Origin of the sequence: Streptomyces sp. LUP30, from assembly GCF_001746365.1 — a bacterium.
In the GTDB taxonomy this organism is placed as follows: Bacteria; Actinomycetota; Actinomycetes; order Streptomycetales; family Streptomycetaceae; genus Streptomyces.
This window is the reverse complement of the sequence record NZ_MJAJ01000012.1, coordinates 113,579-158,154: the sequence shown is the minus strand read 5'-3', so window position 1 is coordinate 158,154 and position 44,576 is coordinate 113,579. Positions and strand designations below refer to the sequence as shown.

Below are 44,576 nucleotides of genomic sequence, written 5' to 3'. Positions count from 1 at the left end.
AAGCCCGTCGTCGCGGCCGCGAACATCGCCGCGTTCAGGGCCGGGTGGAACTTCGGCGAGACGACCGAGGACTTCGCCGTCAGCTACGAGGTGGCCCCGGCGTCGAAGGCGTTCCCGGTGGGCACCTACCGCAACATCTCCGGGAACCTCGCGCTGTCGTACGGGCTGGTCGCCGCCTCCCGCCAGGCCGATCTGCCGCTGTTCCTGGGCTCGTACCCGATCACCCCGGCCTCGGACATCCTGCACGAGCTCAGCCGGCACAAGAACTTCGGCGTGCGCACCTTCCAGGCGGAGGACGAGATCGCCGGCATCGGTGCGGCACTGGGRGCCGCGTTCGGCGGTTCGCTGGCCGTGACGACCACGTCCGGCCCGGGCGTGGCGCTGAAGTCGGAGACGATCGGGCTCGCGGTCTCCCTCGAACTGCCGCTGCTGGTGATCGACATCCAGCGCGGCGGCCCGTCCACGGGACTGCCCACCAAGACCGAGCAGGCGGATCTGCTGCAGGCSATGTACGGCCGCAACGGGGAGGCCCCGGTGCCCGTCGTCGCGCCGTGCACGCCGGCGGACTGTTTCGACGCGGCGCTGGAAGCGGCCCGGATCGCGCTGACCTACCGCACGCCGGTGATGCTGCTCTCCGACGGCTACCTGGCCAACGGCTCCGAACCCTGGCGGATCCCGGAACCGGAGGAACTGCCGGACCTGCGCGTGCAGTTCGCACAGGGACCCAACCACACGCTGGACGACGGCAGCGAGGTGTTCTGGCCGTACAAACGCGACCCGCAGACCCTGGCACGGCCGTGGGCGCTCCCGGGCACGCCCGGTCTGGAGCACCGCATCGGCGGGATCGAGAAGGAGGACGGCACGGGGAACATCTCGTACTCSCCCGCCAACCACGACTTCATGGTCCGCACCCGGCAGGCCAAGATCGACGGCATCGACGTCGCCGACCTCGAGGTGGACGATCCGCACGCAGCGAGCACYCTGGTACTGGGCTGGGGCTCCACCTACGGCCCGATCACCGCGGCGGTGCGGCGGCTGCGGACCGCCGGCGAGGCGATCGCACAGGCCCACCTGCGGCAYCTGAACCCCTTCCCGCACAACCTCGGCACGGTCCTCGAGCGGTACGACAAAGTCGTCGTGCCCGAGATGAACCTCGGCCAGCTCGCGATGCTGCTGCGTGCGARGTACCTGGTCGACGCGCACTCCTACAACCAGGTCAACGGCATGCCGTTCAAGGCGGAACAGCTCGCCACGGCGCTCAAGGAGGCCATCGATGGCTGAGACCTCAGCGGACGGCACGGGCACGATCGAGGCGCTCTCGCTCGTCCCCAAGGCCGAGGCCAGGCAGTCCATGAAGGACTTCAAGTCCGATCAGGAAGTGCGCTGGTGCCCCGGCTGCGGCGACTACGCGATCCTGGCGGCCGTCCAGGGCTTCATGCCGGAACTCGGGCTGGCCAAGGAGAACATCGTCTTCGTCTCCGGCATCGGCTGCTCCTCACGCTTCCCCTACTACATGAACACCTACGGGATGCACTCCATCCACGGACGCGCCCCGGCCATCGCGACCGGACTGGCCGCCTCCCGCCGCGACCTGAGCGTGTGGGTGGTCACCGGAGACGGCGACGCCCTGTCCATCGGCGGCAACCACCTCATCCACGCCCTGCGCCGCAACGTCAACCTCAAGATCCTGCTGTTCAACAACCGCATCTACGGCCTCACCAAAGGCCAGTACTCCCCCACCTCCGAAGTCGGCAAGATCACCAAATCCACGCCGATGGGNGCCGGAACTCGGGCTGGCCAAGGAGAACATCGTCTTCGTCTCCGGCATCGGCTGCTCCTCACGCTTCCCCTACTACATGAACCCCTACGGGATGCACTCCATCCACGGACGCGCCCCGGCCATCGCGACCGGACTGGCCGCCTCCCGCCGCGACCTGAGCGTGTGGGTGGTCACCGGAGACGGCGACGCCCTGTCCATCGGCGGCAACCACCTCATCCACGCCCTGCGCCGCAACGTCAACCTCAAGATCCTGCTGTTCAACAACCGCATCTACGGCCTCACCAAAGGCCAGTACTCCCCCACCTCCGAAGTCGGCAAGATCACCAAATCCACGCCGATGGGCTCCCTGGACGCCCCCTTCAACCCGGTGTCGCTGGCCCTGGGCGCCGAGGCGTCGTTCGTGGCCCGCACCGTGGACTCGGACCGCAAGCACCTCACCGACGTCCTGCGCCAGGCCGCCGCCCATCCGGGCACCGCACTGGTGGAGATCTACCAGAACTGCAACATCTTCAACGACGGCGCGTTCGAGGCGCTCAAGGACCGGCAGTCGGCCCAGGACGCCGTGATCCGCCTGGAACACGGACAGCCCATCCGATTCGGCACGGACGGGGCGCGGGGGGTCGTGCGCGACCGGCAGACCGGCGATCTGCGGGTCGTCACGGTGACCCCGCAGAACGAGACGGACGTCCTGGTGCACGACGCGCACGCCGCGTCGCCCACCACCGCGTTCGCCCTGTCCCGCCTCGCCGACCCCGACACCCTGCACCACACCCCGATCGGCGTCCTGCGCTCCGTCGAACGACCCGTCTACGACACCCTGATGGCCGACCAGCTCGACACCGCCGTCGAACAGCACGGCAAAGGCGACCTGGCCGCACTGCTGGCGGGCGGGGACACCTGGACCGTCGTCGGCTGAGGGGCGCAGCGGTTCACGAGGCCCGGGAGCGCAGTTCCCGGGCCTCGTCGTAGGCCTGACGGGCCTTCTCGACGTCCGGCATCCGGGCGTGCGTCCACCCGGCCAGCGCGCGTACCTGCTCGGCGGCCTCGCGGCCCAGCTCGGTGAGGGAGTAGTCGACGCGGGGCGGGATGACGGGCTTGGCGTCCCGGTTCACCAGTCCGTCGCGTTCGAGGTTCTGGAGGGTCTGCGTGAGCATCTTCTCGCTGACGGGCCGGCCCACCTGGCCGACCGCCCGGCGCAGTTCGCTGAACCGGTGCGAGCGGTCGAGCAGCTCGATCAGCACCAGGACGCCCCAGCGGCTGGTGAGGTGTTCGAGGACGAGCCGGTAGGGGCACATGCCCTCGGCCTCGACGGGACCCACCTTGCTGACCTGCTTGCTTACCGTCATGCCAGTACCTTACTTCAAAGTGGGTACTTTCGCTTAGTTAGTGCACCTCCTAAGGTCGGTGACAGACCCGCCGACCCCCACTAGGAGTTCCTGAGCCATGAGCATCGTCGTCACCGGAGCCACCGGACACCTCGGCCGCCACGTCGTCGAGCAGCTGCTGGACAAGGTCCCCGCGGACCGGATCACGGCCGTCGTACGGGACGAGGCCAAGGCCGCCGACCTCGCCGCGCGCGGCGTGAAGCTCGCCGTCGCCGACTACAACGCCCCCGAGACCTTCGACAGCGTCTTCGCCGCCGGCGACAAGGTGCTGCTGATCTCGGGCAACGAGTTCGACAAGGGCCGCCCCGCCCAGCACCAGGTCGTGATCGACGCCGCGAAGGCGGCCGGGGTCGCGCTTCTGGCCTACACGAGCGCACCGGGCGCGCTGAGCGCGGCTCTCGCCGACGACCACCGCACCACCGAGCAGGCCCTGCTCGCCTCCGGCCTGCCGTACACGCTGCTGCGCAACGGCTGGTACCACGAGAACTACACCGAGAACCTCGCCCCGGTGCTGGAGCACGACGCCGTCGTCGCGGCCGCCGGGGAGGGCCGCGTCTCCTCCGCCTCCCGCGCCGACTACGCGGCCGCGGCGGTCGCCGTGCTGACCGGCGAGGGCCACGAGAACAAGACGTACGAGCTGGGCGGCGACGAGGCGTGGAGCTTCGCCGAGTACGCCGCGGAACTGAGCCGGCAGACCGGCAGGGAGATCGTCTACAACGCCGTGTCCACCGAGGTGCTCACCGGCATCCTGGCCGGCGCCGGGCTGCCCGGACCGCTCGCCGCGATCCTGGCCGGCGTGGACGCGTCCATCGAGAAGGGCGAGCTGGTCGTCACCGGCGGCGACCTCTCCCGGCTGGCCGGCCGGCCCACCACCCCGCTGGCGGAGGCGATCACGGCCGCGCTCAAGGCCTGACACTCCCCCGCTCGGCAGCGCGCCCATCGGACGCCCCCGCTGTCATGACCGTATGGCGATACGGGCATGACAGACGGGGGCGCCCGGCGTTACCTTCGTCCTCGCATGCATGACGTGAGAAGGAGGTGCCCGTGGCCGGGACGTCGAGGAGTGAGGGCCGTACAGGCCTGCTGAACGGCTTCGCGGCATACGGGATGTGGGGACTGGTGCCCCTCTTCTGGCCGCTGCTCAAGCCGGCCGGGGCGACGGAGATCCTCGCCCACCGCATGGTCTGGTCCCTCGCCTTCGTCGCGGCCGCGCTGTTGTTCGTACGGCGCTGGGCGTGGGCCGGCGAGCTGCTGCGCCAGCCGCGCCGACTGGCGCTCGTGGTGGTCGCCGCGGCCGTCATCACCGTGAACTGGGGCGTCTACATCTGGGCCGTGAACAGCGGACACGTGGTCGAGGCCTCGCTCGGGTACTTCATCAATCCGCTGGTCACGATAGCCATGGGGGTACTGCTCCTGAAGGAGCGGCTGCGGCCCGTGCAGTGGACGGCGGTCGGCGTCGGCCTGGCGGCGGTGCTGGTCCTGACCGTCGGCTTCGGCCGGCCTCCGTGGATCTCCCTCTGTCTGGCGTTCTCCTTCGCCACCTACGGGCTGGTGAAGAAGAAGGTCAACCTCGGCGGGGTCGAGTCGCTGGCCGCCGAGACCGCTGTCCAGTTCCTGCCCGCCCTCGGCTATCTGCTGTGGCTGTCCGCCCACGGCGACGCCACCTTCACGACCGAGGGTCCCGGACACGCGGCCCTGCTCGCCTCGACGGGCATCGTCACCGCACTCCCCCTCGTCTGCTTCGGCGCGGCGGCGATCCGCGTGCCGCTGTCCACGCTGGGCCTGCTGCAGTACCTGGCACCGGTCTTCCAGTTCCTGCTCGGCGTCCTGTACTTCGGCGAGGCCATGCCGCCCGAGCGGTGGGCCGGGTTCGCCCTGGTGTGGCTGGCGCTGGCGCTGCTCACCGGTGACGCACTGCGCACCTCGCGCCGGACGTCCCGGACCCTGGCCGCCGAGCTGGCCCGGATCCGCGCCGAAGAGGTGGCCTCCGCCGCGTCCGGCGCGCCCCGAATTCCGGCGCCCGAGGCCTCCGCTCCGACGGTATCCGCTCCGGCGGCTCCCACTCCGGAGGCGACGGCCCCTCCCCTGCCCAAGCCCTGACCGGCGGTTCTACCGATCACGTCAACCACCCGGATGACGTCGTGGCGGCCCGGGTGGTTGACGTGACGGCGGCCCGGTCGGATGACGGCATACCGGAGGCAGCGGCGGCACAGGGCTGCTACTAGTGGCTGCATGACCGACTCAACCTCAGGATCCGGGGCCGCGCCCGCGCCCGTGCACTGGAAGCTCGTCGTCGATGCCGCCGACCCGCACGCACAAGCCGATTTCTGGGCGTCCGCGCTGCACTACGAGACCGAGGACAACAGCGCGCTGATCGAGCGGCTGCTGGAGCTGGGCGCGCTGCCCGGCGCGGCGACGCTGGAGTTCCACGGCCGTCCCGCCTTCCGGGACCTGATCGCCGTACGCCACCCCGACGACCCCTACGACCCCGACAGCGGGACCGGTCAGGGACGGCGGCTGCTATTCCAGCGGGTGCCGGAGGCCAAGACGGTGAAGAACCGGCTGCACATCGATCTGCATCCCGGCGCGGAACGGCGGGCCGACGAGGTCGAGCGGTTGCGGGGGCTGGGCGCGAGCGTGCTGCAGGAGGTGAAGGAGCCGTCCGGAGCGTGGACGGTGATGGCGGACCCGGAGGGGAACGAGTTCTGCGTGCACTAGACGGGGGCTTCACCCTGTCCGGTGGGTGCGTCCGGTGGGTGCGTCCGGTGGGTGCACCCTGTGGGTGGATCCCTTGGGTGAACGCCGTGGGGTGAACCCCGTCGGCAGATCCCGTGAGTGAAGCCCGTGAGTGAAGCCCGTGGACGGATCCCGTGTCCGGTTGCCGCTCTTGACGTGAAGTCAGTGGCGAGTTCACCATCCTGGAACCCCACTCACTGTGGAATCACTGTGACCCGGTGATTCCCGAGGAATCCGGAGCCCCCCACATGAAGCTCCCCTTTTCGCGGCGCACGGCGCTCGTCGGCAGCATTTCGCTTGTCATGCTCCTGACTGGTGGATCCATAGCGGGGGCGGCCCCCGCGCCCGAGTCCGCCGCGCTCGCCGCCGCTCCCGACATCCCCCTGGCCAACGTCAAGGCGCATCTTGCCCAGTTGCAGTCCATCGCCACCGCCAACGGCGGCAACCGCGCTCACGGCCGCACCGGTTACAAGGCCTCGCTCGACTACGTGAAGGCCAAGCTGGACGCCGCCGGCTTCACCACCGCCGTCCAGCAGTTCACATCGTCCGGCCGCACCGGCTACAACCTGGTCGCCGACTGGCCCGGCGGCGACGCCGACCACGTCGTCATGGCCGGCTCCCACCTCGACAGCGTCACGGCCGGGGCGGGCATCAACGACAACGGCTCCGGTTCGGCGGCCGTGCTGGAGACGGCTCTCGCCGTGTCCCGGGCCGGCTACCACCCGGCCAAGCACCTGCGGTTCGCCTGGTGGGGAGCGGAGGAGCTGGGCATGGTCGGATCGCGCTACTACGTCAACAACCTCTCCTCCGCGAACCGCGCCCGCATCGGCGGCTACCTCAACTTCGACATGATCGGCTCGCCGAACCCCGGCTACTTCGTCTACGACGACGACCCGACGATCGAGAAGACCTTCAAGGACTACTTCACCGGCCTCGGCGTGTCGACGGAGATAGAGACCGAGGGCGACGGCCGTTCCGACCACGCCCCCTTCAAGAACGCGGGCATCCCTGTCGGCGGCCTGTTCAGCGGCGCCGACTACGTCAAGACGGCGGCGCAGGCGGCCAAGTGGGGCGGCACGGCCGGTCAGGCCTTCGACCGCTGCTACCACTCCTCCTGCGACACCTCCGCCAACATCAACGACACCGCCCTGAACCGCAACGCGGACGCCGTCGCCTACGCGCTCTGGGCGCTGTCCTCCTGACCCCTGCGCAGGCCGGCCGCTACGCGCCCGCTTTGCGGGCGCGTTCGGCCAGCCGGAGCATGCGCGCGCGGGCCGACTCCAGTTCCTCGACGTCGTCGGCCGCGGGACCCTCCTCGGCGACGAGCTCCGTCCACAGGCCGAGGAGTTCGGTCCCCAGGTTCAGCCCCTGCATGGGGTCGCGCACGGCACGCCAGGCCGTCGCCGCGCTCTGGACGTTGCCGTACGCGGCCTCCGCGTCCCCGGCCCGGCGGCCGATGCGCGCCAGGTCGAGGGAGACGTGGAAGGCCCGCAGCGGGTCGCCTCCCAGATAGGCGATGTACGCCATGAGTTCGCGCAGCCGGAGCACTTCGGGGTGTTCCGGCCCCAGCGTCCCGGACGCCTCCACGACGGTGCGCTCCGCGAGCCCGGCCGCGACGTCCGTCCGGCCTGCCCGGACAGCCTCGTTGATCTGCGCCATCGGCTCCCCGAAGAGGGCGGGGACGGCGCCGACGCCGTGCAGGGTACGGGGATCGTCCCCCAGCACCGCCTCGGCGACGGCGTCGAAGCCGCGGGCGGGCGTGGGCTTGAAGTCCGGGTCGGGCTCGGCGACGAGCCCGTCGGGGAGAAACGGCGTGGAAGCGGGCCGGGGAGCGGCCGCGAGGGTGGCGGCCGAGGTGGAGAGGGAGGCGGAGGCGGAGGCCGAGACGGGTGCGGCGCCGGGCACGGGCAGCGGGAGCGGGGTCGGGGCGGAGACGGGCGGCGGGAGAGGGGTCGGAGTCGGGGTGGCGCCGGGGGCCGTGTCGGGACGGGGCTGGTCGTCCATCGCCGGAGGCGGACCGAACACGCCGGTCGGGGCGGTGACCGTGCCGAGCGACGGGACGTCGTCCTGGACGTTCGGTTCCGGCTGCGGCTCGGGCGCCGGTTCCGGCTCGGGCACCGCGCGCAGCGCGAAGGTCGGGGCCGCGTCCCGCACCGGCTCGGACACCTGGCGCAGGGAGTGCGTGGGCCTGTCGTCACGCGGCTGAGAGGACAATGAAGACGATGCCGAAAGGGACGGCTGCTGCTGCTCGTCGGAGACCGCGGCGGCCGAGTGGACGCTCGACCGGTCCGAGGCCGACTCCCCCACAGCCGGGGCGGGAGGCGCGGTCGGGGCGGGGGCCGGAGGCGCCATCGGGGCGGGCGCCGGGGGCGCGGTCGGCGTTCGCAGGGGTTCCGCGGTGAAATGGCTGGAGCCGTCGGGTTCCACGCGCAGGGGGACGACGTAACCGATGCGTTCGTCGCGGACCGCGGCGAGGACCGGGTGTCCGGTGGCGAGGGCGATGCGGTGGAGATGGCCCAGAACGGCGCGCTGGATCTCCTCGCCCTCGGCCGCGACGACGGGTACACCGCCTATGGTCGCCGTCCCACCCCCGCGGACATGGACGTCGAGCGTCGCCACCACGGCGGCCGTACCGCCGGCGGGCTGCTGGTCCCGCTTCTTCTCACGGCTGAGTCGAGACATCGGTTCCTCACTCGGATGCGTCGTCACGATCCGGTCGTCCAGTTTCGTGTACGTGTACACGTACTGTTGAGTCTCTCCGAGCCCTCCCGGTCCTCACGTCACCGCGACGTCACAGCCTCGTTCCAGGAACCCACGTCCCTCTGCCGGGGACCTTCCGGGGACCGCCAGGATCAGGGGCTTCCCGGAGGGACGACGACGACTGGGAGGGACACCGGGATGGGGACGACGGACGGGCTGCGCGGGCCGGAGATCTGGATCCGCGGACCGGTCACCGTACCGGATCCAGGCCCGGGTCCGGGTACGAGTCCGGGTCCGGCGTCGACACCGTACGCCTCCGTCGCGACGCCCCGGCGCTTCTCGTGGGTGGCCACGCACGGCGGAGCCGGCAGTTCCACGCTCGCGGCGGTCTACGGCGGCCACGACAGCGGCCGCGAGTGGCCCGGCGCCGGTGATCCGCCGTCCGTGCTGCTGGTCGCCCGCACCCATGCGGCCGGGCTGGAGTCCGTCCTGCGGACCCTGGAGGTCTTCCGGCGCGGCGCGGCCCCGGCGGGGCTCGACCTGGACTCGGTCGTGCTCGTGGCGGACGCACCCGGCCGGCTGCCCAGGCCGCTCGCGCAGCGGGTGCGGGCGATCGAGTCCGTCATCGACGTGTACCGGGTCCCGTGGGTGACCGACTGGCGTCTCGGCGACCTGAGCGGAAGCCTGCCGCGGGAGACGGCCCCGCTGGCCCGGCTCACCGGAGCGGCAGACGCGAGGCCGCGCTGACGGCCGGGAGCACGGGCCGGGCCGGAGGCAGGAGCGAAGGCGGGGCCTGGGGCCCGGGCCGGAGCGGGGTGGAAATCGCCGCGAACGTGCGTGCCGGCCGGCTGCGGGCCGTGGACGTCGTCGATGAGACGGTCGCGCGGATCGCCCGGGTCGACCCCTTTCTGTGCGCCTTCACCGAGGTGTGGGAGGAGCGCGCGCGGAGGTGGGCGCGTGAGGTCGACCTGCGGGTCGCCGCGGGCGTTCGGCTGCCGCTGGCCGGAGTGCCGATCGGCGTGAAAGGGCGTCACGGGCTGCGTGCGGCGGAGCCGTTGACCGCCGCCGGATGCGTACCCGTAGGGGCGACCTCGGTACCCGGACCAGGCACTCCCTGGCAGACCTGGGGCCTCGGCGCCCACGGCCGTACCATCAACCCCTGGCGCGCCGACCGCACACCGGGCGGCTCCTCGGCCGGCTCGGCGGCAGCGGTGGCCGCCGGTCTCGTCCCCATGGCGACCGGCAGCGACGGCGCGGGGTCGGTGCGCATCCCGGCTGCCTGGTGCGGTGTACTCGGCCTGAAGGTCACGAACGCACGGCGGCCGACGCCTCCGAGCCCGCCGGGGCAGCCGGGGCAGCCCACGACTTCCGACCGTGGAGGGCTGGCCGCGCCCGGAGTGCTGGTACGGCACGCGGTGGACGCCGAAGCGTACTGGCAGGCCATGGCCCCTGCGGGCGAGCGCCCGGAGGGGAATCCCCCGGGGCCGCCGACCGCCGTCTTCTCCCCCGATCTCGGTTTCGCCGACCCCGATCCCGAGCCGCTCGCCCTCGCCCGTGCGGCCGCCCGGCGCCTCGCCGACGCCGGGGCCGTCAGGCTGCTGCCGCCGTCCTCCGCGCCCCTGCGGCTGGAGGATCCGGCCCGGGCCTGGTCGGCACTGCGCACTCCGGGTGCGGACCTCCGTGAGGCGGAGCGGGTCCGGGAGGTGAACGACCGTCTGCTGGCCGGGTTCTTCGCCCGCGCCGATCTGCTGCTGACGCCCACGACCCCGAACGCGGCGCACGGCCACCAGGGTCCGGGCGATCGCTTCTCGACGGCGCTCACCTGGGCGTTCAACCTGAGCGGGCACCCGGCGATCAGTGTCCCGGCAGGGCTCGGCGCGGACGGCTGTCCGGTGGGGCTGCAGATCGTCGCGCCGCGGGACGGGGAGATGACGCTGCTGACGACCGCCCGAGCCGCCGGGACGAGCTGATCCGGGCCACCGGGACGAGCTGACCCGGGCCACCGGTGACCGAAGCCCCGGGCCCGGGCGCGCCCACCCTCAGACACAAGTACTTGCGCACACATATAATGCAGAGGCAGACTACCTTCGCACGCTCACTACTTGGGGGATCGCATCATGACGCACCGCAGTTTCCTGTTCGTCCTGGGCAGCAGCCGTTCGGGCGGCAACACCGAGACACTGGCCCGCGAGGCCGCCGAGCAGCTGCCCCCCGGCGTCGAGCAACGGTGGATCAGCCTGGCCGAGCACCCGCTGCCCGAATTCGTGGACCTGCGGCACGACAGCGACCGTGTCCGCCCCACGGAGGGCAACGCGGCGCTCCTGCTCGACTCCACCCTCGCCGCGACCGACATCGTGATCGCGTCCCCGTTGTACTGGTACTCGGTGTCCACCCAGACCAAGCGCTACATGGACCACTGGGCGGGCTGGCTGCGCACCCCCGGCCTCGACTTCAAGGCGAGCATGGCCGGGCGCACCCTCTGGGGCGTCACCGTGCTCGCGGACGACCGGCCCCAGGTCGCCGACCCGCTCGTCGGCACGCTCCGCAACTCCGCGGCCTACCTGGGGATGCGCTTCGGCGGAGTGCTCCTCGGCAACGGCAGCAAGCCCGGAGACGTCCTGTCGGACACGGAGGCCCTGACGAACGCGAAGACCTTCTTCGCCCGAGAGGCACTGCCTGCCCGTTTTCCGCACGAATCAGCCTGACCGACGAAGCCGCATGACGACGGATCAGCCTGCCGCCGGATCAGCCTGCCGACGGGTCGGCGTGACCGGCGGATCCGCCCGTACAGGCTCCGACGGCCCACAGGCCGCTACGCCGTGACGTCCTTCGTCGTGAAGCGCGCCCAGGCCGCCGAGCCGAAGACGGCCGCGTAGAGGGCCTGCAGGCCGAGGTTCTTCTGCAGGTCGTCCCAGTAGACCGGCTCGCGCATGAGGTCGGCGAAGGACAGCCAGTAGTGCGAGAAGAAGTACGGCTGCACGGCGTGGAGCTGGGGGATCTGGTCGAGGATCTGGACCGTGATCAGCAGGCCGACGGTCGTCGCCATCGCCGCGATACCACTGCTCGTGAGCGTGGAGACGAACAGTCCGAGAGCGGCGACGCCGGTCAGCGACACGGCTACGACCAGGGCGATCAGCAGTGCCCGGAGCAGTCCGTCCGCGAAGTCGATCCGGGTGCCGGAGATCGTCGTCAGGTCGCCCAGCGGGAAGAGCAACGCCCCCACCGTGAGCGCCGAGAGCGCGACCACGAGCGTGGCCGCCAGGCAGAAGGTCATGACCGTCGCGAACTTGGCCAGCAGCAGGCGGGTGCGGCCGGCCGGGGCGACCAGGAGGTAGCGCAGGGTGCCGGCGTTCGCCTCACCGGCGATCGCGTCGCCCGCGATGACGCCGATGGCCATCGGCAGGAAGAACGGCAGGGTCACGGCCAACGCGGTGAAGACCAGGAAGAGGCCGTTGTTGGTGACCTGGGAGATGAACGCGGGCCCCGCGCCGCCGCCTCCGCCACGCCCCGCGGACGAGTCGTCGCTCGTCTCGATCTTCACGGCGATCCCGACCAGGATCGGCACGGCCGCCAGCACACCCAGCAGAGCGAGAGTGCGCCAGCGGCGGAACGTGATCAGCAGTTCGCTGCGCAGGATCCCGAAGGTCCGGGCCCAGACCCAAGGGGGCCTGGAGCGCTGGGAGGACCGAGAGCGCCCGGAAGGATCGGAAGGCCCGGAGGACTCGGAGAACTCGGAGGGCTCGGAGGGGTGGAGTGACTCGCCGACCCGGGCCGCCCCGCCGGGGACAGCGGCCCCTGCGGCCCCTGCGGTCCCGGTCGACGCCGAGGCCGGGTTCCGGTCGTCCGCCGTCCCGGCTTCAGCCCGCGACATCGAACCCCTCCCCCGTGAGAGCCACGAACGCATCCTCCAGGGAGGCGCGTTCGACGATGAAGCCGCGCACGCGCACGCCCGCCGCCACCAACGCGCTGTTCACGTCGGCGAGATCGCGGTCCGCGGGCGGCGCCTCCGCACTGGCCCGGTCCTCCGCCAGGACGACATCGACCAGTCCCTGTTCCTTCAGCACCCGGGCCGCCTCGACGGGATCCGGGGTCGTCACGACGAGCCGCCCTCGGGCGCCCGCCGCGAGGTCCGCCACCGGGCCCTGGACGATCAGCCTGCCCTGTGCCATCACGGCCGCGTGCGTGCACACCTGCTCGATCTCGTCGAGCAGATGCGAGGAGAGGAAGACGGTCGTGCCCTCCGCGGCCAGCTCCCGGACCAGCGAGCGGATCTCCCGCATGCCCTGCGGGTCCAGTCCGTTGGTCGGCTCGTCGAGGACGAGCAGGCGGCGGGGCTGGAGCAGGGCGGCGGCGAGGCCCAGCCGCTGCTTCATCCCGAGCGAGTACGCCTTCGCTTTCTTGCCGGCGGCGGCCGTCAGCCCCACCCGTCCGAGCGCGGCCGTGACCCTCGCCCGCCGGGTGCGCGGGTCGGCGGTCGGGTCGGCGGCGTCGTAGCGGAGCAGGTTGTCGCGGCCGGAGAGGAAGCCGTACAGGGCGGGGCCCTCGATGAGCGCCCCGACGTGCGGCAGCACGGCGCGCGCGGCCCGCGGCATGGGGTGTCCCAGGACGCGGGCCGAGCCTGCCGTGGGCTCGATGAGCCCCATCAGCATGCGGATGGTGGTGGTCTTGCCGGAGCCGTTGGGACCGAGGAAGCCGAAGACGCTGCCCGCCGGGACGGTCAGGTCGAGGCCGTCGACGGCGAGCTGGCCGCCGCGGTAGCGCTTGGTGAGGGCGCGGGTGCGGATGACGGCGCCGTCGTCCGCGGACTGCACCGCGGACTCCCCCGCCGACTCCCCCGACTCCGTCACCCTCGGCCTCCCTCACCGACTTCGTCCTGTTCGGCCGGCCTCGGCATCCCGGGCCTGCTCTCGGCCACTCCCGGATGCCGGATCCCCGGCCCGGTCGTCACTTCCCGGTGTTCGCCGCCTTCACCAGCGCGTCCTTGGTGACCGCGCCGGCGTAGACCTTGCCGTCGTCCGTGATCAGCGCGTTGACCAGGCGGGTGGAGAAGACGGTTCCGGAACCGAAGTCGCCGCTCACCTTGTCGCCGAGGGAGCCCAGGAAGCCGCCGAGGTCGCCGCCGGCTCCGGAGCCCGAGGGCACGCCCTTGCCGCCGGTGTCGAACGTGGCGACGGACGTCCAGCCCTCGCCGAGGACCTTCAGGCCCTCGGGACCGGCCGCGCCGCCGATGCCCCCGCCGAAACCGTCGAAGCCATCGTGCCCGGGAGCCGGCTCGGCCCCCCTGTCGCCCTTGGCACCCTTGTCGCCGTGGTCGCCCTTGTCGGCCGCGTCGCCCTCGGTGACCTTCGCGCCCTTGGGGGCGGTGAAGTCGAACGTGGACGCGGCGGGCCGAGCGAAGCTGATCTTGGTGAAGCCGGCGTCGACGACGGCGGAGCCGCCGCTCGCCGGGGTCAGCGTGAACTTCAGCGGCAGGCCCGTCTCGGCGTCCACGGCCACGCTGATCGCACCGACCGTGGAACCGGACTGCTTCGGCTTGACGAGCAGCTTGTAGGCGTCACGGCCCGCGACCTGAACGGTGCCGTCGACGGTCACGGAGGTCGTGTCGTCGACCGCCTTGAGGGCGTCCTCGGTGAGGTCCTTGGGCGTGGCCGGGACCGGCGTCTCGGCCTTGCCGGCGCTCTCGTCGACGGTGGAGTGGTAGACCTCGTCGGACGCGCTGTCGTACCCCCACACGTTCTTGCCGTTGTGGATGACGCTGTACTCGGCGGCGTGCTCCAGCAGCGAGACCTTCTGCCGGTCCGGGCCGTCGGCGGCGACGCGCAGGGTGTGCGTGCCGGAGGCGAGCTCGGTGAGCTTGGCCGAGGGATCGGCGGACGAACCGTCATCGCCCTTTGCGGCGCCCGAGAGGAGCCCGCTCTCCAGCCCGCCGAGGTCGGGCAGCCCGAGGTCGGTGGTGATCTTCACCGTTCCGGACAGCTGCTCGACGTCCGAGGCGGCGATCTTGTCGAGGAGCTGCTGCGCAGTGATCTTCGGCAGGTCGGGGTCGCCGGAGTCGGCGAGTGCCGGGACGAGCCCGATCGTCGCCGCCGCGACACCGATCACGGTGACCGGAACGACGTACCGTGCGGCCTTGCGGCGTCGGAGGCGCAGGTCGTCGGCCTCCCCGCCGGTCGCCTCCCCGCCGGTCATGGTGTCGTCGGATTCCTTCGGTGCCATGTGTGCCTTACCTCCGTCGTCGGCGGCGGCTGGTCATCTCGCGCTGCGTTCCCCGCCCCAAGCCGCCATTCTCACCCGAATCGGTGAGGAGTGGTGTTTTTCCGTAGTCCCCATCTGACCAAATCAGCCGGCCGTAAGCGTCAACCCGAGGGCTCAACTCCACATACGCCTGCGGTATGACACGACCCCGACGCGACAGGGCCTACCCGTAGGGGTAGGGAGGGAGACGACGCCTCCGAGGCCCAGGGGGACACGGAGTTGGGAGATGGGGGAACACGAACGGGGGACGCGGCGGGGCCCCGGAAGGCAGGTCGGGCGGCCACCGGGCCGGGCAGGCCACAGGGCCGGGCGGGCCACAGGGCCGGGCGGGCCGGCGCCCGGGTTCGCACGGTGAGGTCGACCAGTGTGGGACCGCCCGGACGGGCGACCGGTGGGGCCGCCCGGACGGGCGACCGGTGGGGCCGACCGGACGGACGACCGGTGGGGCCGCCCGGTGGGGCCGACCCGGGCGGGGTCAGCCCGCCCGGTGGACCACCGCGTCGCAGAGCTCCATCAGGGCGGCCTTCGCGTCGCACTCCCGCAACGGCGCGAGCGCGGCGCGCGCGTCCTTGGCGTACCGCACGGTGTCCCGGCGGGCCTGCTCCAGCGCCGGATGGGCCCGGAGCGCCTTCAGGGCCTCGTCGAGCCGGGCGTCGTCGCTCAGGTCGGAGTCCAGCAGCTCGCACAGGGCGACGTCCTCGGGGAGCGCCAGCCGCGCCGCCCGCTCCCGCAGCCGCAGCACCGGCAGCGTGGGAACGCCCTCGCGCAGATCCGTGCCGGGCGTCTTGCCCGACTCGCGCGAGTCGGACGCGATGTCCAGGACGTCGTCCGCCAGCTGGAACGCGACGCCCAGCCGCTCGCCGTACTGGGTCAGGACGTCGACCACCGTCTCGTCCGCGCCCGACATCATCGCCCCGAACCGGCAGGCCACGGCCACCAGCGAGCCCGTCTTGCCGCCGAGCACGTCGAGGTAGTGCTCGACCGGATCCCGCCCGTCCGTCGGACCGGCGGTCTCCAGGATCTGGCCGGTGACCAGCCGCTCGAACGCCTCCGCCTGCACCCGCACCGCCTCCGGACCGAGGTCGGCCAGGATGTGGGAGGCGCGGGCGAAGAGGAAGTCACCCGTGAGGACGGCGACGGAGTTCCCCCAGCGGGCGTTCGCGCTGGGCACCCCGCGCCGCACGGCGGCCTCGTCCATCACGTCGTCGTGGTACAGGGTGGCCAGGTGGGTCAGCTCCACCACCACGGCCGACGGCACGACGCCCGGCGCGTACTTGTCCCCGAACTGCGACGCGAGCACCACGAGCAGCGGCCGGAACCGCTTCCCGCCCGCCCGCACGAGGTGCTGGGCGGCCTCCGTGATGAAGGGGACCTCGCTCTTGGTGGCCTCGAGCAACCCTTCCTCGACAGCCGCCAATCCGGCCTGGACATCGGCTTCCAGAGCCTGGTCCCGCACGCTCAGCCCGAACGGCCCGACGACGGTCACGAGGGGTCTCCTGTCTGCTGGTGTCTACTGGCGATTACGCGGTTTGTCGATAGGTCGCTGCCTTCACTCAAGTCAGCGTATCCGGTCACGTTTCGATCACCGATAGCCCCCACGTCCCCGGGCTCGAATGGACTCGCCCGGGAGGCGTGTCCGTCAGGTCGGGCGGCAGCGGATTCCACCCGCCAAGTTCCTGATCAGCTCATATGGTCGGACATCCTTCGGTTTACCCGGGGGTAGCGTTTCATGCTCCCGCCCCGCCGGCCGCGGCGCCCCGAGCCCCCGGCTGCGGCCGGCACCGGAACGGACGGTCCGCGAGACGCGGCGTTCCCCACGGACTCGGCCCCCGGGCGCGACCCTTCACGGGCGGACCCGACACGCCGACGCATCCGGCCGCCGCCCACGCGCACCTCCACCCCGGACGGCCCGAACCCCACCCCGCACCCCACCCCGGACGACGCGAACCCACCCATCCCTGCACATTCCTCCCCGCCCTCCGCAGCACGCCCTCACGGCACCCCTTCACGCTCACCTCCACCCACCTCGCGCCCGGCGTGACGACTATCACGCACCTCCGGGAGCGGCGGCCTTCCCGGGCGGCGCGACGAGCGCACGGAGGCCGCACATGACGCACCCCGAACGGTCGACGCGAGGCCGCGGCGCGGACGACAGCTCATCCGTGCTCCTTTGACTATGAGTTGGGCTTAATGCCCGTTTCGCCGCCCTTGTGAACGCAGGTGAGTTGGCTCACGCGGCCGGACCGGCCGCCACCCACCCGCCCTTCACCGATTCTCCCCACCCCTCAAGCAAGTTGACGCTTTGCACCCACAAAGGATCAAGCGCCCCATAGGTCACAGACCAAGGTCAATAGAGGTTATCTGTGAATCCGGTACTTGTTTCGGACATGTGCTCTCGCATACGTTCCCGGCCTGTCAGGCGGACGCCTAATCCTGCCGCCGCCCATGACACCCACCGAGAACGCACGGCAGGAGCGGGGGAACCAGGTAAGTCGCCGCAACGGATGTTCCTGACGTCCCGGATTTTCACGGATGTTTCGGACAGCCCGCTGCGGCTCGGGGTGAAGTCGCGACCGTCAGGACGCGACCGGGCAGCTCCCCGCCCGAACCCGACAGCTCACCTCGCAGGCGCTGGAGAGGAAATTCGTCATGCCCGCTGCAGCTCACCGCCGCACCCGCACCGCCCGCCTCGCCCGCAAGCTCGCCGTCGCCGGCACCGGAGTCGCCGTGCTGGCGCTCCCGCTGATCGGCGCCACGACCGCCTCCGCGGCGACCCCGACCGTCGCCACCGCCACCAGCCTGGGGTACTCCAACAACCTCGACGGCTGGATCCGCGCCTCGCTCCACGTCATGGCGCAGCACGGCATCCCGGGGACGTACAACGGCATCTACCGCAACGTCATCCGCGAGTCCTCCGGCAACCCCTACGCCATCAACCTCTGGGACTCCAACGCGGCCGCGGGCATCCCGTCCAAGGGGCTGCTGCAGGTCATCGACCCCACCTTCCGCGCCTACCACGTCGACGGCACGTCCTGGGACTCGTACGACCCGGTAGCGAACATCACCGCAGCCTGCAACTACGCGGCCGCCCGCTACGGCTCCATCGACAACGTGTTCAGCGCTTACTGACGGCCGGCCCGCGCACAGCGCCCGACGCGTGCGGAACGCGTCGGGCGCTGTGCGCGCAGGGCCGGGCTCACGGAAACAGTCTTTCGAGGACGACGGCCACGCCGTCGTCCTCGTTCGACGTCGTGACCTCGTCGGCCACCGCCTTGAGCTCCGGGTGCGCGTTGGCCATCGCGACACCGCGCGCCGCCCAGTCGAACATCGGGATGTCGTTGGGCATGTCCCCGAAGGCGACGGTGTCCTCGGGCCGCAGACCCAGGTGTTCGGCGGCCAGCGCCAGTCCCGTCGCCTTGGTGATCCCGCACGGCTGGAGCTCCACCGTGCCCGGCCCCGACATGGTGACGGTGGCGAGCGAGCCGACCACCGAGCGGGCCGTCGCCGCCAACTCGTCGTCGGACAGGAAGGGGTGGCGCAACAGCACCTTGCTGATCGGCTCGCACCACAGGTCGTCGCGCCGACCGACGCGCAGGGCGGGCAGCGTGGGGTGCGGCATCCGGTAACCCGGCTCGATGAGCGTCAGCCCGTCGACGCCGTCCTGGTCGACGGCCGCGTACAGCTGTCCGACCTCCGCCTCGATCTTGCCGAGCGCGGTCTCGGCCAGCTCCCGGTCCAGGGTGACCGACCACAGCAGACGGTCCGCGCCGGCGTCGTACAACTGCGCGCCCTGTCCGCACACCGCGAGCCCCCTGCTGTGCAGGCGGTCGAGCAGCGGCCGCACGCGGGGCGCGGGGCGTCCCGTCACCACCAGGTGGCGTGCGCCGGCGGCCGCCACCCGCGCGAGCGCGTCGAGCGACCGGTCGGAGAAGGTGTCGTCGCCGCGGAGCAGCGTTCCGTCCAGGTCGGTGGCGATGAGGGAGTACGCGGTGCGCGCGGCATATGCAATGGGTGCGGCCATGATCAGAGAATACGGACCGCGTACCCCTGGGGTTCGACGCGAACCGAACAGCGGCCAGGTCCTGTCCGGTTCTGCCAACTCCCCTTCGGCAGCTGACTGACGGTGGTTGACGACTGGCTCAAAGAGCGGCTTTCTGGCACACCGCCGGATAGGGACCGGTTGAAATGGTCTGTGTCGTTCGGTCCCATCATGCACCTCTATATACCGAAGTGACGCGCACTGCCCGCCACTTCGGCACCTTCGCGAAACCCCTCCATGAAACCCCTCCATGGAACCGGAGTTCGCCGACACCGTGGCCCTGGTCCGGCCCCGCGCGCGGGTGACGGTCGTGTGCCGAGGGCGCGGTGCCGGCACCGGGACACCGGCCGAATCCGCCCCTCCCGGGGAGCGGCCCTGCGCACAGCGCGTCCGTCCGGGCCGCCTCGACGGCCCGCCACCGTGTCGCTTTCCCCAGGTCGGACGTAACGTGTGGCCCGGCTCGGCGCACCCGTGCGGCATCCGTCCGGCGTCCGGCGAGCACACCTGGCGAGCACATCTGGCGAGCACCACAGAGCGCACGAAAGAGAGGCAGTACCCGATGCCCCCCTTCGACCTTGCCGAGGGCGATCCCTTCGGTCCGCACAACCTGCCGTACGGCGTCTTCTCGCTGCCGGGCTCCGCGGAGCGGACCGTCGGCGTCCGGCTGGGCGACCACGTCCTCGACGCGGGCGCCGCGGCTCGCGCGCTCGGCTCGTCCCACGCCGGGCTGCTCGCGGCGCCGACCCTCAACCCGCTGCTGGCGGCGGGCCGTACGGTCTGGACGCAGGTGCGTCGCGAGCTGACGGAGTGGGTGACGAGCCCGTCGCACCGGGCCACCGTCGAACCGCTCTTCCGGCCCCTCTCCGCGGTGACGCTGCACCTCCCCTTCGAGGTCGCCGACTACGTCGACTTCTACTCCTCCGAGCACCACGCCCGGAACGTCGGCGCGATCTTCCGCCCGGACACGGCCGACACCCTGCTGCCCAACTGGAAGCATCTGCCGATCGGTTACCACGGACGGTCCGGCACGGTCGTCGTCTCCGGCACGGACGTGGTGCGGCCCTCGGGGCAGCGCAAGGCGCCCGCCGACCCGGCGCCCGTCTTCGGCCCGTCCGTGCGGCTCGACATCGAGGCCGAGGTCGGTTTCGTGGTCGGCGTGCCCTCGCCGCAGGGCAGCACGGTCGCGATGAGCGACTTCCGGGAGCATGTGTTCGGCCTGTGCCTGCTCAACGACTGGTCGGCCCGTGACCTCCAGGCGTGGGAGTACGTCCCCCTCGGGCCGTTCCTCGCCAAGTCGTTCGCCACCTCGGTCTCGGCGTGGATCACTCCGCTGGAGGCGCTGGACGACGCGCGGGTGGCGCCCCCGGCCCGCACGCATGCCCTCCTCCCCTACCTGGACGACACGGCCGCCGAGCCTGCCGGCTACGACCTGCGGATCTCCGTCGCCCTCAACGGTCACACGGTCTCCGAGCCGCCCTTCGCCACCATGTACTGGACGGCCGCCCAGCAACTCGCCCACCTCACCGTCAACGGCGCGTCCCTGCGCACCGGCGATCTGTACGGCTCGGGCACGGTGAGCGGCCCCGAGCCGGACCAGCGCGGATCCCTGCTGGAGCTGACCTGGAACGGCCGCGACCCGCTGGAACTCCCCGACGGCAAGCGGACGTTCCTCGAGGACGGCGACGTGGTGACCCTTTCGGCCTGGGCCCCCGGCCCCGACGGCGTGCCGGTGGGCCTGGGCGAGGTGAGCGGGCGGGTGATCCCCGAGTGAGGCGACCGGGCGCGTGATCGCCGGCCGCGCCCCCGGCGAGCGCTCCCCCGGTGGTCGGTCGACAGGGCGAACGCTCCCCGTGCCACGGCGACAGGAAGGTGCTCCCCGAGTACGGCGACAGGCAGGGTGCTCCCCGAGTACGGCGACAGGGAGGGTGCTCCCCGGGATGGGTGCCCCCTGCCCCCGGGTCGGGCGTCGGGCGACGGCTCCGAAGACCAGCCGCCGCCCGCGCGCCCAGCGTGCCAGGCGGCTCGACGGCCCGACGGCCCGACGGCTCGACGGCTCGACGGCTCGACGGCTCGACGGCTCGACGGCACAGGCGACCGGACGACACCGGCGGCCCGGCAGCCCGACGGCACAGGCCACCGGACGACACGGGTGTCGGGGCAGCACCGGGGGGGGCCGGGCAGCCGCGGCGATCGGGCGGCACCCGGGGCCCCGCCGGGGCTGAATCGGAGCGTCGTCGTGGGCTGACTCCAGGGGTAACCGCCGTCATACTGGCGAGGGGCACGGTCCTCGGGCCGAGCCCGCCGCCCGTGGCGGAACCGCGCGCACGCGAGTGGGCGGTACGACCCGCGCGCGACCGGCACGCCCCTTCCCGACCAGGATCCGGAGCCCGCGGCATGACTCTCTGCCTGCTCCTGCTGAGCGTCGTCGCCCTGACGGCCGCTGTGCCGGTCCCGCGTGCTCTCACCCGGTCCGCCTGGCCCGAGCGGGAGCCGGTGGTGGGACTGTGGGTGTGGCAGTGCCTGGTCGCCACGGTCCTGCTGTGCTGCCTGACCGCCCTGGTGCTGGGCGCCGCGGCTGTCTTCCACACCGTCCGCGCGCGGGTTTTCGCGCCCGCGCCGCCCTCGGTCACCGAGGCGTACGACCTGTCGGCCGCACCGCTGTGGTCGGCGGCGCTGACCCTGCTGCTGGCCTGCGGGGCCGCCTGGACCACCGCGATGCTGGCCCGCGAGCTGTTCGAGGCGCGCCGGCGTCGCGGCCGGGCCAGGGCGCTGCTGCGGGAACGCGCCCCCGACCTCCCGGCCGGCCTGCCGTCGGCCCGCGGCCCGCTCCTCGTCCTGGAGGACGAGTACCCCGACGCCTGGTGGATGCCCGGCAGCCCGGCCCAGTTGATCGTCACGACCGGCGCCCTGCACCGCCTCACCTCCCACCAGCTGGACGCCGTCCTCACCCATGAGCGCGGCCACGCCCGCGCCCACCACGACTGGCTGCTCCATCTGTCCACCGCCCTGGCCACCGGCTTCCCCCGCATCCCGCTCTTCGCCCACTTCTGCGACCAGACCCACCGCCTGGTCGAACTCGCCGCCGACGACACGGCGTCGCGCCGCTGCGGTCATCTGACGACGGCGCTGGCCCTCATCGAGCTGAACCAGCACCGGGGCGTGCTCTCCTGCGCCTCCAGCCGCCGTCTCCTCGGAGAGCGCGTCGACCGCCTTCTCCAGCCGCCGCCACGCCTGCTGCGCAGACAGCGCGCGCTGACGACCACGGCGGCCGCGATGGTGCCCCTGCTGCCCCTGCTGATCACGTTCGTCCCCGGCCTGGCCGCGCTGTCCTGAGCTGGCAGATCTTGCTCGTCGACCACACGTTTTAGCAGGTCAGCCGGCTATCTGACGTCCCCACAGGTGGCGCAACACTCTGGCAACACTGCTTTCCCTACCTTCTCGCTATGGTTCGAACCATGCCATCCAGCGACCGCATCCGAGAGCACGCCGGCCAGGGCGCGACCACCGTCGCCGCCCACCGTGCGCGCCGTCGGCTGCGCGCGGACCAGGCCCGTCAGCTCGCCGACATCCTGCGCCGCCAGCTGCTCACCGGCGGCTTCCCGGCGGGCACGCTCCCCCACGAGTCGACGCTCGCCGGCGACTACCGCGCCTCCCGCAACACCGTCCGGCAGGCACTCGACCTGCTGCGCGCGGAGGGCCTGGTGGAACGTCTGCCCGGCGTCGGCACGGTCGTCGTGGCGCAGAAGTACCCGCACGGTCTGGACCGCCTGATGGGCCTCGCGGAGACCCTGCACGAGCACGGACAGGTGACCAACGAGGTCCGCACGATGGGCCCCGTCGCCGCGCCCGCCCCGGTCGCCGACCGCCTCCACGTCCAGCCCGGCGCCGACGTCCTCTACATCGAACGCCTGCGCCGGCTGGGCGGCGTCCCCCTCTCCCTCGACCTCACCTACATCCCGCTCGACCTCGGCGCCGACCTGCTCGGCGCCGACCTGGAGAACACCGATGTCTTCCGGCTCCTGGAGGCCCTCACCGGGCAGCGTCTCGGCCACGCCGAGATCACCCTGGAGGCCGTGACCGCGGACGCCCACTCCGCCGCCGTCCTGGAGGCGCCGCGCGGCGCGGCCCTCCTGATGCTCGAACGCCTCACCCACCTCGCCGACGGCCGCCCGGTGGACCTGGAGTTCATCCGCTTCCGCGGTGACCGCATCTCGATGGGCGGTCTGCTCCACCGCTCGCTCTGAACCCTTTCCCGGGACTTCTCTGGAGACAGCCATGACCCTGGCGCCCCAGCGGGCCGACGTGCCCGTGACCATCGACGAGTCGAAGTGCATCGACGGCTGCACCCTGTGCGTGGACATGTGCCCGCTGGACTCCCTCGCCATCGACGAGAGCAACGGCAAGGCCTACATGCACGTCGACGAGTGCTGGTACTGCGGCCCGTGCGCGGCCCGCTGTCCCACCGGAGCCGTCACGGTCAACATGCCCTACCTGCTCCGGTGAAAGGCCCGAACCCCGATGAAACCCCGAACAGCCGCCGCGTCCGCCGCCCTCCTTCTGCTTCCCCTCGCCGGATGCGGCAGCGCCCAGGCAGGTAGCGGCTCCACGGTCACCGTCACCGTCGGCTACCAGTCCAAGACCATCAACACGGTCACCGCAGGCACCCTCCTGCGCTCCCTCGGCTACTTCGAGAAGCAGCTGAACGCCCTCGGCGACGGCAGGACCTACAAGGTGGACTGGCAGGACTACGCCACCGGCGCCCCCATCACCGCCCAGATGACCGCGGGGAAGATCGACATCGGCTCGATGGGCGACTTCCCGCTCCTCATCAACGCGGCCCGCGGCCGGCAACTCGGCAAGCCCACCCACCTGGTGTCGGTCACCGGCTACAACCTGCGCGGCGGCCTCAACACCATCGTCACGGCGCCCGACTCGAAGCTCGCCTCGCTCGACGACCTCAAGGGCCGGAAGGTCTCCACGAGCGTGGGCTCCGCCGCCGACGGCACCCTGGTCCGCGCCCTGCAGCGTGCCGGCATCGACCCCGACAAGGGCATCGAGAAGCTCAACCAGCAGCCCGCCGTCGGCGCGTCGGCGCTCTCCGCGGGCAGCGCCGACGCCCTCTCGCAGTTCGTCGCCTGGCCCGGTCTGCTGACCTACCAGGGCAAGGCGAAGGCCCTCTACGACGGCGCCCAGCTCGACCTGCCCACCTTCCACGGCGTGACCGCCCGCGAGGACTTCGCGAAGAACCGCCCGACGGTGCTGGAGGCGTTCCTGAAGGCCCAGGCGCAGGCCACGGACTACCTGAACGAGCACCCCGTGGCGGCCGCCGAGAGCGTCGCCAGGGCCACCGGCCTGCCCGCCGAGGTCGTCTACCTCTACAACGGCGCGCACGGCATCTCCACCTTCGACACGGCCGTCAAGCCCCGGCTCGTCTCCGCGCTCAAGGAGGACGTGTCGATCCTGAAGGCGGCGAAACTGACCGGAGACGTCGACGTGGACTCCTTCGTCGACGACGGCTACCTGAAGAAGGCGCTCGGCCCGTCCTACGCCCGCGAGCTCGCCGCCGCACCGGCGCCCGCCGCGAGCGAGGTGTGGCCCAAGGGCGCCACGCAGACCCGCTCCTTCGCGACTCCGGCCGCGCTGCTGGCCTACGTCGCCCTGCACAAGGACGGCATCCGCGCCGCCTACGTCCCCGACGCCACCACCGGCACGCTGTGGTTCGCCGACAAGGCCGTCTGGGTGGCCGACGGCACGACGCTCCTGCCGTTCGTCGCCCCGGCGACCGCGCAGGCCTACGCCGACGCCCACGGCGGCTCCCGGGTCGTCACATACGCCGACGCCCTGGGGCGTGCGTCGTGAGCCGGTATGCGCTGCGGGCGGCGTCGGTGGCGGCCGCCCTCGGTCTGTGGCAGCTGCTGACCAGCCTGAACGTCGACCTGTGGCTGCGTTTCTCGCAGTTCCCCACGGTCGCGGACGTGGCCCGCACCTTCGCCGACCGCCTGGCCGGCGACGACTACTGGACCGACCTCACCGACAGCCTCACCCGCATCCTCACCGGCTTCCTCCTCGCCGCCGTCGTGGGCGTCGCCACGGGCGTGCTCGTGGCACGCTCGCGGCTCGCGGAGGACCTGCTCGGGCCGATCCTCGAAGTCGTCCGCCCCATCCCCGCGATCGCCCTGGTCCCCGTCGCGATCCTGCTCTTCCCCTCCAACGAGCAGGGCATCGTCTTCATCACCTTCACCGCCGCCTTCTTCCCCGTCATGGTCTCCACCCGGCACGCGGTCCGCGCGCTGGCCCCCGGCTGGGAGGAGGCGGTGCGCACCATGGGCGGCGGCCGGTGGCGGATCCTCGGCTCGGTGGTGCTGCCGGGCGCGCTGCCCGGCATCTTCGGAGGTCTCTCGGTCGGCCTCGGCGTCTCGTGGATCTGTGTGATCTCCGCCGAGATGATCTCCGGCCAGTACGGCGTCGGCTACCGCACCTGGCAGGACTACACGGTCGTCGACTACCCGGGCGTGTTCGTCGGCATGGTCACGATCGGCGTGCTCGGCTGGGCCACCTCCACGGCCGTGGAACTCCTGGGCCGACGGCTGACCCGCTGGCTGCCCCGCACGTCGTACGTCCCCTCCGGCCGGCCCCGGACGCCCCGCCCGCAGCCGGCCGCTCCGGCGCCGGCGGCCCCCGCCGCCGTCCCCACCGGAACCGACCCCGAGGAGGCGCGCGATGAGCACCTCGTCTGAGACCCGTGAGACGTCCGGAACGCCCAGCGGCACATCCGTCGGACCGACCACCGGCCGAACCACCGGCCGTACCACCGGCCGAGCCGCGGGCCAGGACGCCGGGGCCGCCGTGCGCGGCACCCGGCTCACCCTGCGGGCCGCCACCCTCGGCCGCCCCGACGCCGCCGCACTGGCCGGCGTCGACCTCGACGTCCCGCCCGGCCAGATCCTCACCGTCGTCGGCCCCTCCGGCTGCGGCAAGTCGACGCTGCTGCGCACCCTGGCCGGGCTGCTGCCCGCGCTGGCGGGTTCCGTGGAGCAGGACGGCCGGCCGATCGGGGGCCCTGCCGCGGACCGCGCGCTCGTCTTCCAGGAGGACGCGCTCCTCCCCTGGCGCACCCTGCTGGCCAACGTCGAACTCCCCCTCGCCATCCAGGGCACGCCGCGCACGGACCGCAGGAAGCAGGCCGCGGACTGGCTCGAGCGCGTCGGACTCGCCGACCGCGCGCGGCAGTTGCCGCACCGCGTCTCGGGCGGCCAGCGCCAGCGCGCACAACTGGCCCGGGCCCTCGCCGCGGGCCCGCGCGCCGTCCTCATGGACGAACCGTTCGGCGCCCTCGACGCCCAGACCCGCGCCGGCATGCAGGACCTGCTGGTGGAAGTGCTGCGCGGCACCGGCGCGACCGTCGTCTTCGTCACCCACGACGTGGACGAGGCCCTCTTCCTCGGCGACCGCGTGGCGCTCCTCGGTGAGGGCCGCCTCGTCGCCGTACGGGACGTGCCGCGCCCACGCGACCGCGCCGCCCACGACGACCCCGCGCGCGTGGCCCTGCGGCGGGCCGTCCTGACCTCACTGAGCACCTGAAAGGCACCCCGGTGGACACCCCTGTGCAGATCCCCGCGCTCGGCGACGCCGAGGAGCTGACCTGCGACGTCCTCGTCATCGGCGGCGGCACCGCCGGCACCATGGCGGCCCTGACCGCCGCCGAGCGCGGCGCCGACGTGCTGCTCCTGGAAAAGGCCCACGTGCGCCACTCCGGGGCGCTCGCGATGGGCATGGACGGCGTCAACAACGCGGTCGTCCCCGGCCGTGCCGAGCCCGACGACTACGTCGCCGAGATCACCCGCGCCAACGACGGCATCGTCGACCAGGCCACCGTCCGCCAGACCGCCACCCGCGGCTTCGCCATGGTGCAGCGGCTGGAGTCGTACGGCGTGAAGTTCGAGAAGGACGAGCACGGCGACTACGCGGTCCGCCAGGTCCACCGCTCCGGCTCCTACGTGCTGCCCATGCCGGAGGGCAAGGACGTCAAGAAGGTCCTGTACCGGCAGTTGCGGCGGCGCGAGATGCGGGAGCGGATCCGCATCGAGAACCGGGTGATGCCGGTGCGGGTGCTGACCTCGCCCGAGGACGGGCGCGCCATCGGCGCGGTCGGCTTCAACACCCGCACCGGGCGGTTCGTCACCGTCCGCGCGGGCGGGATCGTCCTCGCGACCGGCGCCTGCGGCCGCCTCGGGCTGCCCGCCTCCGGCTACCTGTACGGCACGTACGAGAACCCCACCAACGCCGGCGACGGCTACGCCATGGCCTATCACGCGGGCGCCGAGCTGACCGGCATCGAGTGCTTCCAGATCAACCCGTTGATCAAGGACTACAACGGCCCCGCCTGCGCCTATGTCGCCAATCCCTTCGGCGGCTACCAGGTCAACCGGCACGGCGAGCGCTTCGTCGACTCCGACTACTGGTCGGGGCAGATGATGGCCGAGTTCGCGGCGGAGGTCGCGAGCGACCGCGGGCCCGTCTACCTGAAGCTGAGCCACCTGCCCGAGGAGTCGCTCAGCTCCCTGGAGTCGATCCTGCACTCCACCGAACGGCCGACCCGGGGCACCTTCCACTCCGGTCGCGGCCACGACTACCGCACCCACGACATCGAGATGCACATCTCGGAGATCGGCCTGTGCGGCGGCCACTCGGCCTCGGGCGTGCGGGTGGACGAGCACGCCCGCACGACCGTCCCCCGTCTGTACGCGGCCGGCGACCTGGCCTGTGTCCCGCACAACTACATGATCGGCGCGTTCGTCTTCGGCGACCTCGCGGGCGCGGACGCGGCTCGGTACACGGCGTACGACGGTGAACTGCCCGCCGACCAGCTGCGCGAGGCGCACGAGCTGATCTACCGCCCGCTGCGCAACCCCGACGGCCCGCCGCAGCCCCAGGTCGAATACAAGCTGCGTCGCTTCGTGAACGACTACGTGGCCCCGCCGAAGTCGGGCGCCCGGCTGTCGCTGGCCCTGGAGTCCTTCGAACGGATGCGGGACGACATCGCCGAGATGGGCGCCCGCACCCCGCACGAGCTGATGCGCTGCGCCGAGGTCACCTTCATCCGCGACTGCGCGGAGATGGCCGCGCGCGCCTCCCTGGCCCGCACCGAGTCCCGCTGGGGCCTCTACCACGACCGTCTCGACCACCCCCGTCGCGACGACGACTCCTGGTTCCACCACCTCGACCTGCACAAGTCCCCCTCCGGTGCGATGGAGTTCACGGCCAGACCCGTGGCTCCCTATCTGGTTCCGGTCGACGAGTTCAGCCCCGTCGGCGGTCCCTCACGGCATATCGGCGAGGTCCACCCCGAGGACGTGGCCACGGCCGGATCACGGGACGTGGCGCCCGTCGCCGCCGGCGTCGAAGCGCTCTCCGGCGCGGCTGTCCCGGGGGCGGGCGGCGCCTCGGCGGCTTCGCCGTCCGGGCCCGACCCCGAGCCGTCCTCCTCCCTCCGGTCCTCCTCCCGTCTCCTCGAACTCGTGGCCCTCGCCGAGGAGGAGCCCGAACTCGACGCACTGCTCTCCTACTTGACCGACCCGACGCCCGCCGTCCGGCGTGAGGCGGTCGCCGTCCTCACCGAGACGGTGCCGTCGGGCACCGGCCCCGCGCTCGCCGCCGCGCTGCGCGACACCGCGGCGGAGGTACGGGCCACCGCCGCGGCCTCGCTTCGGGAGCTCGTCGAGACCCTGCCGCCCGAACCCGCCCTGCGGGACGGGCTCGCCGCCGCGCTGGCCGAGTCCGACCCCGTGGTCCGCGCCGCGGCCCTGGACGTGCTGCGCGCCCTGCGCCTCGGTGACGCCGTCCTGTTCGCCGGCGCCCTCACCGACGCCGACATCGCCGTCCGCATCGAGGCCGTCCGCGCCCTGGTCTCCGTCGACGCCGCCGACGAGCTGGCCCGGGCGGCCACCCTCGACCCGTCCCGTGAGGTCCGCGTCACGATCGCCAAGTCCCTGGCCACCGTGGCCGCCGGCCGCCTCGGCGACACCCCGGACGACAGCCGGGACAACACCCCGGACGACGGCCCGGACAGCGCCCTGAACGACGGTCCCGACGAAGGTCCGTCGACCGGCTCCGCCCAGGGCGACGACCGCGCTCCCGCCACCGGGCCCCATACCGTGGTGGGCGCCGACGCGGGCGGCGCTGCCGAGCCCGACGCCGTGCACACGGCGCTGGTCGCTCTCGTCGGCGACCCGGATGCCCTCGTGCGGGCCGCCGCCTACGGCGCGTTGGGCGCCACCGGCTGCCCGGCGCCGCTCGCCGCCCGGGCCGTGACCGCGCTGTCCGACCCGGCCTGGCAGGTGCGGGCCGGCGCCGCCACCGCGCTGTCCGTGGCCCACGCCGACACGGCCGTCCCCGTCCTGGCCAAGGCCCTGGCCGACCCGAACGCCGACGTCCGCAAGGCCTCCGTCCTTGCCCTGACCCGGCACCGTGGCTCGGAAGCCGCCCGGGCGGCCCTCGCCACGGCCACGACGGACACCGACGCGGACGTCAGGGCCTACGCGACGCGGGCCCTGTGAGACCGGTCGGCTATATCCAGTCCTCGGGCTCCGGCTCCGCGTCCATCTCGGGCCAGAGGTCCGGATCGCCCGGATCCGCGTGGGCGCGGGCGTCGGCTTCGGGACCGGCGTCCGCGGCGGTGGGTGCGGCGGCCGTGTCCGGTGGGCCGCCCAGCGAGGCCAGGACCGCGATGACGCCTTCCCCGTACGTCACCAGCTTCTTCTCGCCGACGCCGCTGACGCCGCCGAGCTGGTCCACCGACGTCGGCCACGCCGTGGCGATCTCCCGCAGCGTCGCGTCGTGGAAGATGACGTACGCCGGAACGCCCTGCTCACGGGCCTGCTCGGCGCGCCAGGCGCGCAGCGCCTCGAAGGCGGGCAGCAACGTCTCGGGCAGCTCGGCCACGACGGCCTTGCCCTTGCCGCGGCCGGACGAGGAGGAGCCCGACGCCTTCGACGTCACCGGCTTCTTCGGCTCCTTGCGCAGCGGGACGTCCCGCTCCCGGCGCAGCACGGCCCCGCTGGCCTCCGTCAGCACCAGGGTGCCGTACTCCCCCTCGACCGCGAGCAGCCCCTGGGCCAGCAACTGCCGCACGACTCCGCGCCACTCGCCCTCGCCGAGCTCCTCGCCGATGCCGAACACCGACAGCTGGTCGTGGTCGAACTGGATCACCTTCGCCGTGCGCTTGCCCATCAGGATGTCGACGATCTGCACCGCGCCGAACTTCTGACCGCGCTCCCGCTGCAGTCGCACGATGGTCGACAGCACTTTCTGGGCCGCGACGGTGCCGTCCCAGGTCTCCGGCGGGGTGAGGCAGGTGTCGCAGTTGCCGCAGCCCGCCGCGTCGGGTTCCTGACCGAAGTAGGCGAGGAGCTGTCCGCGGCGGCACTGGACGGTCTCGCACAGCGCGAGCATCGCCTCCAGGTGGGCGCCGGCCCGCCGGCGGAAGGCCTCGTCGCCCTCACCGGTCTGGATCAGCTTGCGCTGCTGGATGACGTCGTTGAGGCCGTAGGCCATCCACGCGGTGGAGGGCAGGCCGTCGCGTCCGCCACGCCCCGTCTCCTGGTAGTAGCCCTCGATCGACTTGGGCAGGTCGAGGTGGGCGACGAAGCGGACGTCCGGCTTGTCGATGCCCATGCCGAACGCGATGGTCGCGCAGACGACCAGGCCCTCCTCCCGGAGGAACCGGGACTGGTGTGCCGCGCGGGTGCCCGCGTCCAGACCCGCGTGGTAGGGCACGGCCTCGACGCCGTTGCGGGAGAGGAACTCGGCCGTCTTGTCCACGGAGTTGCGCGAGAGGCAGTAGACGATGCCCGCGTCGCCCGCGTGCTCCTCGCGCAGAAAGCTCAGGAGCTGCTTCTTGGGATCGGCCTTCGGCACGATCCGGTACTGGATGTTGGGCCGGTCGAAGCTCGCCACGAAGTGCCGGGCCGCCGGCATGTTCAGCCGCTGGGTGATCTCCTGGTGCGTGGCACGGGTGGCCGTCGCGGTGAGGGCGATCCGCGGGACGTCCGGCCAGCGCTCACCGAGCAGGGAGAGGGCGAGGTAGTCGGGGCGGAAGTCGTGGCCCCACTGGGACACACAGTGCGCCTCGTCGATCGCGAACACCGCGATCTTGCCGCGGGAGAGCAGGTCGAGGGTGGACTGCAGCCGCAGGCGCTCCGGCGCCAGGTAGAGCAGGTCCAGCTCTCCCGCGAGGAACTCGGCCTCGACCACACGCCGCTCGTCGAAGTCCTGCGTGGAGTTCATGAACCCGGCGTTGACGCCGAGCGCCCGCAGCGCGTCCACCTGGTCCTGCATCAGCGCGATCAGCGGGGAGACGACGATGCCCGTGCCGGGTCTGACCAGGGCGGGGATCTGGTAGCACAGCGACTTGCCGCCGCCGGTGGGCATGAGGACGACCGCGTCCCCGCCGGCCACCACGTGTTCGATGACCGCTTCCTGCTCGCCGCGGAAGGCGTCGTATCCGAAGACCCGGTGCAGCGTGGCCAGTGCCTCGCTGTCGGTCCGCTCCGGTGTCCCGGTGATACCTGTCATCTCGCTGATCCCGCCCGTCCCGCCCATCGACTGGTCCCCCGTACGTCGTCCCTCGACCACTGCCTCCACGATAGGGGTCCGGACTGACAGCGCCGGAGTTATCCACAGGCTCTTTCCGGTGACGCTGCGTGGCGGCCGGGAATCCGACCGCCGGGCCGGAGCCGGTGGACGCGGGTGGGCCCGGCTCCCCTTCCGGGAACCGGGCCCACCGTGCGAACCGGCCGCAGGTCGCAGCGTCGCGGTTCAGCGCACGAACACTCCCGCCTGGTTCGCCAGGTCCAGGAAGTACTGCGGCGCCACGCCGAGCACCAGCGTGACCGCCACTCCCACGCCGATCGCCATCACCGTCAGCGCCGAGGGAACGGCGACGGTCGGACCGTCGGGCCTCGGCTCGCTGAAGAACATCAGCACGATGACCCGGATGTAGAAGAAGGCGGCGATCGCCGAGGAGATCACGCCGACCACGACCAGCGGGGCCGCGCCGCCCTCCGCCGCCGCCTTGAAGACGGCGAACTTCCCGGCGAACCCGGAGGTCAGCGGGATGCCGGCGAAGGCCAGCAGGAAGACCGCGAACACGGCCGCCACCAGGGGCGACCTGCGCCCGAGCCCCGCCCACTTGGACAGGTGGGTCGCCTCTCCGCCGGCGTCGCGCACGAGGGTGACCACGGCGAACGCGCCGATCGTCACGAACGAGTACGCCGCCAGGTAGAAGAGGACCGACGAGACGCCGTCCGGGGTGGTCGCGATGACGCCGGCGAGGATGAATCCGGCGTGCGCGATGGACGAGTACGCCAGCAGCCGCTTGATGTCCGTCTGCGTGATCGCGACGATCGCGCCGCCCAGCATCGTGATGATCGCGACGCCCCACATGACCGGCCGCCAGTCCCAGCGCAGCCCGGGCAGGACCACGTAGAGGAGGCGCAGCAGAGCGCCGAAGGCGGCCACCTTGGTCGCCGCGGCCATGAAGCCGGTGACCGGGGTGGGCGCCCCCTGGTAGACGTCGGGGGTCCACATGTGGAACGGCACCGCGCCCACCTTGAACAGCAGGCCCATGACGATCATCGCGGCGCCGACGAGGAGCAGCGCGTCGTTGCCCATGGTGTCGGCGAGCGCCGGGTTCACGTTCTGGACGGAGCCGTCGACGACCTGCGCGATGGTCCCGTACGACACGGAGCCCGCGTAGCCGTACAGCAGGGCGATGCCGAAGAGGGTGAACGCGGAGGCGAACGCGCCGAGGAGGAAGTACTTGACCGCGGCCTCCTGCGACATGAGCCGCTTGCGGCGGGCCAGCGCGCACAGGAGGTACAGGGGCAGCGAGAAGACTTCCAGGGCGATGAAGAGCGTCAGCAGGTCGTTGGCCGATGGGAAGACCAGCATCCCCGCGACCGCGAACAGCAGCAGCGGGAAGACCTCGGTCGTGGTGAACCCGGCCTTGACCGCGGCCTGTTCGCTCTCGCTGCCGGGCACGGAGGCCGCCTGGGCGGCGAAGGAGTCGACCCGGGCTCCGTGCGCCTCGGGGTCGAGGTGCCGTTCGGCGAAGGTGAACAGGCCGACCAGGGCGGCGAGCAGAATCGTGCCCTGGAGGAAGAGGGCCGGTCCGTCGACGGCGATCGCGCCCATGGCCGCGATGCGCGCCTTCGTGGTGCCGTAGCCGTGCGTCGCCAGCGCGACCACCGCGACGAACGCGACGATCAACGCGGCGGCGGACAGGATGAGTTGGGCGTAGTAGCGGTACTTGCGCGGCACGAACGCCTCGACCAGCACCCCGACGATCGCCGCGCCCACGACGATCAGGGTGGGCGACAGCTGCCCGTATTCGATCTTCGGCGTGTCGATCTTCGTGATCGGGTCGGCCGCAGTTGCCGCCGTTGTCCACAGGCTGTGGACGGCTGATGCGCTCACTTGGCCGCCTCCACCTCGGGCTTGGGGTCCTTCTTGTGTACGTCGGACAGCGTCTGCTTGACCGCCGGGTTCACGATGTCGGTGACGGGCTTCGGGTAGACGCCCAGGAAGATCAACAGCACGATCAGCGGGGTGACGACCACGAGCTCCCGCGCGCGCAGGTCAGGCATCGCGGAGACCTCGGGCTTCACCGGGCCGGTCATCGTCCGCTGGTAGAGCACGAGCGTGTAGAGAGCGGCGAGCACGATGCCGAGGGTGGCGACGATGCCGATCGCCGGGTAGCGCGCGAACGTGCCGACCAGGACGAGGAACTCGCTCACGAAGGGCGCGAGTCCCGGCAGCGACAGCGTCGCCAGGCCACCGATCAGGAAGGTGCCGGCGAGCACCGGGGCGACCTTCTGCACTCCCCCGTAGTCGGCGATGAGCCGCGAGCCGCGCCGCGAGATCAGGAATCCGGCGACCAGCATCAGCGCGGCCGTCGAGATGCCGTGGTTGACCATGTACAGCGTCGCGCCCGACTGGCCCTGACTGGTCATCGCGAAGATGCCCAGGATGATGAACCCGAAGTGCGAGATCGACGCGTACGCCACCAGCCGCTTGATGTCCCGCTGACCGACGGCCAGCAGCGCACCGTAGACGATGCTGATCACCGCGAGGACGAGGATGACGGGCGTCGCCCACTTGCTGGCCTCCGGGAAGAGCTGGAGGCAGAAGCGGAGCATCGCGAAGGTGCCCACCTTGTCGACGACCGCCGTGATGAGGACGGCGACCGGGGTGGTGGCCTCGCCCATGGCGTTGGGCAGCCAGGTGTGCAGCGGCCACAGCGGCGCCTTCACCGCGAAGGCGAAGAAGAACCCGAGGAACAGCCAGCGTTCCGTGCTCGTCGCCATGTGGAGCGTGCCGTCGGCGCGGGCCTGGGCGATCTCCGTGAGCGAGAAGTTCCCCGCGACCACGTACAGGCCGATCACCGCGGCCAGCATGATCAGACCGCCGACCAGGTTGTACAGGAGGAACTTCACGGCCGCGTACGACCGTTGCGTGGACGCCACCTCCTCGCCGTGCTCGTGGGCCCGGTCCCCGAAGCCGCCGATGAGGAAGTACATCGGGATGAGCATGGCTTCGAAGAAGATGTAGAAGAGGAAGACGTCGGTGGCCTCGAAGGAGAGGATCACCATCGCCTCGACGGCCAGGATCAGGGCGAAGAAGCCCTGTGTCGGCCGCCAGCGCTTGTTGCCCGTCTCCAGCGGGTCGGCGTCGTGCCAGCCCGCGAGGATGACGAACGGGATCAGCAGCGCCGTCAGGGCGACGAGCGCGACCCCGATGCCGTCCACGCCCAGCTCGTACCTGACCCCGAAGTCCTTGATCCAGGAGTGGGATTCGGTGAGCTGGTAGCGGCTGCCGCCCGGGTCGAAGCGGACCAGGACGACGATCGCCAGGGCCAGCGTCGCGAGGGAGAACACCAGGGCCAGGGCTTTGGCGGCGTTGCGCCGGGCGGCCGGGACGGCGGCCGTGGCGACCGCCCCGATCGCGGGGAGCGCAGCCGTCGCTGTCAGCAGAGGAAAGGACATCGGTATCAGACCGCCCTCATCAGCAGGGTCGCGGCGACGAGGAGCGCCGCACCGCCGAACATCGAGACCGCGTACGACCGCGCGAAGCCGTTCTGCAGCCGGCGCAGCCGCCCGGAGAGGCCGCCGACCGAGGCCGCCGTGCCGTTGACGACGCCGTCGACCAGGGTGTGGTCGACGTAGACCAGGGAGCGCGTGAGGTGCTCGCCGCCGCGCACCAGGACGACGTGGTTGAAGTCGTCCTGGAGCAGGTCCCGCCGGGCGGCCCGGGTGAGCAGCGACCCGCGCGGGGCGACGGCGGGGACGGGACGGCGGCCGTACTGGGCGTAGGCGATGCCGACGCCGATGACCAGGCAGACCATGGTCGCTCCCGTGACCGTCGCCACGCTGAGCGGCGAGTCGCCCTCGCTGTGCCCGGTGACGGGCTCCAGCCAGTGCAGGAAGCGGTCGCCGATGCTGAAGAACCCGCCCGCGAAGACCGACCCGAACGCCAGCACGATCATCGGGATTGTCATGACCTTGGGCGACTCGTGCGGGTGGGGTTCCGTGTGCTCGCCCTGGTGCTCGGCCGCGGGCTCCGCGCTGGGCGCCTCGGGCGAGCGGGTGGGCTGGTTCTTCCAACGCTCCTCGCCGAAGAACGTCATCAGCATCACGCGCGTCATGTAGTACGCGGTGATGGCCGCGCCGAGCAGGGCGCAGCCGCCGAGGATCCAGCCCTCGGCGCCGCCCTTGGCGAACGCCGCCTCGATGATCTTGTCCTTGGAGAAGAAGCCGGACAGCCCGGGGAAGCCGATGATGGCGAGGTAGCCGAGGCCGAAGGTGACGAAGGTGACGGGCATGTACTTCCGCAGGCCGCCGTACTTGCGCATGTCGACCTCGTCGTTCATGCCGTGCATGACCGAACCGGCGCCGAGGAACAGACCGGCCTTGAAGAAGCCGTGCGTCACCAGGTGCATGATCGCGAAGACGTAGCCGATGGGGCCGAGGCCCGCGGCCAGCACCATGTAGCCGATCTGCGACATGGTCGAGCCGGCCAGCGCCTTCTTGATGTCGTCCTTCGCGCAACCGACGATCGCACCGAACAGGAGGGTGACCGCACCGACGACGGTGACGACCAGTTGCGCGTCGGGAGCCCCGTTGAAGATCGCGGCGGACCGGACGATCAGGTACACGCCCGCGGTCACCATCGTGGCGGCGTGGATGAGGGCCGAGACCGGAGTCGGGCCCTCCATGGCGTCCCCGAGCCAGGACTGCAGGGGTACCTGGGCGGACTTGCCGCAGGCGGCGAGCAGCAGCATCAGGGCGATGGCCGTGAGCTTGCCCTCCGAGGCGTCACCGGCGATGCCGGGCTGTCCCTCCGCTCCGAGCAGCGGGCCGAAGGCGAACGTGCCGAAGGTGGTGAACATCAGCATGATGGCGATGGACAGGCCCATGTCGCCCACGCGGTTGACCAGGAAGGCCTTCTTCGCGGCGGTCACGGCGCTGGGCTTGTGCTGCCAGAAGCCGATGAGCAGGTAGGACGCGAGACCCACGCCCTCCCAGCCGACGTACAGCAGAAGGTAGTTGTCGGCGAGGACGAGCAACAGCATCGCCGCGAGGAACAGGTTCAGATAGCCGAAGAAGCGGCGGCGCCGCTCGTCGTGCTCCATGTACCCGACCGAGTACAGGTGGATCAGCGAGCCGACGCCCGTGATCAGCAGCACGAACGTCATCGACAACTGGTCGAGGCGGAAGCCGACGTCCGCCTGGAATCCCTCGACCGGGATCCAGCTGAACAGGTGCTGCGTCAGCGTCCGGTCCTCGGCGCTCCTGCCCAGCAGGTCGCTGAACAGGACGAGACCGAGCACGAAGGACACGGTCGACAGGAGCGTGCCGATCCACTGGCCGACGGCGTCGAGCCGACGGCCGCCGACCAGCAGGACGGCCGCTCCGAGCAGGGGCGCCGCGATCAGCAGCGCAATCAGGTTCTCCACGTTTCTTCCGACCCCTTACAGCTTCATCAGGCTGGCGTCGTCGACCGAGGCCGAGTGGCGGGAACGGAACAGCGACACGATGATCGCGAGTCCGACCACGACCTCCGCGGCGGCGACGACCATCGTGAAGAACGCGATGATCTGGCCGTCGAGATTGCCGTGCATCCGGGAGAAGGTGACGAACGCGAGGTTGCAGGCGTTGAGCATGAGCTCGATGCACATGAAGACGACGATCGCGTTGCGCCTGATCAGCACACCCGTCGCACCGATCGTGAACAACAGGGCCGCGAGATAGAGGTAGTTGACGGGATTCACTTCGACGCCTCCTCCGTCCGCTTCAGGTGCGGCGGCTCGATCGCGGCCCGCTCCAGGCGCTCCTCCGCGCGCTGTTCCAGGGCCTTGAGGTCGTTGAGCGCCTCGGCGGACACGTCACGGATCTGACCGCGCTCGCGCAGTGTCCTGCTGACCGTGAGCTCAGAGGGCGTGCCGTCGGGCAGCAGGCCCTGGACGTCCACGGCGTTGTGCCGCGCGTACACGCCCGGCGCCGGCAGCGGAGGCACATGCTTGCCCTCGCGCACCCGCCGCTCGGACAGCTCGCGCTGGGTCAGGGCGCGCTCGGTGCGCTCGCGGTGGGTGAGCACCATGGCGCCGACGGCGGCCGTGATGAGCAGGGCGCCGGTGATCTCGAAGGCGAAGACGTACTTGGTGAAGATGAGGGTGGCGAGGCCCTCCACATTGCCGTGCGCGTTCGCCTCGGTCAGGCCGGTGAACTCCGTCAGAGAGGCGTGGCCGATGCCGGCGATCAGCAGGACGCCGAACCCCAGACCGCTGAGGAGGGCCAGCCAGCGCTGTCCCTTGATGGTCTCCTTCAGGGAGTCCGCCGCGGTGACGCCGACCAGCATCACCACGAACAGGAACAGCATCATGATCGCGCCGGTGTAGACGACGATCTGCACGATGCCCAGGAAGTAGGCGCCGTTGGCGAGATACAAGATCGCCAGAATGATCATGGTGCCGGCGAGACAGAGCGCGCTGTGCACGGCCTTCTTCATGAAGACGGTGCACAGGGCGCCGACGACGGCGACGGTGCCGAGCACCCAGAACTGGAAGGCCTCACCGGTGGAGGTGGAATAGGCGGCGAGCTGCGCGCTCATCGGCGGATCACCTCCTCCGAGGCCGGCTCGTCCGGACCGAAGGTGGAGTCGGCTTCCTGCGGGACCTCGCCCTTGGAGACGGCCACCTGGCGCTCCGTGCCGGGCGCGGCCTCCGTCACCAGGCCCCGGTAGTAGTCCTGTTCGTCCGTGCCGGGGTAGATGGCGTGGGGGGAGTCCACCATGCCGTCGTCCAGGCCCGCGAGCAGTTGCTCCTTGGTGTAGATCAGGTTGGCGCGGCTGGAGTCGGCGAGTTCGAACTCGTTCGTCATCGTCAACGCGCGCGTGGGACAAGCCTCGATGCACAGGCCGCACAGAATGCACCGGGCGTAGTTGATCTGATAGACGCGCCCGTACCGCTCACCCGGCGAGTAACGCTCCTCGTCGGTGTTGTCGGCGCCCTCCACGTAGATGGCGTCGGCGGGGCAGGCCCAGGCGCACAGCTCACAGCCGACGCACTTCTCCAGACCGTCCGGATGGCGGTTGAGCTGGTGCCGCCCGTGGAACCGGGGAGCCGTGGTCTTCTCCTGCTCCGGGTACTGCTCGGTCAGCCGCTTCTTGAACATGGCCTTGAAGGTCACGCCGAAGCCGGCCACCGGGTTCTGGAAACCAGGCGTCGTCTGCCCGGCCTCCTTGGGCTCCTCAGCCATCGGACGCCTCCTTTCCCTGTCGCGATCCGTCACTCACAGTGTCCACCCCGCCACTGACAATGAGCTCCCGCTCCCGGCGCGGACTGCGCCTGGGCACCGGGGGGAGCTCCTGTCCCGGCAGCGGCGGGACGGGGAACCCGCCCGCCATGGGGTCGAAGCCGACCGGCTCGGCCGGCTCCTGCGCGCTCTTCCCGCCGTTGCGGAACATGTCCACGACGAAGGAGAGCAACAGCAGGACCAGGACGCCGCCGCCGACGTAGAGGAAGATGTCGGCGAAGTCGTAGTTCTCGTTGCGCAGCGTCCGCACGGTCGCGACGAGCATCAGCCACGTCACCGAGACGGGGATCAGGACCTTCCAGCCGAGCTTCATCAGCTGGTCGTAGCGGACGCGGGGAAGCGTGCCGCGCAGCCAGATGAAGAAGAACAACAGCAGCTGCACCTTGACGACGAACCAGAGCATCGGCCACCAGCCGTGGTTCGCGCCCTCCCAGAAGGCGCTGATCGGCCAGGGAGCCCGCCAGCCGCCGAGGAAGAGCGTGGTCGACACGGCGGAGACCGTCACCATGTTCACGTACTCGGCGAGCATGAACATCGCGAACTTGATCGACGAGTACTCGGTGTTGAAGCCGCCGACCAGGTCGCCCTCGGACTCCGGCATGTCGAACGGAGCGCGGTTGGTCTCGCCGACCATCGTGACGATGTACAGGATGAAGGAGACCGGCAACAGGAGGATGTACCAGCGGTCGTGCTGCTGCTCGACGATCGTCGACGTCGACATCGACCCCGAGTAGAGGAACACCGAGGCGAACGCGGCGCCCATGGCGATCTCGTAGGAGATCATCTGCGCGCACGACCGCAGACCGCCCAGCAGCGGGTACGTGGAGCCGGAGCTCCACCCCGCCAGGACGATGCCGTAGATGCCGACCGAGGCGACCGCGAGGATGTAGAGCATCGCGATCGGCAGGTCGGTGAGCTGCATCGTGGTGCGCCGGCCGAAGATCGAGATCTCGTTGCCGGCCGGCCCGAAGGGGATCACGGCGATCGCCATGAAGGCCGGGATGGCCGCGACGATCGGCGCGAGGACGTACACCACCTTGTCCGCGCGTTTGACGATCAGGTCTTCCTTCAGCATCAGCTTGATGCCGTCGGCGAGCGACTGCAGCATGCCCCAGGGGCCGTGCCGGTTGGGGCCGATGCGCAACTGCATCCAGGCGACGACCTTGCGTTCCCACACGATGGAGAACAGCACGGTGATCATCAGGAAGGCGAAGCAGAACACCGCCTTGACGACGACCAGCCACCAGGGGTCGCGGCCGAACATCGAGAGGTCTTCAGCGGCGAGGTACGGGCTCATGCCTCCACCTCCTTGGGGGCGTCGGCGGCGAGCGTCGCCGGGCCGATGCGGACGAGGGAACCGGGCGTGGCCCCGGCATCGGATGCGACACCCCTGCCGATGGAGTTCAGCGGCAGCCAGACGACCCGGTCGGGCATCTCGGTGATCTGCAGCGGCAGTTCGACCACCCCGGCGGGACCGGTGACGGCGAGCAGGTCGCCGTCCTTGACGCCCGCCTCGGCGGCCGTGGCGGCCGACACACGCGCGCGTGCGGCGTGCCGGGTCCCGGCGAGCGCCTCGTCACCCTGCTGCAGGACGCCCTGGTCGAGCAGCAGGCGGTGCCCTGCGAGCACCGCCTCCCCGGCCGCGGGTCGCGGCAGCTGAGCGGCCGTCTCCACGGGGGCGGCGGCCCGCGGGCCGTCCCAGGCTCCGAGCCGGTCGAGCTCCGCGCGCGCGGTGCGCAGATCCGGCAGTCCGAGATGGACGTCCATGGCGTCCGCGAGCATCTGCAGCACACGCGCGTCGGCCGGCGCCCCACGGCGGGTCATCTGGTCGGGCTTCAGCGCGGCCTCGAAGAAGCGCACCCTGCCCTCCCAGTTGAGGAACGCGCCGGCCTTCTCGGCGACCGCGGCCACCGGCAGCACGACGTCGGCGTGCTCGGTGACCTCGCCGGGCCTCAGCTCCAGCGACACCACGAAGCCGGCCTCGGCCAGCGCCGCACGCGCGCGTGCCGGGTCGGGCAGGTCCGCGACCTCGACGCCGGCGACGAGCAGCGCCTGGAGTTCGCCGGACACCGCGGCCTCGATGATCTGCCCGGTGTCACGGCCGTAACGGTGCGGGAGTTCGGCCAGGCCCCAGGCCGCGGCGACCTCGTCCCGCGCGCGGGGGTCGGTGGCCGGACGGCCGCCCGGCAGGAGGGAGGGCAGTGCGCCCGCCTCGATCGCGCCCCGCTCCCCCGCCCGGCGCGGAATCCACACCAGCCGGGCGCCCGTCGCCGCGGCGGCCCGCACCGCGGCGGTGAGGGCACCGGCAACCCCGGCGAGCCGCTCTCCGACGACGATCACCGCGCCCGGGGCCCGCAGCGCCTCGGCGGCCGTGCCGCCCGCGTCCTGCAGGCCGACACCGCTCGCGAGCGCGTCCAGCCACTCCGTCTCGGTGCCCGGAGCCGCCGGCAGCAGCGTGCCGCCCGCCTTCTCGAGGCCCCGGGTGGCGTGGGTGCCCAGCGAGAACACCCGCTGCCCGTGCTTGCGCCAGGCCTTGCGCAACCGCAGGAAGACGCCGGGCGCCTCCTCCTCCGACTCGAACCCCGCCAGCAGAACCGTCGGCGCCTTCTCCAGGAGGGTGTACGTGACGCCCCCGCCGTCGAGGTCACGACCGCGGCCGGCGACGTGGGCGGCCAGGAAGTCGGCCTCCTCACTGCTGTGCACCCGCGCGCGGAAGTCGACGTCGTTGGTGTCGAGCGCCACGCGCGCGAACTTGCTGTACGCGTAGGCGTCCTCGATGGTGAGCCGACCGCCGGTCAGGACGCCGGTCCTGCCGCGCGAGGCCAGCAACCCCTGGGCCGCGATCTGCAACGCCTCCGGCCAGGAAGCCGGCACGAGGTCTCCCTCGGCGTTGCGCACCCGTGGCGTCTCCAGCCGGTCCCGCTGTTGCGCGTACCGGAAGGCGAACCGCCCCTTGTCGCAGATCCACTCCTCGTTGACCTCGGGGTCGTTGGCGGCCAGGCGCCGCATGACCTTGCCGCGCCGGTGGTCGGTGCGTGTGGCGCAGCCGCCGGAGCAGTGCTCGCAGACCGACGGCGAGGAGACCAGGTCGAAGGGCCGGGAGCGGAACCGGTAGGCCGCCGAGGTCAGCGCGCCGACCGGGCAGATCTGGATGGTGTTGCCGGAGAAGTACGACTCGAAGGGGTCGCCCTCGCCGGTGCCGACCTGCTGGAGCGCGCCCCGCTCGATCAGCTCGATCATCGGGTCGCCCGCCACCTGGTTGGAGAACCTGGTGCAGCGGGCGCACAGCACGCACCGCTCGCGGTCGAGCAGCACCTGCGTGGAGATCGGGACGGGCTTTTCGTACGTACGCTTGCGGCCCTCGAACCGGGACTCGGCCTGACCGTGCGACATGGCCTGGTTCTGCAGGGGGCACTCGCCGCCCTTGTCGCAGACCGGACAGTCCAGCGGGTGGTTGATGAGGAGCAGCTCCATCACGCCGTGCTGCGCCTTCTCGGCCGCGGGCGAGGTGAGGTGGGTCTTCACCACCATGCCGTCGGTGCAGGTGATGGTGCAGGATGCCATGGGCTTGCGCTGGCCCTCGACCTCGACGATGCACTGCCGGCAGGCGCCGGCCGGATCGAGGAGGGGATGGTCGCAGAAGCGGGGGATCTCGATGCCGAGCTGCTCGGCGGCCCGGATGACCAGAGTGCCCTTGGGCACGCTGATCTCGGCGCCGTCGATGCTCAGCGTGACGAGATCTTCCGGCGGGACCGCCGCCTCGCCGCCTCCGGAGGGAGCGCTGGTGGTCACCGTCATGCGTTCACCTCCGTGTGCTTGTCCGCCCAGACCGTCGACTTGGCCGGGTCGAAGGGGCAGCCCCGGCCCGTGATGTGCTCCTCGTACTCCTCGCGGAAGTACTTCAGCGAGGAGAAGATCGGCGAGGCGGCGCCGTCGCCGAGGGCGCAGAAGGACTTGCCGTTGATGTTGTCGGCGATGTCGTTGAGCTTGTCGAGGTCGGAGAGGACCCCCTTGCCGGCTTCGATGTCCCGCAGCAACTGCACGAGCCAGTAGGTGCCTTCGCGGCACGGGGTGCACTTGCCGCAGGACTCGTGGGCGTAGAACTCGGTCCAGCGGGTCACGGCCCGCACGACGCACGTCGTCTCGTCGAAGCACTGCAGGGCTTTCGTGCCGAGCATGGAACCCGCGGCGCCCACTCCTTCGTAGTCAAGAGGGACGTCGAGGTGCTCGTCGGTGAACATCGGCGTCGAGGACCCGCCCGGCGTCCAGAACTTGAGCCGGTGCCCGGGTCGCATTCCGCCGCTCATCTCCAGGAGCTGGCGCAGCGTGATGCCGAGCGGCGCCTCGTACTGGCCGGGGCTGGCGACATGGCCGCTGAGGGAGTAGAGCGTGAAGCCCGGGGACTTCTCGCTTCCCATCGACCTGAACCATTCCTTGCCGTTTTTCAGGATCGCGGGAACTGACGCGATCGACTCGACGTTATTCACCACAGTCGGGCACGCATAGAGGCCCGCGACCGCAGGAAAGGGGGGACGAAGCCGCGGTTGACCACGGCGGCCTTCGAGCGAGTCGAGCAGTGCGGTCTCCTCACCGCAGATGTACGCGCCGGCGCCGGCGTGCACGGTGATTTCGAGGTCGAGTCCACTGCCCAGGATGTTCTCGCCGAGGTAGCCCGCCGCACGGGCCTCGCGCACGGCCTCGTGCAGCCGCCGCAGAACAGGGACGACTTCACCCCGTAGATAGATGAAGGCATGAGACGACCTGATGGCATAACACGCGATCACCATGCCCTCGATGAGGCTGTGCGGGTTCGCGAAGAGGAGCGGGATGTCCTTGCAGGTCCCGGGCTCCGATTCGTCGGCGTTGACAACTAGATAGTGCGGCTTTCCATCCCCCTGGGGAATGAACTGCCATTTCATTCCGGTGGGGAATCCCGCGCCGCCCCGCCCTCGCAGACCGGAGTCCTTGACGTAGGCGATCAGGTCGTCCGGCGACATGGCGAGCGCCTTGCGAAGGCCCTCGTACCCTTCGTGCCTCCGGTAGACGTCGAGGCTCCAGGACTTGTCCTCGTCCCAGAAGGCCGACAACACGGGTGCGAGCAGCTTCTCGGGGCTGCTGCCTTTCAGCTCGGGTGCCAAGGTCATCACTCCCCCTCCTCGGCGGTAGGCCCTGCCGGGTGGGCCGGGTCGGAGGCCGACGTGTCCTGCGGCGCGTCATGCGAACTCAGGTGCTCGCCGGGCGACGGGTCGTGCGGTGTCGCGTCGCTCGGGGCCTTGCCCTGCGGCTGGTCGTGCGGCCCGCCGTCGCGTGGATGGACCACGCGCGCGGGTGCGGTCTCTCCCCTTGCCAGGCGAAGACCCACCAGCGACGCCGGTCCCGCTCCGCCGCTCGCCTCGACGGCACCCTCCCGCTCGTCGGGGAAGCCCGCCAGGATCCGGGCCGTCTCCTTGAACGTGCACAGCGGCGCACCTCGCGTGGGTGAGACGGTGCCTCCGGTCCGCAGGTCGTCGACCAGGCGCTTCGCGCTCTGCACGGTCTGGTTGTCGAAGAACTCCCAGTTGACCATCACGACCGGCGCGAAGTCGCAGGCCGCGTTGCACTCGATGTGCTCCAGAGTGATCTTCCCGTCGTCGGTGGTCTCACCGTTGCCGACACCCAGGTACTCCTGGAGCCCCTCGAAGATCGCGTCCCCGCCCATCACCGCGCACAGCGTGTTGGTGCACACCCCTACCTGGTAGTCGCCGCTGGGGCGGCGGCGGTACATGGTGTAGAAGGTGGCGACCGCCGTGACCTCGGCCGTCGTCAGGTCC

General features: G+C 71.4%; 36 protein-coding genes, 1 pseudogene and 1 riboswitch (1 of these 38 cut by a window edge). Of the genes and pseudogenes, 19 read left to right on the top strand and 18 right to left on the bottom strand.

Going from position 1 to position 44,576, the window contains the following annotated elements:
* The 3 genes and pseudogenes from BG482_RS13360 to BG482_RS13350 form a co-directional block, all read left to right on the top strand.
* Window positions 1–1,281 (top strand): 2-oxoacid:acceptor oxidoreductase subunit alpha (locus tag BG482_RS13360; RefSeq protein WP_069769203.1); only part of this gene is annotated, 1,281 nt, incomplete at its 5' end.
* Window positions 1,274–1,779: pseudogene (locus tag BG482_RS46120) on the top strand (thiamine pyrophosphate-dependent enzyme); the annotation flags it as partial. The gene BG482_RS13360 and the pseudogene BG482_RS46120, both read left to right, overlap by 8 nt.
* A gap of 1 nt (window position 1,780) precedes the next feature.
* Window positions 1,781–2,696 (top strand): 2-oxoacid:ferredoxin oxidoreductase subunit beta (locus BG482_RS13350; RefSeq protein WP_141746569.1); only part of this gene is annotated, 916 nt, incomplete at its 5' end.
* A 13-nt stretch (window positions 2,697–2,709) separates the two neighbouring features.
* Here BG482_RS13350 and BG482_RS13345 read toward each other — a convergent pair.
* The gene (locus BG482_RS13345) at window positions 2,710–3,126 is read right to left on the bottom strand and encodes a helix-turn-helix domain-containing protein (protein ID WP_069769201.1); all 417 of its coding nucleotides are present in this window, start codon (window positions 3,124–3,126) and stop codon (window positions 2,710–2,712) included.
* A gap of 97 nt (window positions 3,127–3,223) precedes the next feature.
* Here BG482_RS13345 and BG482_RS13340 point away from each other — a divergent pair, with 97 nt between their 5' ends.
* From BG482_RS13340 to BG482_RS13325, 4 genes are all read left to right on the top strand, one after another.
* Window positions 3,224–4,078 carry an SDR family oxidoreductase gene (locus tag BG482_RS13340; RefSeq protein WP_069769200.1) on the top strand — a complete coding sequence of 285 codons (855 nt, stop codon included), beginning with the start codon at window positions 3,224–3,226 and terminating at the stop codon, window positions 4,076–4,078.
* 131 nt (window positions 4,079–4,209) lie between these two features.
* Window positions 4,210–5,265: an EamA family transporter RarD gene (rarD, locus tag BG482_RS13335; RefSeq protein ID WP_069769199.1), complete on the top strand. Its 1,056-nt coding sequence runs from the start codon at window positions 4,210–4,212 to the stop codon at window positions 5,263–5,265.
* 132 nt (window positions 5,266–5,397) lie between these two features.
* Window positions 5,398–5,883 (top strand): VOC family protein, encoded by a 486-nt coding sequence (locus tag BG482_RS13330; RefSeq protein WP_069769198.1) that lies wholly within the window; start codon window positions 5,398–5,400, stop codon window positions 5,881–5,883.
* Between the two features lie 266 nt (window positions 5,884–6,149).
* The gene (locus BG482_RS13325) at window positions 6,150–7,103 is read left to right on the top strand and encodes a M28 family metallopeptidase (RefSeq protein ID WP_069769197.1); all 954 of its coding nucleotides are present in this window, start codon (window positions 6,150–6,152) and stop codon (window positions 7,101–7,103) included.
* Between the two features lie 19 nt (window positions 7,104–7,122).
* Here the strand turns inward: BG482_RS13325 and BG482_RS43425 are convergent, their stop codons facing one another.
* Window positions 7,123–8,583: a hypothetical protein gene (locus BG482_RS43425; RefSeq protein ID WP_069769220.1), complete on the bottom strand. Its 1,461-nt coding sequence runs from the start codon at window positions 8,581–8,583 to the stop codon at window positions 7,123–7,125.
* Window positions 8,584–8,799: 216 nt separating this feature from the next.
* Here BG482_RS43425 and BG482_RS13315 point away from each other — a divergent pair, with 216 nt between their 5' ends.
* The 3 genes from BG482_RS13315 to BG482_RS13305 all read left to right on the top strand — a co-directional run bounded on the left by BG482_RS13315 (window position 8,800) and on the right by BG482_RS13305 (window position 11,306).
* Window positions 8,800–9,348 carry a hypothetical protein gene (locus BG482_RS13315; protein WP_069769196.1) on the top strand — a complete coding sequence of 183 codons (549 nt, stop codon included), beginning with the start codon at window positions 8,800–8,802 and terminating at the stop codon, window positions 9,346–9,348.
* 68 nt (window positions 9,349–9,416) lie between these two features.
* On the top strand, window positions 9,417–10,571 hold the full coding sequence (locus BG482_RS13310) for an amidase (protein WP_069769195.1): 1,155 nt from the start codon (window positions 9,417–9,419) through the stop codon (window positions 10,569–10,571).
* A gap of 147 nt (window positions 10,572–10,718) precedes the next feature.
* A complete protein-coding gene (locus tag BG482_RS13305; protein ID WP_069769194.1) occupies window positions 10,719–11,306 on the top strand; it encodes a flavodoxin family protein in 588 nt (195 codons plus the stop codon).
* A 107-nt stretch (window positions 11,307–11,413) separates the two neighbouring features.
* Here the strand turns inward: BG482_RS13305 and BG482_RS13300 are convergent, their stop codons facing one another.
* From BG482_RS13300 to BG482_RS13285, 4 genes are all read right to left on the bottom strand, one after another.
* Complete coding sequence (locus BG482_RS13300; RefSeq protein ID WP_256096345.1) at window positions 11,414–12,472, bottom strand: ABC transporter permease; 1,059 nt, start codon at window positions 12,470–12,472, stop codon at window positions 11,414–11,416.
* Window positions 12,459–13,448, bottom strand: a complete 990-nt coding sequence (locus tag BG482_RS13295) for an ABC transporter ATP-binding protein (RefSeq protein WP_069769193.1) — start codon at window positions 13,446–13,448, stop codon at window positions 12,459–12,461. The genes BG482_RS13300 and BG482_RS13295 overlap by 14 nt, the downstream gene beginning before the upstream one ends.
* Window positions 13,449–13,545: 97 nt before the next feature.
* A complete protein-coding gene (locus BG482_RS43900) occupies window positions 13,546–14,817 on the bottom strand; it encodes an outer membrane lipoprotein carrier protein LolA (protein WP_069769192.1) in 1,272 nt (423 codons plus the stop codon).
* A gap of 514 nt (window positions 14,818–15,331) precedes the next feature.
* Window positions 15,332–16,342: a polyprenyl synthetase family protein gene (locus BG482_RS13285; RefSeq protein ID WP_069769191.1), complete on the bottom strand. Its 1,011-nt coding sequence runs from the start codon at window positions 16,340–16,342 to the stop codon at window positions 15,332–15,334.
* 957 nt (window positions 16,343–17,299) lie between these two features.
* A riboswitch (cyclic di-AMP (ydaO/yuaA leader) is annotated at window positions 17,300–17,502 on the top strand.
* A gap of 3 nt (window positions 17,503–17,505) precedes the next feature.
* Here BG482_RS13285 and BG482_RS13280 point away from each other — a divergent pair.
* Window positions 17,506–17,985 (top strand): transglycosylase SLT domain-containing protein, encoded by a 480-nt coding sequence (locus BG482_RS13280; protein WP_069769190.1) that lies wholly within the window; start codon window positions 17,506–17,508, stop codon window positions 17,983–17,985.
* 67 nt (window positions 17,986–18,052) lie between these two features.
* Here the strand turns inward: BG482_RS13280 and BG482_RS13275 are convergent, their stop codons facing one another.
* A complete protein-coding gene (locus tag BG482_RS13275; RefSeq protein ID WP_069769189.1) occupies window positions 18,053–18,877 on the bottom strand; it encodes an HAD family hydrolase in 825 nt (274 codons plus the stop codon).
* Between the two features lie 577 nt (window positions 18,878–19,454).
* Here BG482_RS13275 and fahA point away from each other — a divergent pair.
* From fahA to BG482_RS13235, 8 genes are all read left to right on the top strand, one after another.
* Window positions 19,455–20,666, top strand: a complete 1,212-nt coding sequence (fahA, locus tag BG482_RS13270) for a fumarylacetoacetase (protein ID WP_069769218.1) — start codon at window positions 19,455–19,457, stop codon at window positions 20,664–20,666.
* A gap of 623 nt (window positions 20,667–21,289) precedes the next feature.
* Window positions 21,290–22,228, top strand: coding sequence for a M56 family metallopeptidase (locus BG482_RS13265; RefSeq protein WP_069769188.1), 939 nt, complete (start codon window positions 21,290–21,292; stop codon window positions 22,226–22,228).
* Window positions 22,229–22,350: 122 nt separating this feature from the next.
* Entirely contained in the window at window positions 22,351–23,139 is a 789-nt protein-coding gene (locus BG482_RS13260; protein ID WP_069769187.1) for a GntR family transcriptional regulator, read from the top strand.
* A gap of 31 nt (window positions 23,140–23,170) precedes the next feature.
* On the top strand, window positions 23,171–23,398 hold the full coding sequence (locus tag BG482_RS13255) for a ferredoxin family protein (protein WP_020130156.1): 228 nt from the start codon (window positions 23,171–23,173) through the stop codon (window positions 23,396–23,398).
* A gap of 15 nt (window positions 23,399–23,413) precedes the next feature.
* Window positions 23,414–24,754 carry an ABC transporter substrate-binding protein gene (locus BG482_RS13250; protein ID WP_069769186.1) on the top strand — a complete coding sequence of 447 codons (1,341 nt, stop codon included), beginning with the start codon at window positions 23,414–23,416 and terminating at the stop codon, window positions 24,752–24,754.
* Entirely contained in the window at window positions 24,751–25,632 is an 882-nt protein-coding gene (locus tag BG482_RS13245) for an ABC transporter permease (protein WP_107450525.1), read from the top strand. The genes BG482_RS13250 and BG482_RS13245 overlap by 4 nt, the downstream gene beginning before the upstream one ends.
* The gene (locus BG482_RS13240; RefSeq protein ID WP_107450523.1) at window positions 25,616–26,476 is read left to right on the top strand and encodes an ABC transporter ATP-binding protein; all 861 of its coding nucleotides are present in this window, start codon (window positions 25,616–25,618) and stop codon (window positions 26,474–26,476) included. The genes BG482_RS13245 and BG482_RS13240 overlap by 17 nt, the downstream gene beginning before the upstream one ends.
* Window positions 26,477–26,487: 11 nt before the next feature.
* The gene (locus BG482_RS13235; RefSeq protein ID WP_176741364.1) at window positions 26,488–29,451 is read left to right on the top strand and encodes a fumarate reductase/succinate dehydrogenase flavoprotein subunit; all 2,964 of its coding nucleotides are present in this window, start codon (window positions 26,488–26,490) and stop codon (window positions 29,449–29,451) included.
* Between the two features lie 10 nt (window positions 29,452–29,461).
* On the opposite strand, the gene recQ is transcribed toward BG482_RS13235, so the two are convergent.
* The 11 genes from recQ to nuoE all read right to left on the bottom strand — a co-directional run.
* The gene (recQ, locus tag BG482_RS13230; protein WP_069769184.1) at window positions 29,462–31,495 is read right to left on the bottom strand and encodes a DNA helicase RecQ; all 2,034 of its coding nucleotides are present in this window, start codon (window positions 31,493–31,495) and stop codon (window positions 29,462–29,464) included.
* Between the two features lie 216 nt (window positions 31,496–31,711).
* Window positions 31,712–33,370: an NADH-quinone oxidoreductase subunit NuoN gene (gene nuoN, locus BG482_RS13225; protein ID WP_069769183.1), complete on the bottom strand. Its 1,659-nt coding sequence runs from the start codon at window positions 33,368–33,370 to the stop codon at window positions 31,712–31,714.
* Window positions 33,367–34,938: an NADH-quinone oxidoreductase subunit M gene (locus BG482_RS13220; RefSeq protein WP_069769182.1), complete on the bottom strand. Its 1,572-nt coding sequence runs from the start codon at window positions 34,936–34,938 to the stop codon at window positions 33,367–33,369. Before BG482_RS13220 ends, nuoN begins: the two co-directional genes overlap by 4 nt.
* A 5-nt stretch (window positions 34,939–34,943) precedes the next feature.
* Window positions 34,944–36,908, bottom strand: a complete 1,965-nt coding sequence (gene nuoL, locus BG482_RS13215) for an NADH-quinone oxidoreductase subunit L (protein WP_069769181.1) — start codon at window positions 36,906–36,908, stop codon at window positions 34,944–34,946.
* 15 nt (window positions 36,909–36,923) lie between these two features.
* A complete protein-coding gene (gene nuoK, locus BG482_RS13210) occupies window positions 36,924–37,223 on the bottom strand; it encodes an NADH-quinone oxidoreductase subunit NuoK (protein ID WP_020130147.1) in 300 nt (99 codons plus the stop codon).
* Window positions 37,220–38,062 (bottom strand): NADH-quinone oxidoreductase subunit J, encoded by an 843-nt coding sequence (locus BG482_RS13205; RefSeq protein ID WP_069769180.1) that lies wholly within the window; start codon window positions 38,060–38,062, stop codon window positions 37,220–37,222. Before BG482_RS13205 ends, nuoK begins: the two co-directional genes overlap by 4 nt.
* Window positions 38,059–38,709 carry an NADH-quinone oxidoreductase subunit NuoI gene (gene nuoI, locus BG482_RS13200; RefSeq protein ID WP_069769179.1) on the bottom strand — a complete coding sequence of 217 codons (651 nt, stop codon included), beginning with the start codon at window positions 38,707–38,709 and terminating at the stop codon, window positions 38,059–38,061. Before nuoI ends, BG482_RS13205 begins: the two co-directional genes overlap by 4 nt.
* On the bottom strand, window positions 38,702–40,063 hold the full coding sequence (gene nuoH / locus BG482_RS13195; RefSeq protein ID WP_069769178.1) for an NADH-quinone oxidoreductase subunit NuoH: 1,362 nt from the start codon (window positions 40,061–40,063) through the stop codon (window positions 38,702–38,704). Before nuoH ends, nuoI begins: the two co-directional genes overlap by 8 nt.
* On the bottom strand, window positions 40,060–42,564 hold the full coding sequence (locus tag BG482_RS13190) for an NADH-quinone oxidoreductase subunit G (RefSeq protein WP_069769177.1): 2,505 nt from the start codon (window positions 42,562–42,564) through the stop codon (window positions 40,060–40,062). The genes nuoH and BG482_RS13190 overlap by 4 nt, the downstream gene beginning before the upstream one ends.
* Entirely contained in the window at window positions 42,561–43,913 is a 1,353-nt protein-coding gene (gene nuoF, locus BG482_RS13185) for an NADH-quinone oxidoreductase subunit NuoF (protein ID WP_176741363.1), read from the bottom strand. Before nuoF ends, BG482_RS13190 begins: the two co-directional genes overlap by 4 nt.
* Window positions 43,910–44,576, bottom strand: partial view of an NADH-quinone oxidoreductase subunit NuoE gene (nuoE, locus tag BG482_RS13180; protein WP_069769175.1) — the 3' portion only. It continues 221 nt past the right edge of the window; 667 of the gene's 888 nt are visible here — the last part of the coding sequence; its start codon lies beyond the right edge, outside the window; the stop codon is at window positions 43,910–43,912. The genes nuoF and nuoE overlap by 4 nt, the downstream gene beginning before the upstream one ends.

What these genes read in the sequence shown, in the direction of transcription:
- BG482_RS13340 (WP_069769200.1), top strand. Translation starts at nt 3,224, where the DNA reads ATGAGCATCGTCGTCACCGGAGCCACCGGACACCTCGGCCGCCACGTC.
- BG482_RS13265 (WP_069769188.1), top strand. Translation starts at nt 21,290, where the DNA reads ATGACTCTCTGCCTGCTCCTGCTGAGCGTCGTCGCCCTGACGGCCGCT.
- BG482_RS13240 (WP_107450523.1), top strand. Translation starts at nt 25,616, where the DNA reads ATGAGCACCTCGTCTGAGACCCGTGAGACGTCCGGAACGCCCAGCGGC.
- recQ (WP_069769184.1), bottom strand. Translation starts at nt 31,495, where the DNA reads ATGGGCGGGACGGGCGGGATCAGCGAGATGACAGGTATCACCGGGACA.
- BG482_RS13345 (WP_069769201.1), bottom strand. Translation starts at nt 3,126, where the DNA reads ATGACGGTAAGCAAGCAGGTCAGCAAGGTGGGTCCCGTCGAGGCCGAG.
- nuoH (WP_069769178.1), bottom strand. Translation starts at nt 40,063, where the DNA reads ATGAGCCCGTACCTCGCCGCTGAAGACCTCTCGATGTTCGGCCGCGAC.
- BG482_RS13325 (WP_069769197.1), top strand. Translation starts at nt 6,150, where the DNA reads ATGAAGCTCCCCTTTTCGCGGCGCACGGCGCTCGTCGGCAGCATTTCG.
- BG482_RS13330 (WP_069769198.1), top strand. Translation starts at nt 5,398, where the DNA reads ATGACCGACTCAACCTCAGGATCCGGGGCCGCGCCCGCGCCCGTGCAC.
- BG482_RS13205 (WP_069769180.1), bottom strand. Translation starts at nt 38,062, where the DNA reads ATGAGCGCGCAGCTCGCCGCCTATTCCACCTCCACCGGTGAGGCCTTC.
- BG482_RS13280 (WP_069769190.1), top strand. Translation starts at nt 17,506, where the DNA reads ATGCCCGCTGCAGCTCACCGCCGCACCCGCACCGCCCGCCTCGCCCGC.
- fahA (WP_069769218.1), top strand. Translation starts at nt 19,455, where the DNA reads ATGCCCCCCTTCGACCTTGCCGAGGGCGATCCCTTCGGTCCGCACAAC.
- nuoI (WP_069769179.1), bottom strand. Translation starts at nt 38,709, where the DNA reads ATGGCTGAGGAGCCCAAGGAGGCCGGGCAGACGACGCCTGGTTTCCAG.
- BG482_RS13255 (WP_020130156.1), top strand. Translation starts at nt 23,171, where the DNA reads ATGACCCTGGCGCCCCAGCGGGCCGACGTGCCCGTGACCATCGACGAG.
- BG482_RS13315 (WP_069769196.1), top strand. Translation starts at nt 8,800, where the DNA reads ATGGGGACGACGGACGGGCTGCGCGGGCCGGAGATCTGGATCCGCGGA.
- BG482_RS13220 (WP_069769182.1), bottom strand. Translation starts at nt 34,938, where the DNA reads ATGTCCTTTCCTCTGCTGACAGCGACGGCTGCGCTCCCCGCGATCGGG.
- BG482_RS13250 (WP_069769186.1), top strand. Translation starts at nt 23,414, where the DNA reads ATGAAACCCCGAACAGCCGCCGCGTCCGCCGCCCTCCTTCTGCTTCCC.
- BG482_RS13300 (WP_256096345.1), bottom strand. Translation starts at nt 12,472, where the DNA reads ATGTCGCGGGCTGAAGCCGGGACGGCGGACGACCGGAACCCGGCCTCG.
- BG482_RS13260 (WP_069769187.1), top strand. Translation starts at nt 22,351, where the DNA reads ATGCCATCCAGCGACCGCATCCGAGAGCACGCCGGCCAGGGCGCGACC.
- BG482_RS13190 (WP_069769177.1), bottom strand. Translation starts at nt 42,564, where the DNA reads ATGACGGTGACCACCAGCGCTCCCTCCGGAGGCGGCGAGGCGGCGGTC.
- BG482_RS13275 (WP_069769189.1), bottom strand. Translation starts at nt 18,877, where the DNA reads ATGGCCGCACCCATTGCATATGCCGCGCGCACCGCGTACTCCCTCATC.
- BG482_RS43425 (WP_069769220.1), bottom strand. Translation starts at nt 8,583, where the DNA reads ATGTCTCGACTCAGCCGTGAGAAGAAGCGGGACCAGCAGCCCGCCGGC.
- BG482_RS43900 (WP_069769192.1), bottom strand. Translation starts at nt 14,817, where the DNA reads ATGGCACCGAAGGAATCCGACGACACCATGACCGGCGGGGAGGCGACC.
- BG482_RS13305 (WP_069769194.1), top strand. Translation starts at nt 10,719, where the DNA reads ATGACGCACCGCAGTTTCCTGTTCGTCCTGGGCAGCAGCCGTTCGGGC.